At 70.5% G+C, this 47,978-nt stretch carries 44 protein-coding genes and 6 pseudogenes; 18 read left to right on the plus strand and 32 right to left on the minus strand.

All coding sequences use genetic code 11. The features are described from left to right. Positions 1-288 precede the first annotated feature (288 nt). Positions 289-1,776 carry an ice-binding family protein gene (locus RV983_RS37570; protein WP_475990592.1) on the plus strand — a complete coding sequence of 496 codons (1,488 nt, stop codon included), beginning with the start codon at positions 289-291 and terminating at the stop codon, positions 1,774-1,776. Between the two features lie 404 nt (positions 1,777-2,180). After that, entirely contained in the window at positions 2,181-3,389 is a 1,209-nt protein-coding gene (locus RV983_RS37575; RefSeq protein ID WP_475990624.1) for a SpoIIE family protein phosphatase, read from the plus strand. 631 nt (positions 3,390-4,020) lie between these two features. Here RV983_RS37575 and RV983_RS37580 read toward each other — a convergent pair. The 3 genes from RV983_RS37580 to RV983_RS37590 form a co-directional block, all read right to left on the minus strand. Continuing rightward, a complete protein-coding gene (locus tag RV983_RS37580; protein WP_475990593.1) occupies positions 4,021-4,263 on the minus strand; it encodes a hypothetical protein in 243 nt (80 codons plus the stop codon). A 345-nt stretch (positions 4,264-4,608) separates the two neighbouring features. Next, positions 4,609-5,523 carry an NAD-dependent epimerase/dehydratase family protein gene (locus tag RV983_RS37585; protein WP_475990625.1) on the minus strand — a complete coding sequence of 305 codons (915 nt, stop codon included), beginning with the start codon at positions 5,521-5,523 and terminating at the stop codon, positions 4,609-4,611. A gap of 39 nt (positions 5,524-5,562) precedes the next feature. After that, positions 5,563-6,600, minus strand: coding sequence for a ScbA/BarX family gamma-butyrolactone biosynthesis protein (locus RV983_RS37590; RefSeq protein WP_475990594.1), 1,038 nt, complete (start codon positions 6,598-6,600; stop codon positions 5,563-5,565). A 373-nt stretch (positions 6,601-6,973) separates the two neighbouring features. Here RV983_RS37590 and RV983_RS37595 point away from each other — a divergent pair, with 373 nt between their 5' ends. Continuing rightward, on the plus strand, positions 6,974-7,750 hold the full coding sequence (locus RV983_RS37595; RefSeq protein WP_475990595.1) for a response regulator transcription factor: 777 nt from the start codon (positions 6,974-6,976) through the stop codon (positions 7,748-7,750). Between the two features lie 124 nt (positions 7,751-7,874). After that, positions 7,875-8,501 carry a ScbR family autoregulator-binding transcription factor gene (locus RV983_RS37600; RefSeq protein ID WP_475990596.1) on the plus strand — a complete coding sequence of 209 codons (627 nt, stop codon included), beginning with the start codon at positions 7,875-7,877 and terminating at the stop codon, positions 8,499-8,501. A gap of 55 nt (positions 8,502-8,556) precedes the next feature. Here RV983_RS37600 and RV983_RS37605 read toward each other — a convergent pair whose 3' ends face one another. The 14 genes from RV983_RS37605 to RV983_RS37670 form a co-directional block, all read right to left on the minus strand. Next, a complete protein-coding gene (locus RV983_RS37605; RefSeq protein ID WP_475990597.1) occupies positions 8,557-9,126 on the minus strand; it encodes a TetR family transcriptional regulator in 570 nt (189 codons plus the stop codon). Continuing rightward, positions 9,119-10,471, minus strand: a complete 1,353-nt coding sequence (locus RV983_RS37610) for an MFS transporter (RefSeq protein ID WP_475990598.1) — start codon at positions 10,469-10,471, stop codon at positions 9,119-9,121. The genes RV983_RS37605 and RV983_RS37610 overlap by 8 nt, the downstream gene beginning before the upstream one ends. A gap of 59 nt (positions 10,472-10,530) precedes the next feature. Further along, positions 10,531-11,517, minus strand: coding sequence for a 3-oxoacyl-ACP synthase III family protein (locus RV983_RS37615; protein WP_475990599.1), 987 nt, complete (start codon positions 11,515-11,517; stop codon positions 10,531-10,533). Between the two features lie 43 nt (positions 11,518-11,560). Next, entirely contained in the window at positions 11,561-12,820 is a 1,260-nt protein-coding gene (locus tag RV983_RS37620; protein ID WP_475990600.1) for an ATP-grasp domain-containing protein, read from the minus strand. After that, complete coding sequence (locus RV983_RS37625) at positions 12,817-14,832, minus strand: acetyl/propionyl/methylcrotonyl-CoA carboxylase subunit alpha (protein ID WP_475990601.1); 2,016 nt, start codon at positions 14,830-14,832, stop codon at positions 12,817-12,819. The genes RV983_RS37620 and RV983_RS37625 overlap by 4 nt, the downstream gene beginning before the upstream one ends. 7 nt (positions 14,833-14,839) lie before the next feature. Then, the gene (locus RV983_RS37630) at positions 14,840-16,444 is read right to left on the minus strand and encodes a carboxyl transferase domain-containing protein (protein WP_475990602.1); all 1,605 of its coding nucleotides are present in this window, start codon (positions 16,442-16,444) and stop codon (positions 14,840-14,842) included. A 46-nt stretch (positions 16,445-16,490) separates the two neighbouring features. Continuing rightward, positions 16,491-17,702 (minus strand): 8-amino-7-oxononanoate synthase family protein, encoded by a 1,212-nt coding sequence (locus RV983_RS37635; protein WP_018557960.1) that lies wholly within the window; start codon positions 17,700-17,702, stop codon positions 16,491-16,493. A 38-nt stretch (positions 17,703-17,740) separates the two neighbouring features. Next, positions 17,741-18,628 carry a 3-hydroxybutyryl-CoA dehydrogenase gene (locus RV983_RS37640; RefSeq protein ID WP_475990603.1) on the minus strand — a complete coding sequence of 296 codons (888 nt, stop codon included), beginning with the start codon at positions 18,626-18,628 and terminating at the stop codon, positions 17,741-17,743. Between the two features lie 962 nt (positions 18,629-19,590). Continuing rightward, on the minus strand, positions 19,591-20,112 hold the full coding sequence (locus tag RV983_RS37645) for a hypothetical protein (RefSeq protein ID WP_475990604.1): 522 nt from the start codon (positions 20,110-20,112) through the stop codon (positions 19,591-19,593). A 407-nt stretch (positions 20,113-20,519) separates the two neighbouring features. After that, positions 20,520-20,768 carry a hypothetical protein gene (locus tag RV983_RS37650; protein ID WP_475990605.1) on the minus strand — a complete coding sequence of 83 codons (249 nt, stop codon included), beginning with the start codon at positions 20,766-20,768 and terminating at the stop codon, positions 20,520-20,522. Positions 20,769-21,116: 348 nt separating this feature from the next. Then, positions 21,117-21,482, minus strand: a complete 366-nt coding sequence (locus RV983_RS37655; protein WP_475990626.1) for a PIN domain-containing protein — start codon at positions 21,480-21,482, stop codon at positions 21,117-21,119. Between the two features lie 8 nt (positions 21,483-21,490). Beyond that, positions 21,491-21,751 carry an Arc family DNA-binding protein gene (locus RV983_RS37660; RefSeq protein ID WP_475990606.1) on the minus strand — a complete coding sequence of 87 codons (261 nt, stop codon included), beginning with the start codon at positions 21,749-21,751 and terminating at the stop codon, positions 21,491-21,493. Positions 21,752-22,021: 270 nt separating this feature from the next. Next, the gene (locus tag RV983_RS37665; protein WP_475990607.1) at positions 22,022-22,480 is read right to left on the minus strand and encodes a PIN domain-containing protein; all 459 of its coding nucleotides are present in this window, start codon (positions 22,478-22,480) and stop codon (positions 22,022-22,024) included. Continuing rightward, the gene (locus RV983_RS37670; RefSeq protein WP_475990608.1) at positions 22,470-22,739 is read right to left on the minus strand and encodes a prevent-host-death protein; all 270 of its coding nucleotides are present in this window, start codon (positions 22,737-22,739) and stop codon (positions 22,470-22,472) included. The genes RV983_RS37665 and RV983_RS37670 overlap by 11 nt, the downstream gene beginning before the upstream one ends. A gap of 557 nt (positions 22,740-23,296) precedes the next feature. Here RV983_RS37670 and RV983_RS37675 point away from each other — a divergent pair. After that, positions 23,297-24,373: a Fic family protein gene (locus RV983_RS37675; protein WP_475990609.1), complete on the plus strand. Its 1,077-nt coding sequence runs from the start codon at positions 23,297-23,299 to the stop codon at positions 24,371-24,373. 111 nt (positions 24,374-24,484) lie between these two features. Here the strand turns inward: RV983_RS37675 and RV983_RS37680 are convergent, their stop codons facing one another. From RV983_RS37680 to RV983_RS37695, 4 genes are all read right to left on the minus strand, one after another. Then, entirely contained in the window at positions 24,485-24,880 is a 396-nt protein-coding gene (locus RV983_RS37680) for a DUF6193 family natural product biosynthesis protein (protein WP_475990610.1), read from the minus strand. Positions 24,881-25,334: 454 nt separating this feature from the next. Continuing rightward, positions 25,335-26,423 (minus strand): alkene reductase, encoded by a 1,089-nt coding sequence (locus RV983_RS37685; RefSeq protein WP_475990611.1) that lies wholly within the window; start codon positions 26,421-26,423, stop codon positions 25,335-25,337. Between the two features lie 63 nt (positions 26,424-26,486). Beyond that, positions 26,487-27,089 (minus strand): NADPH-dependent F420 reductase, encoded by a 603-nt coding sequence (locus RV983_RS37690; protein ID WP_475990612.1) that lies wholly within the window; start codon positions 27,087-27,089, stop codon positions 26,487-26,489. A gap of 20 nt (positions 27,090-27,109) precedes the next feature. Then, the gene (locus tag RV983_RS37695; protein WP_475990613.1) at positions 27,110-28,159 is read right to left on the minus strand and encodes a zinc-binding dehydrogenase; all 1,050 of its coding nucleotides are present in this window, start codon (positions 28,157-28,159) and stop codon (positions 27,110-27,112) included. 69 nt (positions 28,160-28,228) lie between these two features. On the opposite strand from RV983_RS37695, the gene RV983_RS37700 reads away from it, so the two are divergent. Together RV983_RS37700 and RV983_RS37705 are read left to right on the plus strand one after the other, a co-directional pair. Next, positions 28,229-28,837, plus strand: a complete 609-nt coding sequence (locus tag RV983_RS37700; RefSeq protein ID WP_475990614.1) for a TetR/AcrR family transcriptional regulator — start codon at positions 28,229-28,231, stop codon at positions 28,835-28,837. 37 nt (positions 28,838-28,874) lie between these two features. Then, entirely contained in the window at positions 28,875-29,225 is a 351-nt protein-coding gene (locus tag RV983_RS37705; protein ID WP_475990627.1) for a DUF6368 family protein, read from the plus strand. Positions 29,226-29,245: 20 nt separating this feature from the next. Here the strand turns inward: RV983_RS37705 and RV983_RS37710 are convergent. Continuing rightward, a pseudogene (locus RV983_RS37710) lies at positions 29,246-29,581 on the minus strand (transposase); the annotation flags it as partial. A 34-nt stretch (positions 29,582-29,615) separates the two neighbouring features. On the opposite strand from RV983_RS37710, the gene RV983_RS37715 reads away from it, so the two are divergent. Continuing rightward, positions 29,616-30,122: a transposase family protein gene (locus RV983_RS37715; RefSeq protein WP_475990615.1), complete on the plus strand. Its 507-nt coding sequence runs from the start codon at positions 29,616-29,618 to the stop codon at positions 30,120-30,122. 116 nt (positions 30,123-30,238) lie between these two features. Here the strand turns inward: RV983_RS37715 and RV983_RS37720 are convergent, their stop codons facing one another. Continuing rightward, positions 30,239-30,934 carry a hypothetical protein gene (locus RV983_RS37720; protein WP_475990616.1) on the minus strand — a complete coding sequence of 232 codons (696 nt, stop codon included), beginning with the start codon at positions 30,932-30,934 and terminating at the stop codon, positions 30,239-30,241. Between the two features lie 37 nt (positions 30,935-30,971). Here RV983_RS37720 and RV983_RS37725 point away from each other — a divergent pair, with 37 nt between their 5' ends. Together RV983_RS37725 and RV983_RS37730 are read left to right on the plus strand one after the other, a co-directional pair. Beyond that, positions 30,972-31,481, plus strand: coding sequence for a CGNR zinc finger domain-containing protein (locus RV983_RS37725; protein WP_475990617.1), 510 nt, complete (start codon positions 30,972-30,974; stop codon positions 31,479-31,481). 470 nt (positions 31,482-31,951) lie between these two features. Then, positions 31,952-32,092 (plus strand): annotated as a pseudogene (locus RV983_RS37730) (IS5 family transposase); the annotation flags it as partial. A 54-nt stretch (positions 32,093-32,146) separates the two neighbouring features. Here the strand turns inward: RV983_RS37730 and RV983_RS37735 are convergent. Further along, positions 32,147-33,544, minus strand: coding sequence for a helix-turn-helix domain-containing protein (locus RV983_RS37735; protein ID WP_475990618.1), 1,398 nt, complete (start codon positions 33,542-33,544; stop codon positions 32,147-32,149). Between the two features lie 533 nt (positions 33,545-34,077). On the opposite strand from RV983_RS37735, the gene RV983_RS37740 reads away from it, so the two are divergent. Further along, on the plus strand, positions 34,078-34,668 hold the full coding sequence (locus RV983_RS37740) for a DUF4232 domain-containing protein (protein ID WP_475990619.1): 591 nt from the start codon (positions 34,078-34,080) through the stop codon (positions 34,666-34,668). A gap of 319 nt (positions 34,669-34,987) precedes the next feature. Here RV983_RS37740 and RV983_RS37745 read toward each other — a convergent pair whose 3' ends face one another. From RV983_RS37745 to RV983_RS37760, 4 genes and pseudogenes are all read right to left on the minus strand, one after another. After that, positions 34,988-35,110, minus strand: coding sequence for a hypothetical protein (locus tag RV983_RS37745; RefSeq protein WP_475990177.1), 123 nt, complete (start codon positions 35,108-35,110; stop codon positions 34,988-34,990). Continuing rightward, the gene (locus RV983_RS37750; RefSeq protein WP_475990628.1) at positions 35,110-35,451 is read right to left on the minus strand and encodes a hypothetical protein; all 342 of its coding nucleotides are present in this window, start codon (positions 35,449-35,451) and stop codon (positions 35,110-35,112) included. The genes RV983_RS37745 and RV983_RS37750 overlap by 1 nt, the downstream gene beginning before the upstream one ends. Before the next feature lie 199 nt (positions 35,452-35,650). Next, positions 35,651-35,827, minus strand: a pseudogene (locus RV983_RS37755) (transposase); the annotation flags it as partial. Continuing rightward, positions 35,824-36,609, minus strand: a pseudogene (locus tag RV983_RS37760) (transposase); the annotation flags it as partial. The pseudogenes RV983_RS37760 and RV983_RS37755, both read right to left, overlap by 4 nt. Before the next feature lie 448 nt (positions 36,610-37,057). Between RV983_RS37760 and RV983_RS37765 the strand changes: the two are divergent. Together RV983_RS37765 and RV983_RS37770 are read left to right on the plus strand one after the other, a co-directional pair. Beyond that, entirely contained in the window at positions 37,058-37,228 is a 171-nt protein-coding gene (locus RV983_RS37765) for a hydrophobic protein (protein ID WP_475990176.1), read from the plus strand. Between the two features lie 1,130 nt (positions 37,229-38,358). After that, entirely contained in the window at positions 38,359-39,000 is a 642-nt protein-coding gene (locus RV983_RS37770) for a hypothetical protein (protein WP_475990175.1), read from the plus strand. A 397-nt stretch (positions 39,001-39,397) separates the two neighbouring features. Here RV983_RS37770 and RV983_RS37775 read toward each other — a convergent pair whose 3' ends face one another. Further along, on the minus strand, positions 39,398-40,093 hold the full coding sequence (locus tag RV983_RS37775) for an alpha/beta hydrolase (RefSeq protein WP_475990174.1): 696 nt from the start codon (positions 40,091-40,093) through the stop codon (positions 39,398-39,400). A gap of 306 nt (positions 40,094-40,399) precedes the next feature. Between RV983_RS37775 and RV983_RS37780 the strand changes: the two genes are divergently transcribed. After that, entirely contained in the window at positions 40,400-40,777 is a 378-nt protein-coding gene (locus RV983_RS37780) for a hypothetical protein (protein ID WP_475983721.1), read from the plus strand. A gap of 67 nt (positions 40,778-40,844) precedes the next feature. Here RV983_RS37780 and RV983_RS37785 read toward each other — a convergent pair whose 3' ends face one another. Next, the gene (locus RV983_RS37785; RefSeq protein ID WP_475990620.1) at positions 40,845-41,984 is read right to left on the minus strand and encodes a PucR family transcriptional regulator; all 1,140 of its coding nucleotides are present in this window, start codon (positions 41,982-41,984) and stop codon (positions 40,845-40,847) included. Positions 41,985-42,070: 86 nt separating this feature from the next. Between RV983_RS37785 and RV983_RS37790 the strand changes: the two are divergent. The 4 genes and pseudogenes from RV983_RS37790 to RV983_RS37805 all read left to right on the plus strand — a co-directional run bounded on the left by RV983_RS37790 (position 42,071) and on the right by RV983_RS37805 (position 45,518). Beyond that, positions 42,071-43,127 (plus strand): annotated as a pseudogene (locus RV983_RS37790) (ferredoxin reductase). Between the two features lie 7 nt (positions 43,128-43,134). After that, positions 43,135-44,253, plus strand: a complete 1,119-nt coding sequence (locus tag RV983_RS37795; protein WP_475983723.1) for a fatty acid desaturase family protein — start codon at positions 43,135-43,137, stop codon at positions 44,251-44,253. Positions 44,254-44,614: 361 nt separating this feature from the next. Beyond that, on the plus strand, positions 44,615-44,860 hold the full coding sequence (locus RV983_RS37800) for a hypothetical protein (protein WP_475990621.1): 246 nt from the start codon (positions 44,615-44,617) through the stop codon (positions 44,858-44,860). Positions 44,861-45,128: 268 nt separating this feature from the next. Next, the gene (locus RV983_RS37805) at positions 45,129-45,518 is read left to right on the plus strand and encodes a hypothetical protein (RefSeq protein WP_475990622.1); all 390 of its coding nucleotides are present in this window, start codon (positions 45,129-45,131) and stop codon (positions 45,516-45,518) included. A gap of 504 nt (positions 45,519-46,022) precedes the next feature. On the opposite strand, the gene RV983_RS37810 is transcribed toward RV983_RS37805, so the two are convergent. Both RV983_RS37810 and RV983_RS37815 read right to left on the minus strand, forming a co-directional pair. After that, a complete protein-coding gene (locus RV983_RS37810) occupies positions 46,023-46,145 on the minus strand; it encodes a hypothetical protein (RefSeq protein WP_475990623.1) in 123 nt (40 codons plus the stop codon). Between the two features lie 1,044 nt (positions 46,146-47,189). Beyond that, positions 47,190-47,521 (minus strand): annotated as a pseudogene (locus RV983_RS37815) (helix-turn-helix domain-containing protein). Positions 47,522-47,978: the final 457 nt, after the last annotated feature.

Genomic DNA, 47,978 nt, shown 5'->3' on the forward strand with positions numbered 1-47,978 from the left:
ATCGTGGCTTCCGGCGGGAGCGGCACGGACGCGGCCACCTGGATGAAAAAGGCCCCTGAGCACCCCTTTTGGCCTCTCATCACCGCGCGTGGCATATGAGGCTATTCATAGGATCTGCCCCGTGAGTGATGGTTGATTACCACCCCAATCGGTACATGCCTTGCGCTCCCCTCTCGGGGCCGAGCCGCAGAGTCCTGAATCCGAGCAAGGGCTCCGGCCCGCCCTGATCTCACTTCAAAAGCCCGGATCCCGCACTGGGCTCGATGGCGAACAGAGAGGTCTTGTCCCATGGCACTGACTGCCATACCACCTGCCCCCATAGCCAGGGGCCGCAGACGTGCTGCGCTCAAAGCATCCCTCGTCACGCTGCCCGGAGTGGTGGCGCTGGCGATGGTCACCATGATTTCGAGCTTCGCCCAGGCCGTCTCGCCCACGGCGGTCGGCCTGGGAACGGCCACCACCTACGGGGTCCTGGCCGGTACCACGGTGACCAATACCGGGCCCACTGTCATCATCGGCGACCTGGGACTCAGCCCCGGCACGTCGGTGACGGGCTTTCCGCCCGGAGTGGTCGTCGGAGCGACGCACATCACCGATGCCGTCGCCGGTCAGGCGCAGTCCGACCTGACCACCGCCTACAACGACGCGGCCGGCAGGCCGTCCGACGGCAGCGCGGGAACCCAGCTCGACACCCAGACCTTCCTCCCCGGCGTCTACACCGCCGCTGCGGCACTGGACCTCGCCGTCAACGGAACCGTCACCCTCGACGCACAAGGCGACCCCAACGCCGTCTTCATCTTCCAGGTCGGCTCCGCCCTGACCATGAACGTGGGCAGCACCGTCCAACTCATCAACGGGGCACAGGCCTGCAACGTGTTCTGGCAGGTCGGCAGCTCCGCCACCATCGGGACCGGCGCCGACTTCAAGGGCACCATCATGGCCCTGACGTCCATCTCCGTCAGCGCCAACGCGGCGATCGCCGGCCGGCTCCTGGCACGCAACGGCGCGGTCACCCTGATCAGCGACAAAATCACCAGGCCGGTCTGCGGCGTGGCCGGGCCGACCGGGCCTCCCGGGCCGACCGGGCCGACCGGGCCGACCGGGCCGACGGGCCCCGCAGGACCGACCGGGCCTCCCGGAGATACGGGTCCGACCGGGCCTCCCGGAGATACGGGTCCGACCGGGCCTGCAGGGCCGACGGGGCCGCCCGGACAGCCCGGACCCACTGGTCAGCCCGGACCCACTGGTCAGCCCGGTCAGCCCGGTCAGCCCGGACCCGCGGGGCCGGCTGGACCTGGTGGACCCGCAGGACCGGCCGGTCCTCCCGGACAGCCCGGGCAGCCCGGACCCGCAGGGCCCGCAGGACCTGGCGGACCCGCAGGACCTGGCGGACCCGGTGGACCCGGTGGACCCGCAGGACCCGGTGGACCCGCAGGGCCGCCCGGACCCGCCGGCCCCCCCGGATACCCGGGACTTCCCGGATACCCGAATCACGGCGACCGCCCGGAGCACGGCAACCGCCCGGAGCACGGCAACCGTCCGAACAAGGGCGACCGTCCGAACAAGGGTGACCGCCCGGAGCACGGCAACCGTCCGAACAAGGGCGACCGTCCGAACAAGGGTGACCGTCCGAACCACGGCGACTACCAGGACAAGGATGATCGCCCGGACCACGGCGATTACCAGGACACCCCGCGCCACGACGACCGTGAGGACAAGGGCTGCTACGAGGAGTGGCGCGCCCCTCTGCTCGCTGGACACTCCTGCGAGGACTGAGCAGCCCGGACCTCATCCGGCGAGTGACGCCACACTCAACGGCATGAATCCATCCCGAGCATGACCCCGTTCTGTGCCCCAGGTCAGTCAACCCGACCTGGGGCACAGAACGGGAAGCGCCCCGCCCTGCGTGGTGTCAGGGGCAATCGTGGAAGCGGGCGAGGAACCGCTGGGCTTCGGCTTCGGCCAGCAGTTGCTATCAGTCGCGGTGATCAACGACCGGCCGCTGTCGTTGGCACGCCTGCCGGCCAACGCACACAGCGCGCCCGCGCGCGGACGCCGGAATCTGCCCGTCCATCGTGACTGGGCACGGATTGACGCTCACCACTGCGGCGTCCAAGCTGGTGAGAGGGGCAGTGGAAGGGGTCACGGCCGTGACTGGTGGAACGAGTGGACTCCCCCGACTGCTGACGGCGGCGGAGACAGCCGCGCCGGCGGATGCCGTCGACGTGATCGCGGAGGACCTGCGGCGGCGTTTCCAGGCTACGAAGGTCTCCTTCCTCATCGTGGACCTGACGGGGAAGGCCGTGGCGCGGCTGTCCACCGCCGGAGCAGCGGGCGGTGAGCGGGAAGCCGAACGAATCCCCCTGTTCGGCAGCGTCTACGAGCAGGTGATCCGCACCCAGCGGCTGTACCAGGAGGCGACGAGCCGGGGACAGCGAATGATCGTGCCCGTCACCAACCGGGGCGACGCCATCGGGCTGCTGGAACTGCTCATGCCCACCGCCTGCGGCGAAGACGTCCTCGATGAGATCGGGGAAGCCGCCCATGTCCTGGCCTATGTAGTGATAGCCAACGGGCGCTTCACCGACTTCTACACCTGGGGCAAACGCACCAGGCCCCCCACCCTGGCAGCAGAGATCCAGTACCAACTGCTGCCCCCGTCGCTGTCGTGCGAGGCCGCGCAGTTCACCCTGTGCGGGAGCCTGGAGCCCTCCGAAGACCTCAGTGGCGACACCTTCGACTACACCCTGGACCGGGACACCCTGCACTTGTCGGTGACCGACCCCATGGGTCACGACATCGACGCCGCTCTGGCCGCCACGGTCCTGGTGGGAGCCCTGCGCGGCGCCCGCCGCGCAGGAGCCGACCTGGCCGAGCAGGCCCGTCGGGCCGACCAGGCCCTGGCCGACCACGGCCACGGCCACGCCACCGGGCAACTCCTGTCCATCAACCTCCACACCGGACAGGCCCAGCTCGTCAACGCCGGTCACCCCTGGCCACTGCGCGTACGCAAGGAGGTTGCCGAGGTGATCACCTGCGAGGTGGACCATCCCTTCGGCCTGTCCGAGTATGTGCCGCACCCCTACCGGGTCCAGGAGATCGATCTGTGCCCCGGCGACCGTCTGCTCATGCTGACCGACGGCATGCTCGAACACCATGGGCAGAACGTCGACCTGCCCGCCTTGTTGGAGCGCACCCGCGACCTGCATCCGCGGGAAACCGCGCTGACGCTGACGTCCGCAGTCCGGGACGCCGCCGGCGGCCGGCTCGAAGACGATGCCACCGTGATGTGCCTGGACTGGCACGGCCCCCAGGAGACCCAGCGGCACGTCAGCTCCGGCGCAGACACCCAGCAAGCCTCAGCCGGCCGCGGGAAACAGCAACCGTAACCGGTGAGCTCCCCTTGGACGGTGCCAAGCCACCCGCCCCCCGCCTCCCCTTCCTGACGCCAGCCACCGAGATCTTCGTCTCGCAAGTGAGGCCAATCCCTATGAGGCGCTCACTGACTGTGCCGGTCAGCAGCCGGTGTGCGCCACGCACGGAATGCTCAACCTCCCGAGGTGACGAACGGGGCGAGGCGCTCAGCCGTAGTCACCGCCAACGCCGCCGACACGGAAACCGACGTCGACCGCACAGCGCTGGCGACTTCTGACCCCGGGCGACGGCACACAGACCGTCGCGCCGCCCAGGTGGAGCAGCACCGGCGCCTGACCCGCAACACCCGAACCCATAGCCGGGGCCGGCTCGCGGCCCCCTTTCGTCGCCGGGCCGCTCCTGGGCCCGGCTCCCTGCCCCGGCAGCACGCAGCGGCGCGCCCCGGGCCGCCCAGCGGTCCCACGAAACCGCCCGCCCCCCTTTCTCCAGGGGGCGGTGCGCCTGGCAGACACTCGGCCATGACGAGTTCGCTGAACAGAGCCGGCCAGGCCGCGGTGTTCTCGAAGAACACCGCGGCCTGGGCCGACCCCCACCCCGCCGGACGGCGGCAGGCCGAGACGGCGCAGCACCCGAAGAGGCGGGCGGTCAGCTGGAGTTGCCTGCGTCGGCCACGCGCGGCAGATGCCGCGCCCAGCGCTGATAGGCAGCCTGCCGGGTCGCGTTCACCGCCGCCCCAATCTCCTCCCACGTCGCGCCCTGCTCCCGCGCCGCGACCCCCGCCGCCGGCGCCTGCCGCTCGATCAGCGCCTCCAGTCGGCCGACCGCTTCCAGAGCCGCCAGCGGATCGGTCACCGCCAGGTCCTGCAACAGCAACTCCAGCCGGTCCACCAGACCCGCCGCTTACCGTGCAGAACAACACCGCCCAAGTCGACGCCCAGGTCCTCCAGCGTGGCCAGCGCGCCGCCGCAGCCCGGCGCAGCGGACTGGTCTCCACCCACCGGCGCCTCACATGAAGGGCGGCTTCCTCGTCGGCGGGGAACTCGTCGCGGAGCGTCACCGGCGTCACCGTGATGCGTCCTGCCTCATGACGGTTGATCCCCAGATCGGCGGCCACCTGCCGAATCGTCGCCTCGGGCCGCGACTGGTACAGCGCGACCGCGTCCGCCTTGAACTGCGGCGGATAGTTCTTCATGACCACGAGGTGTCCGTTTTCAGATCCTCGGCACCTCCGCCCTACCTCCTTGCCCACGCCCGCTCGTACCACGGAGCCACCCGGGCGAAGCCCGTCGCGAAGTCCTCGCCCGGGGGCAGGCGCAGGTCCTGCCACAGGGGTTCAGCGTCGAAGAAGTGGTCGGTGAGGAGCATCGCGAGTGCCGGCGGCAGGCCGTCCGCTGCCCCCGGCGAGGGACGCACCTGCTCTGCGCCGGCCACGCCGCCCGGCCAGTCCAGGCCCGCGCAGACTGCGACGGCGCGCATGAGTGTCCCCGCGGCCACCGGTGTGGGGTGCGCGGCGTGGTAGATGGAGGCTGTCAGGTTCCTCCTGGGTGCCAACGCTGCGCCCACCAGCAGCCGGGCCAGGTCGGAGACGGCGATCAGGGACAGGCGGGAGGCCCAGGCGTCCGCCGTGGCGGGCACCGCGCGCATGATTCTCACCAGGCCGGGCGCCACCCACCTGTCCCCGGCGCCGTAGACCAGGTGGGGCCGGAGCACGATCCCGCCCGAGGCGAGGACCGCGTCCTCGGCACACACCCGGCTCGCCGAGGTCGGCGAGCCGGGGTTCCGCGGGAGGTCCTGCGGGCGGGCGCCCCGGAAGGTTCCGCGGCCGTACACGGAGGCCGTGCTCAGATAGACCACGCGGGTCACGCCCGCCCGGCACGCCTCACGCACCAGCGCCTCGGTCCCGCGGGCGTTGACGGTCTCGTTGTCCTCGACGGAGTCCCCGATGTGGGAGGCACAGTGGATGAGGATGTCGGCTCCAGCGCATGTGCCGCGCAGGCTGTCGGGATCGGCAAGGTCCGCCTGGACCGTGATGTGTCCGGTCGGCTCCGAAGGCGGCCGACGGCACATGAGCCTCAAGGCGACCCCGCGGGACGCCGCCTCCGTCACGGTGTGCGCCCCGATGAAGCCGGTGGCGCCGCTGATGACCACGACTGGCACGCCGGCCCGCCTCCTTCCGACGTCGACGGTTCAGGCGGTGTGGGCCTGCAGGGCCAGGTCTGCGGTGAAGACCCTCTCGCCGCCCTGCACACCGCACACCCGCACCAGTGCCTGGCCCTGGTCGCGGCGCTCCACCGAGGTCACCTCGATCCAGCACGGCGCGTCGAGTTCCACGTAGCGCAGGAACCGGCTGTCCAGGGTCAGCAGGAGCAGGTCGGGTGCGCCCGTCGCGGAGCGCGCCGCCTGGCGGGCGGCCTCCAGCAGCACCATCCCGGGGACGTGGTCCACCGGGTGGTCGAAGAAGGTGGGGTGTGCGGTGTCGACCCGCAACTCCCAGCGCAGGCAGCCCATCTCCTGCGGCTGGGCAAGGAGCACGTCCAGGTCGCACACGCGGCCCACCGAGGCCCGCGCGGCGGCCGGCGGAATGGGCCGGGTCGTCGTAGTCGGCCTCTCCCCCCGCAGCCGGCGGTGGACGACCGGTGTGAGGCACTGGAAGGCCGCGTGGGCCGTGCCCAGCTCCCTGCCCTCGCGCACCATGACGACGTCGTAGCGCATCCCGCTCAACTTCCCGCCTGGGCGCGTCTGAGGGCGGCAGACGGTGCGTAACTCGACCTCGGTGGGGGTGGCCTGTGCGGCCAGGAGGTCCGGCTCCGCGGCGAAGGCGATCTCACCCATCATGAAGTGGTGCCCGAACGGGACGCCGAACTCGGCGTGGGCGAGGAGGGCGCCGATCTGGCGGACGGACTCGACGATCATCATCGGGTCCTGCTGGCCCCGCACGCACGAGAACAGGGTGTGTGCGCGCGGCCACTGGGCTCTCACCGTGAAGCGCGGCGTGGCGGCGTCCCCCGACGCCGGTCTCCAGCCGGTCAGGAGCACTTCCGAGACTGCACTGCGGTGGACGTACTCACGGGGGACGGTCGTGGTGAGCGTCCTGGTGTGGGCGAAGGCGGCGTAACGGGGGGCGGCGTGTCCGGACACGGCATGGCCGGGAGCGGTGTGACGTGCGCCGTGCGGCGCGGCGACGTCGACGAGGTTCGCGTGGGGCGGGTCGGTGAGAGCAGACACAAGGGACTCCTGTCAGTCGCGACGAAGGCAGGGGAAGTCGCTTGATCTCAGCCACCCCCCGTGGGCCGATCCCGGCTGGCGACAACATACAGACAAGCCTGTACGTACGAACAGTAAAAGTTTTCCCATGCACGAATGCGGGGCTTCACACCGTCCTGAGCGCGTCAGTGACGGTTCGTCCGACTCCCCCTCGCCGGTTCTCAACTGCCGTTCGCGGGAACGCCAATCGATCGGTGACGTGCCGACCGTCGTTCACGCGGAAGCGCGTCCGCTCATCGGACCCGCATCCCGCCTTCACGAACAAACAGATAAGTCTGTATGTTAAGTTGCCGTCAGGCGCCTCGCACCGATGGCGCCCCACCGGGAGGACCAGATGACTCGGGACACCGCAGATCTCCTCGTTCCCCTCCCGGGGCGCCGCTCGGGGGCCCGGGAGCCGTTCGCGCCGCCGACCGCCGCGGTCGGCCATCCCGCTCCGGCCGCGGAGGCGCTGCGCGTACTCGTGGCCGAGAGTGAGTCCGCCGACGCCGACTCCTTGGCGCGGGAGTTGACCCGGCAGGGCTTCGTCACCCGCAGTACGGGAACGGGGACCAGAACACTGCAGCTCTTCACGGAGGCCGACTTGGTCCTCCTCGACCTCGACCTGCCCGACATGGACGGGTTGCAGGTGTGCCGGGCCATCCGGTCGGTCAGTGACACACCGGTCATCGCCACCTCGACGCGCGGGGCGGAACTGGACAGGGTGCTGGGCCTGCAGGCCGGTGCCGACGACTACCTCGTCAAGCCCTACGGAATCCGCGAGTTGCTGGCGCGGATGGACGCCCTGATGCGCCGGGTCCGCCGCCCGTCACCCGACGCGCGGACCGTCGTACGGGGGCCGCTGCGACTCGATCCGGGTTCCCGGGAGGTCACACTCGAGGGGCGACCGGTGGCGCTGACCCGCAAGGAGTTCGAACTGCTGCACCTGCTGGTCTCCCACCCCGATCGCGTGGTGACCAGGCGTCACCTCATGTCGCAGGTCTGGGGCGACAGTACGTCCCGGCAGTTCCGCACCGTCGACACGCACGTCAGCAGCCTGCGCGGCAAGCTCGGATCGAGCGAGTGGATCATCACGGTCCGCGGGGTCGGCTTCCGCATAGGGCATCCCTGAGCGGGCCGCCCGCGTCGCCGGCCCGGACCGCGCCGACCACCCACGACCCCGGAAGAAGGCCCACACCACCGGGCCGGTACAGTGTAAACAAGTCAGACTATTTTCCCCGGAATGGGGGCACAGCATGGCCAAACAGGAGCGAGGGGTACGCTCGCGGCAGCAGATCCTGGAAGCGGCTGCCAGCGTGTTCGAACAACGAGGCTACGACGCCGCCAGCACCACGGAGATCCTCTCCCGCACCGACCTGACCCGCGGTTCGCTGTACCACCACTTCCCCTCCAAAGAGGCCATCGCCACTGCCCTCATGTCGGTGCACGAGGATGCCCTGGTGATGCCCGAGCATCCGGTGGCCGTCCAGGCCGTCATCGACCTCACCCTCGGCTTCGCCGAACGCCTGCAGGAGGACCAGGTGTTGCGTGCCGCCGTGCGGTTGGCCACCGAGCACACGTCCTTGTCCCATGGACAGGCGGCCCCCTACGAACAGTCCCGGACGGCCGTGTACCACCTGCTGCGCCGCGCCGAACAGCAGGGCGAGCTGCTGCCCGGAATCGACCTCGAGGCCGCCGCGTGGACCATCGTGGGCTCCTTCACCGGCCTCCAGATCATGTCGCAGGTCTACAGCGGGCGCCGTGACCTGCTCCAAGGGATCAACGCCTTCTGGCAGTTCATACTGCCCGGTCTGGCCGCACCGTGGCTCCTGCTGAGGCTGCGCACCACCCCGGCGCCGGGCGAGCCGGACGCGGACAGCTGAGGCCGGGGGCGTCGGCGGTGTGCCGCAACGGGCGTCCCGCCCGGCACACCGTCACTCACGTCGCCGGGCTACTGCCGGGCGCGGCCCCTGCCGCTACGAACAGGGGTTTCAGCAGCTGCCACTGGGACTCGAACGCCATCGCGTCGAACCTGACCGCGGCGACCCCCGCCGTCACCAGCTCCGCCACGTCGACCAGCGGTGCCGACGCCGTTTCGTCCTCGCCGTGCTGGCCGCGCATATAGGTGCGCACGAGTGCCAGCACCTCGTCCCGCAGGGACGGTGGCCCCGTGGTGCCGTCCGCAGCCAACTGCATGCCGGCACGGACCACCTCGTCGTCGGTCATCTCCCGCCCGAGCTCGGCGAGGAAGCATCCCAGGCCCTCGGAGGCGGGGCCGACCAGCCGTGCCCGCGCCATCGCGAGCACCCTGCACCGCGCCTGGCGGTACACCGTCGCGATCAGCTCGGTGGTGGACGGGAAGTGGTGGTACAGGGCGCCTCTGCTCACTCCGGCCCGGTTGACGATGGTCACCAGACCGGCGTCGGCGGGGCACCCTTGGGCGATCACTTGCGCCGTGGCGCGCACCAGCAAGTCCCGCGTCCGCTCCGACCGGCCCGCATCACGCATGTCCCGTCCCCTCGACATATTCGCGGGGCGCACCGGAGAGCTCGGCGGCCGCGTACGGCACGGCGGCCTTAACCGTCTCGGCGGCCCGCGTGGAGGGAGCCGCGCCGTGCTCGTCTGCGGGAGCCGCCTGCCCCCCGTCCACCTCGGGGCGGGGCGCTGCCGTGCTGCGCTGGGCCCAGCGGGTGACGGGCGGGACGGCGAGGCCGGTGAGGGCGAAGCCGACCCCGACGATCCACCAGCCCAGCTTGCCCTGCCCGATGCACAGGGCGATCAGGACGGAGGGCCCGAGAGTGGTCCCGAGGCCGAGGCCCATGCCGAACAGGCCCTGGTACTGGCCCACGGACTCTTTGGGGGCCAGGGCGAAGGAGAGCTCGAAGCCGCCGGCCGCCTGCCAGATCTCCCCCACGGTGTGCGCGGTGACCGCCGCCAGCAGGACCACCACGACGGCCCAGGACGGCAGCCCCGGCAGCAACGACATCGCGCCGCAGGCCACGAGGAAGGCGATGCCGGCCCGCCGGAAGGCCGCGGCCCCCGCCGGGACGGAGTCGATCCCCTTGCTGCCGCGGACCTGGAACAACACGACCAGAGCCGTGTTGAGCAGCATGACGGCGGACACCGCCCACGGCGGCGCCGAGGTACGGCCGAGCAGCCACAGCGGCAACGCGACGGAGAGCACGCGGTACTGCACGGCCATCAGCCCGTCCAGGATCGTGATCGCCACGTACGGCCTGTCCCGCAGCGCCACCCATCGTGGCCCCGGGCGGCTGCGCAACGGCGCCAGGCTCGGCAGCATGGCCGCCGTCAGCGCGCCAACCGCGTAGGAGACCGCGCTCGCGCCGATGATCAGCACGTACGCCGTCCGCGTGTCCCGCTCGATCGCCCAGGCCGCCACCACCGACCCCCCCGCGATACCCAGGTTGGTCACCGCCCGCAGGTAGCTGCGGAACTCAGCCGGGCGGTCGCCTCCGTACTTCTGCACCAGCGGGGCCCGCGCCGCGGGTCCCGCGGCCTGAGCCACCGCGTTGAGCGTCGCGAAGACCACGAACGCCCAAAGGTCGCGGGTCAGGCACAAGCCGACCATGGACAGGCAGCCCACGGCCAGCGTCACCGGGTACACCATTCGCGCGCCGACGCGGTCGGCGAGGTGCCCGATGGGAACGCCCAGTGCGAGGGAGACGGCCCCGGCGACGCTCATGCCGAGGCCGACCTGCGCGGCGGGCAGGTGGAGACCGCGCGTCAGGTACAGCACGCCGGCCGTCAAATAGATGCCGTAGCCCAACATCGTGGTCATCGTCGCGGCGGCGAGCAGCCGCTGCGGTCTGCCGTCCGGGAGCAGCGCGGTCATGAGGTGTGTCCGTTTCCTTCGGTGAGGGTGGGTGGGGGGAAAGGCGTGGCCGGCACCGGTCAGCGCTCCAGCAGCGCGAGTGCGCTGTTCATGCCGCCGCCGAAGGCGGCCAGGAGGACGGTGTCGCCCTCTGCGAGACATCCCGCGCGTTCGGCTTCGTCCAGGGCGATGGGCACGGAGGCCGCCCCGGTGTTGGCGACCCGGTCCACGTTGATGTGGGCGGTCATCCGCGGCAGGGCCAGTGCGTCGCACAGCTCGGCGAGCATGACGCCGTTGGCCTGGTGCGGCACCATGTGCCGCACCTCGTCGCAGGGGACGTCGTGGTCGACGAGGAGTTGGTCGACCAGCTTGGGAACGTGGGCCGAGACGAACTCGCGCACGGCGCGGCCCTTCATGCGGAAGTGGTGCCCGCCTTCCCGGACGGTGCGTTCCGAGGCGGGCAGCCGGGCCCCGCCGGCGGCGACGCCGATCAGGTCGTGGTCCCTGCCGTAGCCGCGCAGTTGGCTGGCGTACAGACCACGGCCGCGCGGGACGGGCCCGAGCACGACCGCGCCCGCGCCGTCCCCGAACAGGATGGCCGTGCTCCGATCGGTCGGGTCCAGGATGCGCGAGTAGACGTCGGCGCCGATCACCAGGGCCAGGCCGCCGCGGCGTTGTGCGGCCAGCTGACCGTGTGCCATGGCCAGGGCGTAGACGAAACCGCTGCACACGGCGTTGACGTCGACGGCAGCTGCCAGGTCCGCGCCCAGGAGGTTCTGCACCAGGCTCGCGGTGGCCGGCTGGGGATGGTCGGGGGTGGAGGTGGCGACGACGATGAGGGAGACCTCGCAGGCGTCCACGTCCGCGGCGGCCAGGGCCTGTGCCGCCGCGGCGGCCGCCAGGTCCGACGTGGCCTCGTGCGCGGCGGCCCGGTGCCGTGAACGGATGCCGGTCTTGCGCTCGATCCAGGCGGCGTCGACTCCGGCGGGGCCCGCCACCTCCTCGTTGGACACGATCCGGGAGGGCAGGTAGGAGCCGGTGCCGAGTACGCCTATGGCGTCAGTCATCAGTTGTCCTTCGCGAAGGGGGGAGCAGCCGGGCCGGGTGGGGTCAGCAGGGCGTGCCGTCCTCCTCCACGGTGAAGACGACCGAGTCGATCAGCTCGCGGGCCGTGGCTTCGGCCTCCGGGCCGCTGTCGGCGCCGACCACGACCAGCCCCACGCGGTCGCTGGACCGACGCACGATGGGAATGCGGTCGCCGACGGCTGCGGTCAGCTCGCAGTAGAGCACCGCCGGATGGCGGCGCACCTCCTCCCAGCCCTGGACGCAGACCAGCCGGCCGGGCGGCGGGGTGAAGTACCGCACGGCCGCGCCCCGCGAGGGAGCCGGCTCGGGGTGCGGGCGCTCCACGCCCAGCATGTCGTCGTAGATCAGCCCGTGGATGTCGAGTCCGGGGATGGCGTGGGCCAGCATGCGGTGGATCCAGTCGCCGCCCCAGCGGCCGTGCACCTCGCCGAGCACCACCTCGTCGGGGGTGAGCCACGCCTCCACGTGGAACGCGCCGACCCGCATGCCCAGCGTCGCCAGCGCCGCGGTGACGCAGTCCCGTACACGCGTGTCCTCCTTGGGGTGGAGCGGCGCGGGAAGGGTGTGCCCCAGCTCGACGAAGTAGGGCGGGGCCGTCTTGTCCTTCGCGGTGACGGCCAGGATCTGGGGCCGCCCCTGTCGGAACACGCCCTCCACACTGAACTCCGGTCCGGGCACGAACTCCTCGATCAGGAAGCGGTCGCGCTCCGGGAGGGCGGCCATCGCCGCGGGCAGGTCCTCGGGGTGTTCGACGAGGCTCACGCCCGTACTGCCCATGGCGTCACGGGGCTTGACCACCCACGGCCCCGGGAGCTGCGTCATGAACTCCTCCGCCTGCTCGGCACGTTCGCACAGCCGCACCCGGGGCTGCCGGAACCCGGCCTCGGCCAGCGCCTGGCGGCACAGGTCCTTGGTGCGGACGCGACGTACGGCGTCGGGGGCGTTGCCGGGGACGCCCAGGGCCGCGGCGGTCTCCGCGACGGCTACCTGGGCCATCTCCTGGAGCGCGTAGACGGCTTTGAACGGCTGCTCCGGCGTGGACTGGTGCACCGCCCAGCGGGCGAGCGTCTCCGGCTCGGTGCACTCGACGGCGGAGACGGCGTCGGCTGCTTCGGTGACCGCAGGAGTGGCCGCCAGGGCCGCGGCCGGGGCGACGACGTGGGTCCGGATGCCCCGCGCCCGGGCCTGCCGCAAAGCGTCGAGCACGTTGTCGACGCTGACGGTGACGGGGCGGGCGCCGCCCACCAGCACGAGGGTGGGGGCGGCGGTCTGCTCAGCGGTCATGTCCGGTCCGTTTCGTTGTGTGGGACAGATGCACCGGCCGTGCCATCGGCGCCGGCGGGGGTTTCCTCGGGCAGCAGCTCGGCGAGGACTTGTCCCGCGCTCACCTGGTCGCCCTCGGCGCAGCCGAGCGAGACGATCCGGCCGGGCACCGGGGCCGGGAGCCGGTGCTCCATCTTCATGGCTTCGATCACCAGGACGGTGTCGCCGGCTTCGACCCGGTCGCCCTCGGCACGCGGGAGGGCGACCACGACGCCGGGGAGCGTGGCGCGGACCTGATGGTCCAAGGGCCCACCGCCCCGGCCCTCGCGTACATGCTCGGTGAAAGCGAACCGCTCACCGCCGACGCACAGTTCGTGTCTGTCCCCGTCACGCAGGCCCGACCAGGTGGTGTCGGCCACCCGTCCCGTCCATCTCCCCTGCTCGGGGACGGCAGTGACGAGGTGCCGGCGGCCGTCGACCTGGACGGTCACCGCGGTGCCGCTGCGCGCGAGCACGGTCGCACGGCGCGGCACACCGGCGTGCTGTGTGGTGACGCGTCCCAGCGGGGCGTCGGGGTCCAGCGCCGTCCGGTCCACCGGGCCCAGGCCGCCGAGCCAGGGCGAGCCGCCGCCACGGGCGGGAACGGCGGCCATCGCGGCCACGCACGCAAGCGCGCGGTCGAGGTGAGTGTCCCGTTCGGCCAGGACGAGGCCGTCCACGAGATGGGTGTCGGTGTGCCCGGTGAGCACCTTCGGCTCATCGAGGAGCCGGGTGAGGAACCCGATGTTGGTGGTCAGACCGAGCACGCTGGTGGCCTTGAGCGCCGCCGACAGCCGGCGCAGTGCGGTGGCACGGTCGGGGGCGTGGGCGACGAGCTTGGCCACCATCGGGTCGTAGTGCTCGCAGGCGGTGCCGGCGGTGTCGAAGGCGGCCTCGACCCGGAGTGTCGCCGGCCAGTGGACGAGCAGCGCGTGTCCGGGCGAGGGCTGGAAACCGGCGGCAGGGTCCTCCGCATAGACGCGGCACTCGACCGCGTGGCCGGAGCAGGTGATGGCGTCCTGCGCCAGCGGCAGCGGTTCACCCGCGGCAACGCGCAGCTGCCACTCCACCAGGTCGAGGCCGGTGACCTCCTCGGTGACCGGGTGCTCGACCTGCAGCCGTGTGTTGACCTCCAGGAAGAAGAACTCGCCGTTCTCGCCCACGATGAACTCGAAGGTGCCTGCGTTGACGTAGTCCAGGGCGCTCGCCCCTCGCACGGCGGCCTCCTGCATGGCCTGGCGTACGCGGGGGTCAAGTCCGGTGGCCGGCGCCTCCTCGACAATCTTTTGGTGCCGGCGCTGCAGTGAGCAGTCGCGCTCGTACAGGTGCACGACGTTCCCGTGGGTGTCGCCGAAGACCTGCACCTCGATGTGGCGGGGAGCGGGCAGGTACCGCTCCACCAGGACACGCCCGTCGCCGAAGGCGGCACGGCCCAGGCGGACGGCCTCGGCGGCGGCCTCGGGGAGGTCGGCCTCACGGTGGACGACGCGCATGCCCTTGCCGCCACCGCCGGCCGCCGGCTTGAGGATGACCGGATAGCCGACCTCGCGGGCGTCGGCCACGAGGGTGCCGACGGACTCGGTGGCCTGCGCGGATCCGGGAAGGACCGGGACGCCCGCCGCGGCCATGAGGGCCCGGGCCGTGGCCTTGTCGCCCATCGATCGGATGGTCTGCGGCGCCGGGCCGATGAACACCAGCCCCGCCTCCCGTGCCCGCTCGGCGAACACGGCGTTCTCCGAAAGGAAGCCGTAGCCGGGGTGGACGGCGTCGCAGCCCTCGCGCACGGCGGCGTCGACCAGCTTGTCGATGTCGAGGTAGCTCTCGACAGCTGCGGCGCCGCCGAGGTGGACGGTCGCGAAGGCCCCGGCGAGGTGGTCCGCGCGGGCGTCGGCCATCGAATACACGCAGACGTACTCGATGTCGAGACGGGCGCAGGTGCGGGCGATCCGCCGGGCGATCTCCCCGCGATTGGCGATCAGAACGCGCTTCAGCATCGGCCTCTCACATCCTGAAGACGCCGAAACGCGTCTCCTGCTGGGGTGCGGCCGCGGCCATGGCCAGGCTCAGCGTCATCCACTCCCGCGTGTCCACCGGGTCGATCACCGCGTCCACCCACAGCCGGGCCGCGAAATACACCGGTCGCGACTGCTCGTCGTACGCCTCGATGATGGGGCGCGCGATGGACTCGGCCTCCGCCGACGACAAGGTCTCGCCCTGCTTGGCGAGCTGTTCGGCGCGCAGCATGGTCATCACCTTCGCTGTCTGCTCCGCCCCGACGACGGTGGAGCGGGCGCTGGGCCACATGGCCATCAGGCGGGGCCCCATGGAGCGGCCGCACATGGCGAAGTTGCCGGCCCCGTAGCTGCCGCCGATGACGATGCTGAACTTGGGGACCCGGGCGGTGGAGACGGCGTTGACGAGCTTGGCGCCGTGCTTGGCGATGCCCTCCGCCTCATACTGGGAGCCGACCATGAAGCCGTTGATGTTGTGGAGGAACAGCAGGGGGATCTCCTGCTGCACGCACAGCTCGACGAAGTTCGCGGCCTTCAGCGCGCTGTCCGGGAAGAGGACACCGTCGTTGATCAGGACACCCACCGGGTAGCCGCCGATACGCCCGGTGCCGCAGACCATGGTGGTGCCGTACCTCTCGCGGTACTCCACGAGTTCGCTGCCGTCCAGGAGCCGCGCCAGGACCTCGCGGGCGGGGATCGGTTCGCGTAGCTGCGCGCTGACGATGCCGGGCAGCTCCGCCGGGTCGAACAGTGGCTCCCGGGGGGGCACCGGCGGTTCGCTGACGAGCGGTGCGGGACGTCGCGAGACAATGTCCCGGACGAGCGAGAGGGCGTGCTCGTCGTCCTCGGCAAGGTGGTCGGCCACGCCGGAGACCCGCGTGTGCAGGTCGGCGCCGCCGAGGGTCTCGGCGTCGACCACTTCGCCGGTGGCTGCCTGCACCAGTTGCGGGCCGCCCAGGAAGACGGTGCCGGTGCCCCGCACGATCACCGTCTCGTCGCACATGGTCGGCACGTACGCGCCGCCGGCCGTGCACGACCCCATGACCGCCGCGATCTGGGCGAGCCCCGAGGCGGACATCTCCGCGATGTTGCGGAAGATCCTGCCGAGGTGGCGCTCCCCGGGGAAGAGGTTCTCCTGCAGCGGCAGGAAGACACCGCCGGAGTCGACCAGGTAGACCGACGGCAGCCCGTTCTCCCGGGCGATCTCCTGTGCCCTCAGTTGCTTCTCCACGCCGAGCGGGAAGTACGTCCCGCCTTTGACGGTGGCGTCGTTGGCGTGCACCATCACGAGGCGGCCGCAGACCACGCCGATGCCCGTGACGAGGGCGGCCGAGGGAACCGGGACGTCGTACACGCCGTGGGCCGCTATCTGCCCGATCTCCAGGAACGCCGTCCCCGGGTCGAGGAGCAAGGAGATCCTCTCGCGTGCGGTCAGCTTGCCCCGCTCCGCGTGGCGGCGGTGCGCGCGGGCGTCACCGCCGGCGACGGCAGCGGTCCGGGCCTGGTCGACGGCCTCGCGGCTGAGGGTGAAGTCCTCCACGTTCCTGGCGTAGGCCGCCGATCGGGTGTCGATGGTGGTCTTGAGTAGGGTCACACCAGCTCCTCGCAGCGCGGTCCGTGGTCTGTGCGGCCTACGCCGGTCATCGAAGCTGGTCCCACTGCTGGTTCAGCACCTCGCAGAACTCCTCGACGTCGGACTTGTGCATGTTGGCGCGCAGCATCAGGCGCAGTCCCGCCTTCCCCCGCCCGATGACGGGGAAAAAGATGGGCGAGGTGTAGTAGCCGTGCTCCAGGAGGCCCTTGGCGAGCCTGACGGTGAGTTCCTCGTCACCGAGGTTGACATGGCGGATCGGGAGTCCGTCACCGCGCTGCTCGGTCTCCACCTGCGAGTCGAAGAGGTCGATGACGTCCTGCAGGCGCTGCTGGAGGGTGGCCAGTTCGGCGGTCCGGTGGAGTTCGGCGGAGGCCAGCGTCGCTCCGAGGCCGGCGGTGTTGATGCGCTGGGACCACATGATCGGGCCGCCGTTGCGTATCGCGAGGGTGCGTCGACGTGACGATCCGCGGGGGCCCAGCAGGACAGCGCCGCCGGAGGAGCCGAACCCCTTGTTGAGCGAAGTGATGATCAGGGTGCGGTCGTTGATCGCGCCCATCTCGGTGAGCACGACTCCGCGGCCACGTTCACCGACGGTGGAGATGCCGTGCGCCTCGTCGAAGAAGAGGAACAGGCCGTACGTCTCCTGCAGGCGCAGCAGGTCACGCACCGGCGCCTGGCCACCGGTGCTGTAGACGCCGTCGGCGACGTAGGCGACCTGCTTGTGCTTCTTGCACAGGTCCTCCAGAGCCGCGACGTCGTTGTGGCGGATCGTGGTCACTTCGGCCTCGTCGGCCACGCTGGGCTTCATGGCGTTCAGGCAGAAGTGCGCGTTTCGGTCGAACACCATGAGCGGCGGTTCGCCGTCGGTGAAGAGACCCGAGGCGAGCAGCGGCAGCGTGGCCCAGGCCGCGGCGGCGCAGGACGCGACGGTGACGACCTCGGCGTCCCAGAGCTCGCACAGCGCGTCCTCGGCGTTGCGCAGCGACTCGAACCGCACACGCATCCGGGACGTCGAGGTGTTCAGGGCCCCCTCGGCCAGGACCGCGTCGGCCGCCGCCTGGACGAGCGCGGGGTGGGTGTCCAGGCCCAGGTAGGAGTAGGAGGACATGTTGAGGAACTCACGCCCGGTGTCCACCGAGCGGTGCACCCCGTCGCCGAGCCCCTTCACGACGATGTCGAACAGGCCGGCCTCCTCGGTGATGTCCCAAAAGACGTCGCTTGTCGCCGCGGACTTCTTGACGTTCAGGTACGAGTGCACGGTGATCCTTACGGGAGGGATGCGGAAGGGTGGACTCTTCAGGCGTACTGGTAGAAGCCGCGGCCGGACTTGCGGCCATGCCATCCGATCTCCACGAGCCGGGAGAGGGGGGCCGGACTGGCGTACTGGGGCTGCTTGAACTCGCGGTGCAAGGCGTCGGCGATGGCCGCGACCACGTCGAGGCCGATGAGGTCGGCGAGCCGCAGCGGGCCCATGGGGTGGCCGCAGCCGAGTTCCATGGCCTGGTCCACCTGCTCCGCCGTGGCCGTTCCCTGCTCGACCAGGCGCACCGCGTCGAGCAGGTAGGGGATGAGCAGGGCGTTGACGACGAAGCCGCTGCGGTCGGCCGTGCGCACGCTGGTCTTGCCGAGGACCTCCTCGGCGAACCGCTCGACCGTGTGGCAGTGCGTGCCGTCGGTGAGCAGCGTCGGCACGATCTCGATCAGGCGCATCGAGCTCACCGGGTTGAAGAAGTGGGTACCGACGACACGTTCGGGGTGCGCCGTGCCGCTGGCCAGCCTCGTGATCGATAAAGCCGAGGTGGTCGTACCGAGTATCGCGTCGGAAGGCAGGACCTTGTCGAGGGATGCGAACACCTCGCGTTTCGCGAGTTCGTCCTCGACCACCGCCTCGAAAACCACCTCGCGGTCGGCGAAGCTGCCGAGGTTCATGGTCACCGATATGCGTCCGAGGGCCGCGTCCCTCTCGTCCTCGGTCATCCGGCCCTTCGCGACCTGCCGGTCGAATGACGCCTTGATGCGGCGCGGAGCTTCGACGAGGGAGGACTCACGAGACACCGCGAGACGCACGTCCAGGCCGCGCCGAGCGCAGAGTTCGGCGATACCGCCCCCCATCGTGCCCGAGCCGACGACCCCCACCCGGGTGAGCGGGCGGCTGTGAGGAGATGCGGCGGAAAGTTCCGACATACAAAAGACTCCTGTTCACGCCCGTTCCCGGGCTCCTGGTGGTGGACACCCGCCTCAGCCGACGCCGTGGGCACCCAGACGGGCGGTGCCCCGGCGGGAGGACGGCGCCGGGCACCCGTCCTCGTCCCGCGCCACGCACAACCGTCACCGCCGCGGGAAAGGGAGAGGAATTCCGCGTCGAATCACCGATCTCGTCACCCCAGCAAGCCGACGGAATCCTTCGCGCGGAACACACAGGCTTACCATCCCCCCACCGCGGTGAATCCTGGCCTCCCCGCTCCGCCGGACCGAGAAATGCGCCCCACGCGACCGCCGTGTCTTACCTATTCATCATCATGGTCCCGCCGATGGCCGCTCAAGGGCTCGCGCCGCAAAATTCGTGATGCTTCTGAGGACAAACGTCCGGAATTTCAAGAACCGTCAAATCCGCTACAGAGAAACGTCAGACCGCCCCGCCGACAGCAAGGAGAATCCAGCCGACGGCTCCGGCCCGAAATCGGTGGCAACGAACGGTGACAGGAGTGGCCGGCATCGCATGGCATGGCAGACGTCAACGAGCCTGTCAGCCCGGGCTTTCGGGGGCGTTGTGGCCCATACTGCCCGCGCAGGGCTTGCCAACGGCGTCCCACCGCGCGGGCGATGCCCCTGACCATCACGGCGACAGGCCGCATGCCGGCCAGGGCGGTGTGTGCCACCGCTTTCCGGCCGCCGAAGCACCCATCTGGCCGACGCCGTCATACGGCACCAGGCCGCCGCCGACCAGGCAGGCCGCACCAGGCTACGGGCCCACCACCAGGCCCCGACACACACGACCGGGGGGACAGCCGGGCCGGCCCGGGTCAACCCGTTCCAAGAAAGCGGCCGTTGATGAGGGATGTCCGCGTCGGTCTCACGCGGAAGATGCCGGGCCCACCGCTGATACGCCGCCTGCCGGGTATCGCGATGGCGAGCCGTCCGGTCCGTCAGTGCTGGAGCGCGACCTTGAACACCACGATGACCGACCCGAGGAGAAGGTTGACCGCACCCGTGACCAAGATCAGACGGCGTGAGGCGCCCGCGCGAACGGCGGCCGCAGTCGCCCAGCCGACCTGCCCGACCAGAGCGACACAGAGCGCCAACCATGCCGTCCCCTGCACTCCCAGTCCCAGGAGTGCACTGATCGCCACGGCGCCGGCCGGTGGGACGGCTGCCGCCAGGATCGGCCGCTCGTCGACGCACGCGCGGCGAACCTCCTCCCGGCTCACGGCCTGCTGCACCAGCCGGGCACCGAACAGGCGGGAGAAGACATGCGCGGCCCAGAACACCGCCCCCGTACACAGCAGCAGCAAAACGAGTTCCAACCGCGGAAACGAGCCGAGCGTGCCGGCTCCGACCACCACGGAGGCGGCGAGCAGCGAGCCGTACACAGCACCGCTGTAGTCGACGGGGGCGGAACCGGTCGACGGCCGCGGCCGCGAGTCCTGCGCACGGGTCCGGTGTGTCACACCCTCAGGGTCGCCGAGCAGGTCGCGCTTCGCATGCTCACCTGCGTGCGGCGGCCGCGGGAAGCGGCCGGCGCTTCAGCCGCTGTCACGCCCTGCCGCGGCGCCTGCCACCTCGGCGCGAGCCTGCGCACCCTGCGCCAGTTCATCGGCGGCTTGCCGCGCTGCACACGGGGACGATGGTCGGGCAGCCGTACGCGCAGGGCGCCCGGTTCCCCCCGTCCGCCCACCACAGGGCCGACCGCGGTACCGGCTCCGACCAGGCCGCCGACGACGCCGTAGGCGAAGGCCCGGTCCGGGCCCTGGTAGGTCCCGGACCGGGGACGGCAAGCGCGGAAACTGCGGGCCCTGGCCTCCTACCGGGCGCGCCAGGCCCGCGGTGAGGACGCCGGTATCCCGCACGAGGAGGCCTACCGGTGGATCTTCGGCCAGGACACGGCGTGAGCTACGAGGTCATCTGGGAGCCCGAGGCCCTCGCCCAGGCGGAACGACTGGCCAAGGACGACCCGGACGGGGTGCGGCAGGTGTTCACCGCTGTCGACCACCTCGCCGTGGACCCGCGCCCTCAGGGTGCGTTCGGCAGCGCCGACCTGCTGGGCATCCACATCGGCGCGTACCGCGTGATGTCCCAGATCAGCGGACAGCAGGTACGCGTCCACGTCATCCACCTCGGCCGCGTCCACTGGCCCATGACCCCGCACCGGCGGCAAGGCGCGCGCGGCCAGGTCGGGGCCGCGGTCAGGTCGGGGCCGGGGCCGGGGCTGGAGCCGGAGCCGGAGCCGGAGCCGGGCCGGGCCGGGCCGGGCCGGGCCGGGCCGGGGTCGGGCCGGGCCGGGCCGGGGTCGGGCCGGGGTCGGGGTCGGGGTCGGGCCGGGGTCGGGGTCGGGCCGGGGTCGGGGTCGGGGTCGGGGTCGGGGTCGGGCCGGGGTCGGGACCGTCCACGACGGTCCGGGTTCCGGTGACGTGTGGCCACCGCCCGTTTGCGCGGTTCATCGGCGTGGCGTGGGTCAGGTGAGGTCGAGGATCCTGACCCTCTGGCCGGACCACTGGTCCGGGGCGGCGGTGGCGATGACCGCGCCATCGGGGCGCTCCGGGGTGGGCTGGGCGGCGTGGCGGGTGTGGGCGGCGGCCCAGGTGGCCTCTTGGGCGAGAGCCAGGGCGGCGGGCAGGTCGAGATCGACCACGGTGACGCCCGGCAGGGCTGCGATGTAGTCGGCGGTGCCGGGGCGGGCGCGGTCGGCCTCGACCAGCGCGCAGGCGGGTGCGTGCAGGTGCCAGCCTGTTTCGGCGTGGGCGCGGTGGATGAGGCGGGAGGCGAGGAGGTTGCCGCGGCCGGCGGCGACCAGGGCGGTGTCGTCGAGGACGACATGCAGGCCTTGGTTCACGGGGCGGTCGTGGCCTGGGACAGGCGGCGGTCGAGTTCGGCGTCCAGGTCGTCCTGCTCGGCGCGGGTGGGGGCGTAGCCGTTCCAGGCGTTGAGGACGGCGCGTGCCTGCTCGGCGCGCTCGGCCCGCTCGGCCGGGGTCAGGAGGCTGTCGGCGAGACGGGCGAGGTAGGCGCGCAGCGACAGCCCTTCGGCCGCGGCGATCTCCGCCAGCCGGTCCCGAGCCTCGGCAGGGATACGGACGTTCGCATCGGACATGGTGTGGGGTCTTCCGTTCGTGGTGCTGCACGACACTGCAGGGGGTACGGGTACGTACCCGTGTCCACTTCCGGGACGCAGCTGCCACTGGGGAACAGGGCGGCATCACGGGATGCTGCACCACCTCACCGGGCAGAGAACCTGGTTCCCGGCGTCGACCGTTCCCGGCTGGGCATCGCACGTGCGGCCACGGCGGCATCGCACCCCTTCGGAGGGGGTCGTGGCGGGAATGATCCGAGGGCTCGAACCTCCGTGTCGGCGTGCGGCCATTCAGCGGTCGTGCAGTACCACAGGGCGGGTGACCGGAACGACGGTCAGCAGACCGTCCAAACCCTTGAAGTCATCTGGGTTGGTGGTGAACAACGGCAAGTCCTCAGCGATGGCGATCGCGGCAATCATCAAGTCGGCGACCCGCCGCCGGGGTTTGCGGCCCGCGCCGATCACGGCGGCGCAGACCCTGCCGTAGACGCGCGCGGCTTCCGCGTCGAACGGAATGGGATCGAACTCGTTCTCCGCGCGCTGCAGGACATCCATGCGCCGACCGCGCTCGGCGTACTCGTCGTAGTCGTCCTGCTCGTCGTTCCTGCGCACCTCGTGAGGCCCGGCCGACAACTCGGCCAAGGTAATGGCGCTGATCGCGACCTGGGCGGGCAGGTGCTCCGGGTCCACCCACCTGCGCAGGATCATGATGTTCGTGTCCAGCAGGCCCTGCTGATACTCAACGGGCATAGGGATCACCCGGCTCCTGATCGGCAGTGGCTTCCTGGTCGGACCGGAACGCGGCCAGCGAAACATCCGGGGCGGCCTTCGACATGGCGGCGAACTCCCCGCGGGGCACGAACCTCCGACGCCGCCGCAACGGAACCAACTCACCGATGCGGTGGCCGTCCCGGGTGACGATGAATGCCTGGCCGCCTTGAACAGCGTCCATGATCTCTTTCGACCTGGTACGCAAATCGCGCTGGGTGATCTCCGGCTCCGCTGTCATACCCCCACCGTACCCGGCAGGTGCTACCTGGTGCTACCTGGTAGCACCATGGTCCGGAAAGGCGGCGCACCGGCAAGGGCCACCTGGACCCTGCTGATCAGACGAGCACTGGTCGTGGCCGCCTGGTTACGACCTCGAGCACCTGGCGCCAGGGATATCCGGTGGGCTCGCCCGCCCCGGGTTGATTGGGCACAAAGCCACCCTCGCTGCCCCGCCCGCCCTCTCAGCCATCGCAAGCCGAGCACAGGAACGCCATCATCTCTCGTCCGCGCTCCCGCATACCCAGGGGCATCCGATCGATCCATGCGGCCGACTCGGCCACGGAGGGTGCTCGCTTCGCGCCCACGGTCACGACGGCCCCGCCCACCGCCGGGTCTCGCACCAGGGAGGTGGCCGACCCCTGATGGAGCCGCCCCGGCCACGCCGGTCCTCGCCACATGACCGTCGGGCCCACCGCCGATTGGGCGCGTGAGGGAGAACGGTTCGTTGTGAGGCGGGCGCAGCGGCGTCGTTGTGCAGGCGTCCGCAGGCAGCGAGTTCTCGGCGACATCGACCAGATGCGCTCGGCCCTGCGCCACCAAGTCCGCTCCACGACCAAATGGACTCAAGGGCTGCGCAAGTTCCTCACCGCCGACGCCGTGGCAGCATCCAACTCCATCGAGGGTTTCAAGGTCGCCACCGTGGATGTGGAAGACCTGATGGAGGGCGAGCGAGACGTCGAGGTGTCCGAGGAGAACCGAGAGGAGACCCTCGCCTACCAGCGCATGACGACCTACATCCAAACGCTGCACGACTCGGCCGACTTCACCTACAGCAAGAGTTTCCTCAACGCCCTGCACTGGATGCTCCAAGGGCACCGCCACCACCCGCGCAAACCCGCCGGACAGTGGCGTCGCGGTCCCGTCTACGTCACCGACGCCCGCGACCCGAGTATCGCCGCCTATACCGCCCCCGACGCCGAGGTAGTCCTTGCGCTCATGCAGGAACTGGTCGACTGGCTGGGCGCCGACGACGCCAGCCACCCCCTGGTCCGGGCAGTCATGGCGCACCTGCATCTGGTGTCCATCCGCCCATGGGCCGACGGCAACGGCCGGATGTCCCGCTCACTGCAAACCCTGATGATCGCGCGGGAAGGCGTCCTGGCTCCGGAGTTCTCCTCCATCGAGGCATGGCTCGGGCGGCCGGGCAACACCTGGGAGTACTACCGCGAACTCGCCCGCCGCGGCGCCCACTACCTGCCCGACCAGGATGTCGCCGGCTGGATCCGCTTCGACCTGACCGCCTACCACCAGCAGGCCCAGACCGTGCAGGGTCGGCTGACCCGGGCCGGGAAAGTCTGGGAAGCACTCGCCGAATTCGCCCGGCACGCCGGCTTGGACGAGCGCACCGTCACCGCCCTCCACGACGTCGCCATGGCCGGACGGGTGCGCCGCTCCCGCTACGAAAGCGCCGAAGGCCTCAGCCTGCAACAGGCCCAGCGCGACCTGCGCGACCTGGTCACCGCCCAGGTCCTCACCCCCGTCGGCCGCACCCGCGCCCGCTACTACACCGCCGGCGACCGTTTCCCGCAACAGGCACTGGACATCTCCGCCACCCCCATGCCCCTCACCGACCCCTACACCCCAACCGGCTGAACGGCCGGGGGCCTGCCCCACCGATCACGTACCGATGCGTGTGGCTCCCGGCGAAGCCTGCTGCGCCGAGGCTGCCGCGGCCGTGGCGCACGGCTCGACCGCCGGACAGGTTCATCCGCCGAGCGCGACTGGAGCCACACCGTCAGGCAGGTGGTGCACGGCCAGCGCCACAGCCTCCTCGGCCGTGTTGAAGACGCCCAGATCCTGACTGATGATGCCGCTGCCCACTGCGTACGTGCCATCGCCGTTCGCGCTCAGACACGGTCCGACAACCGTCAAGCGCGGGCGGGTTGTGGCCGACAAGCGCAGCGCCCAGTGGCTGGTGAACGGGTAGAGGGCGCGCAGGGCCGGCTCGGCGTACGCCGCCTCGATCAGGATCGCAGGACACGCCCCTACACCGGAATGCGCAAACCCCCACCCGGCCGCCCCGAAGCCAACCCCGTCGTTGCGGGCCGTGCAATCACCCGGCCCGGCGACCGCGGGCGTGGCCGGTACCGGCAGTGCCACACCGGCCAGGGACGGTCATCCCCCGGCCAAGGCCTCTGCGGCATCCAGCGCCCGGTCATCACCACCATCTGCCCTTTGTTCCCCAGCTGAGGTTTGAGGACTTACGGGCTTGGGATCGATTGAGTTCTGGACTCATAACCCAGAGGTCGCGTGGTCCAAATCCCGCCCCCGCTACCAAGGTCCGGCCCCTGCCCGACGACACGTCAGGCGGGGGCCGGAGCCGTGTGCAGGCAGCCTGGGCCGACCGGGCTCCGAGCACGGGGTTCCTCGCCTCGTCAGCCCCACGATCACGCAGAGCCCGCCAAGCCCGTCATCAATGACCCAGTGGACGAGGCCCATTGCCGGCCGCAGCGTGGCCGGCGAGCCAGTCCGGCAGAGCGGCACGGGCGGGGTGTGGACAGCGGGAGGGTTCCTGCTGCCCCGCGCGCCGACGCTGCGTCGAGGTCTTGCTCGCTCAGTTGGCGGTGAAGGCGGGGTAGTCGGTGTAGCCCTCGGCGTGACCGGCGTAGTAGGTGTCCCGGTCGCTGTCGGCCAGCGGGTGGCCCTGCGCGAAGCGCTCGACCAGGTCGGGGTTGGCGATGAAGGGGGCGGCGAAGGAGACCGCGTTGACGATCCCGTGGTCGAGGATCTCGTTGCCGAGGGCCTGGGTGAAGCCGAGGTTGGCGACGATGTTGCCCTGGTAGTGGGCGCGGTAGCGGGAGAAGACGGCGATGCGCTCCTCGATGGTGCCGGGGGTGCCCAGGAGGTGCAGGTAGGCCAGGTTGCTGTCGTTGAGCTTCTTGAGCAGCTGGTCGTAGTCGGCGAGTGTCTCCTCGTCCGCGGTGAACGTGCCTCCGTTGTCCCAGCCCGGGGACATCTTCACGCTGACGCGGTCGCTGCCCCACACGTCACTGACGGCGTCGAGGATGTCGAGGAGGAACTGGGCCCGCTTCTCGCTGCTGCCTCCGTAGGCGTCGGTGCGCTGGTTGAGACGCGGGTTGAGGAACTGCGGGATCAACTGGGACTGCTGGGCGTGGATTTCCACGCCGTCGAAGCCGGCGCGGCGGGCGTTCTCGGCCGCATGGCGGTAGTCGGCGATGGTGGCGGCGATCTCGGCGGCGGTGTAGGCGCGCGGGGTGACGGTGTCCTTCGGGCCGGAGGGGGTGAAGGACTTCTCGCCGGGGTTGATGGCCGAGGGGCCGGCGGGCAGGCGGCCGCCGAGGTGGTCGGGGTGGGAGGCCGCGCCGAGGTGGCCGAACTGGGAGACGATCCGCCCGCCGGCCTCGTGGACGGCTTCGGTGACCTTCACCCAGCCGGCGGTCTGCGCATCGGTGTAGATGCCGGGCACGTGGATGAAGCCGACCGCGTCGGGGCTGACCCAGGTTCCCTCGGTGACGATCAGGCCGGCGCCGGCGCGCTGCGCGTAGTAGGTCGCGTGCAGGTCGGTGGGGGCCAGCTCGGCGTTCTGGGCGCGGGCGCGGGTCATGGGGGCCATGACGACGCTGTTGGGGAGCTCCAGCGCGCCGAGGCGGACGGGCTGCAGCAGGGGCTGGGTGGTGGTCATGAGTAACTTCCTTGTGCTGAGGGGGGGATGAGGAGGGGGGTGAGGAGGGGGCGAGGGCCCGGCTCAGTCCTGTTTGAGGGCGTGGAGGCCGGAGAGTGGGCCGCCGAGCTGCATGAGGCGTCCGCCCTCGCGCAAGGAGCCGAGGTCGACGGGGGCGAAGCCGAAGGCGGCGGTGAGGTCCTTGACGGTGGTCTTGGCGTCGGCGTCGTCACCGGCGAGGAACAGCACCTGGCGTCCGGCCCGGTGGCGCGGGTCGGCGGCGATGTACTGGCCGTAGAGGGTGTTGAACGCCTTGACGACGCGGGCTCCGGGCAGCAGTGAGGCGACGTGTTCGCTGCCGGTCAGCTCGCCCAGGTCGGCGATCTTCATGGGCGGGGGCGGGGAGGCGAACTGGTTGGTGGCGTCGATGACGATGCGCCCGTCGAAGGGTGGCAGGCCGGCTACCGCGTCCGGGATCTGGGGCCAGCCGACTGCGAGCACGACGAGTTCCGCCGCGGCGGCTTCCTGCGGGGTGCCGGCGTGGGCGAGCGGTCCGAGTTCGCCGACGAGGCCGGCCAGGGAGGCGGGGCCGCGGCTGTTGCTCAGTACGACCTGGTGGCCGTGGGCCACGGCGTGCCGGGCGATGGCCTGGGCGACGGTTCCGGCGCCCAGGGTTCCGATCTTCATGGCGGTGCCCTTCGTGGGGTTCAGGGTGCGGGGCTGGTGAGCAGGACGGTTCCGCTCCTGCCGGGGCGGCGGACATGGTCGATGGCCTTCGCGAAGTCGGCGAGGTCGTAGCCGGCGGCGACCTCGAAGAGTTCCGGGGCGGTCGCGGCCAGACGGGTGGCGAAGGCGATGTCCTCGGCCCGTTCCTCGGGCGTGCGGGCGGCCATCCACTGGAAGACGGACGTGCCCCGCACGGTCAGGGCCCGCGGGGTCAGCGCGAGCGACTCCAGCGGCGTGCTGCCGGAACCGAGCCCTCCGTAGGTGATCAGCGTGCCGCCGTCGGCGAGCAGCCCGGCCAGCTCACCGGTCAGGGATCCGCCCACCGCGTCCAGTACGACCTGGGCGCCCCGGCCGCCGGTCGCGTCCTGGACCTGAGTGCGCCAGTCCGCGTCGGCCGTCGAGATGGCCGGCAGTGCGGGGAAGCGCTGCCGCAAGGTCTGCGCCCCCGTGGCGCTGCGCACCAGGTTGACCAGCGCGATGCCGTGCTTGAGTGCTGCGGCGCTGACCAGCTTTCCCACCGACGAACCGGCGGCCGTCTGCACCACCGGACCGGCCTGGCCGTGCTGGGCGTCCTCGACCGCCTCCAGCAAGGAGAGCAGGGTCAGCGGGTTGGCCAGCATCAAAGCCGCGGTCTCGTCGCTGAGGTCCTCGGGCACCGGCACCACAAGATCGGCCGGCGCCGTGACGAGTTCGCTCCACGCGCCCGGCACCGGGAAGAACGCCACCCGCTGGCCGGGCCGCAGGTCCTGCACACCCTCGCCGAGGGTCTCGATGACGCCCATTGCCTCCACGCCGGGAATCTGTGGCGTGGCGAACCGCTGCCGCAGCCCACCCGCAAGGCCCTCCACTCCCGCCAGGTCGCCGGGGTGGATCGGCCGGGACAGCACCCGCACCCGCACCTGCCCGGCCGCGGGCGCAGCAGGGGCCGGCTGCTCGATCAGGCGTAGTACCTGCCCGGCTTCTCCGTGCCGGTCGTAGGCGATGGCGCGCATGGCGCTCCCCTTCCACAAACTAATAATGATGGGTGTCATTGAAGCCTCCTGTTACGATGAGAGGCATCATTAAAAATGTCAAGTCGAGAGCGACGCGAGAGGACGGCCATGCCGCGGATCACCAAGGAGGACAAGGCCCGCAACCGGCAGAACATCCTCGAAGCGGCCAGCCGCATGTTCCGCTCGCAGGGCATCGACGCGGTCGGCATCGCCGAGTTGATGAAGGAAGCCGGACTCACCCACGGCGGCTTCTACAACCACTTCGCCTCCAAGAACGACCTGGCCGTGGAGGTGTGCGGCGCCTCCTACGCCGCCTCGCTCGAAGGCCTGTCCCGCACCATCGAGGACGGTCCGGGCCCGGCCGGCTCTCCGCTGGAGCGGGTCCTGGCCGACTACCTGTCCACCGCGCACCGTGACGCCCCGGACGGCGGCTGCCCCTCCGCCTCCCTGGCCACCGACGCCGGACGGCACAGCGAAGCCGTGCAGAGCGCGTACGCCGAAGGCGTCGAGGGTTACCTCACCGGCTTCGCCGCCGAGTTCCTGCGCGAAGCCCAGGACAAGGGCCACCAGCTCGACCCGGCCGAGGCCCGCCACAGGGCCGTCCGCCTGCTCAGCGAAATGGTCGGCGCGCTGATGCTCGCCCGCGCCGTACGCCACGTCGAGCCCGAGCTCTCCGACGAGATCCTGCAGACCGGCCGCAGCCACACCCTCGGCTGATACGGCTCAGGGCGGCGTCGACGGAAGGCGGCCTGTCCTGGTCTCCGTCATGGGGCCCGGCATCGGCGACGAGTCCCTGTTCGAGGCCGAGCACGCCGATGAAGTCGATCAGGAGCCTCTCATCGGCTTCACGCCGACCCACGCCGTCAATGTCGTCGCCTTCTGCAACCGTCCAGTCGACCACGTCGTCACGGCCCTGCTGACCGCCGCCGTTATGGACGTGATCGGTGGCGTCGTCAACGCCGAACTGAGGGAGGACCAAGCGCCAATGGTGGCCGGCCTTCCCGGCGTCATCGCCACGACGACCGGTCCATGGCCTGCCGCGTACGGTTCGGCCGAGTTCCTCAGAGCGTGGGCTCAGCAGCCCGGCTTTCGGCTGCTGAAGTAGCCGGAGTTCGGCCAACCAGCTCAGGCGAGCAGTACCCGCTTGCGTGACAGCTTGAAGCCCGCGCGGCCGAACAACCGGCGCTTGAGCATCTTGATCCGGTTGACGTGTCCTTCCACGACGCCCGAGCTCCAGGGCAGGGTGAGGCCGGCGATGACGGCGTCGCGGTCGCGGTCGATGCCTGCGGCAAGGGTGTGGAGGCTGGGCAGGTCGTCCTGCCGGACGGCGTCGAGCCAATCGGGCAGGCGCTCGCCCTGGCGCTCAATGAGCATGGTCGCGAAGGAGCGGACGTGCCTGGTGAGGGCGTCGAGTTCAGGGCAGTGCGTCCGGACGGCCTTGAGCTGGAATTGCTCGGTCTCGGTGGCGGTCCTGGACCGCTGCCGGCGCGACGGCATGACACACGTCATCCTCGACGGCACGCTGATCGAATCCGACCGCCTCGCCGGTGTCCGCGAGAACGGCAACGACCTGTGGTCCAGCCAGAAGCACAAGGCGTTCGACGGGAACGTGCAGTTCCTGTCCGCCCCGCACGGCACCCCGCTGTGGGTCTCCGACGTCGAGCCCGGCTCCACCCCAGACATCACCGCCGCCCGCATCCACGCCCTGCCCGCGCTGTACAAGGGCGCGGCCGGCGGCCTGCCCACCCTGGCCAAGGGCTACATCGGCGCCGGCATCGGCATCCACGTCCCCGTCCGACGCCCCAAGGGCCGCTCCGAGCAGGCCCTCCACGCGGATACCCGCACCACGAACAGCCTGATCAGGAGCATCCGCGCCCTCGGTGAACGCGCCGCAGCCGAACTCAAGCAGCGCTGGCGCACCCTGCAGCACGGCACCATCAGCCCGAGCCGGATCGGAGACATCGCCCGCGCCGCCCTCGTCCTCAACGGAATCTGGAAATGATCACCGCTGAGAAAACGTCACTCGCCAAGGGGCTGAGGGCGGGGCCGATGTGCGGCCCCGGACCCTACGAGCAGACATCGAGCCCCTTGGTCGGACGCCTGGCTCGGACGACGCCATCACAGCGCGCGCAGCAGCCAGGTCAGTCCGAGTTCGCGGGCAGTAAGTCCGGCCGCCTCGCGGAGTTGGTCGGCTTCGGTTCCCGGCGGCAGTTCGCCGGCGAGGGTGAGGGCCGCCGCAGCCGTCTGAGGACGGGCCCCCAGGGATGCGCGTAGGTGGTAGGACCTGCGCAGGTGGTCGACGCCCTGTTCATGGTCCTGTTCCAGGAGGTGGCCGCCGATGTGGCGTGCGGCGTAGGACTCCAGCAAGGCGTCCCCTTGCTCCCGGGCGTGTTCCAGAGCGTCCCGGTAGGTCAGGACGGCCGCGTGCGGGTCGTCGTCGATATTGTCGGCGAGCACGCCGAGCCAGAAGGTGGCCCAACCCGCCAGTCGGCGCTCGGACCTGGCCTGGGTGAAACCCTCCCGGGCGCGGTGGAGGTCGTCGTCGAGCGGGCTGAGGCCGAACAGCAGCCGGGTGTACCGGATCTGGGCGCCGAGGTATCCGGCGAGCACCGGCTGGGCGAGTGCGTTGACGGCCTCCTCGGCTGCGTCGCTGCCGCGCAGGCGCCACCAGAAGCTGTCCACCAGGATCTCGGCGCGCTCGACCTCGGCTTGCGACGGCAAGACGGCGAGTGCCTGGTCCCAGTGGCCCGTGCGGTGCAGCATTCGCGCGGTGGCGGTCGGACCGTCCATCATGTAGGTGGCATCAGTAGTCATGATGCCTACTCTTCAATTCTGAGAGGTAGGTGGTCAAGTGCGTTATGTCGACTACATCGGGAACCTGACCCGCATCGCGGTCGAGATCGCCAACGGTGACGACCCGAGTGAGCTGCGACGGGAGATGTTCCGACAGCACCGGATAGCCGAGCCCGACAACACACATCTCGCCCAGTTCCTCCCGGCGCTGCGCGCCGCCGTGGAGGCCGCCTCCCAGGCTGGGCCGATCGGCGCCGTCAACGCCCTGCTCGAACAGCACCCACCCCTCATCCGCGTCGACGACCACGACGGCGAAGGATCACCACACCTGCACTTCGCCCCCAACGCCGAAGACGCCGTCAGCTGGCTCGGCCGCAGCTGCGCCGCAGCCCTCGCCCACGTCGTCTGCGGCGACCCGGCCGTGACCATCGGCCGCTGCCACGCCGCCGGCTGCGCACGTTTCTACGTCGACGACTCCCGCAACCGCACCCGGCGGTTCTGCTCCAACGCCTGCGCCAGCCGGACCACCGTCGCGGCCTACCGCGCCCGCCACAAGGCAACAGATTGACTCCCCTGAGCGGAAATCCGACGGATCGGCAGCAGGTGGCCCCCGAAGCCTGAACGGACACGGCTTCCAGGACCATCAATTTCCTACGCCCCCGTGACCTGCCCAAAAGACCATGCCCGCCGCCGCATCATCGCCGAACCCGTCCGCTCTTGACCAACGGTGCGAACAGCCCGACGCCGAACCCGGGGAGCACAGCAGCCTTCGCTGACCTGCGAAGATGGGCCCCGTCCCGTTCGGGACAGTACCCGCGGTCAGCCCTTCGGCTTAACTCGACCACGCCGCCGTCAACACCGGCCTCACCCTGCCCTGGAGCAACGGCCGCACCGAAGGCGTCAACACCCGGGTAAAGAGGATCATGCGGCAGATGCACGGCCCAGCCGGATTCGACCTCCTCCGTCATCGCATTCTGCCGGGTTGCCATTGACCGTCACCACCAACAACGGAACAGAGCCGAACGTTTTGCACTCCCCGACTACGTAACCCTCCCTGTCAGGTCCGAAGCCATGATCCATCTGGCGATGACCGGCCTCATGGCTCGTCGCCTCACCGGCGAGAACACCATCTCCTGGCGCGACCCGACATCACCGGACCAAGCCCGCACCACAGGATAAAACAACGGGAGAAGACGACCTGTCACGCGTTGTCCGCCCGAGATCCGGATCCCGTCAGCCGCCCGCTTCGAAATCCTCGTGAGATGACGTCATCGGGACCCAGCCACCGGGGTGGCGATACCAGTAGTGCGGTAGCCCCTTGATGGTCGTGGTGCGGAACGGGCGGCCGTGGTCGTCGACGCGGACCGAGCCGGTCCGGCCCTGCGACGACCAGTCGAGCTCGAGGTACCAGTCACAGGTGCAGGCCCCCGTGCGCGCGGAGAGGAACAGGACCTCCGGCTCACGCAGAGACACCCGGTAGGGGAAGTCGATCGCGGGGGCCGGCCTGTCCGGATCGTTACCCGGCACTGAACGGGCCAGGGGCCGGTGCACGTCCAGGTTCACCGAGAAGTGCCGGGGGATGAGGACGGCGCCGCAGCCCTCGTACATGGAATAGGCGATGCTTCCGCGGGTGGCGGGAGCACTGCGCCCGACCATGCGCACATGCAGCGCCGTCAGGACCACGGCGCCCGAGCTCCGGCCCTGCACCGTGATCCGCAGATTGGTGGTACGCCCGTGCACCGCCCCCTGGGACGCCGCCCACACTGCGGCGTCCGCCGGGGCGGGGGGCGGCGGAACGTGACCCGGCGGCCTGGCGATGACGTAGTCGTGGTCACATTCGAGCTGCCAGACATGGGAGTCTGCGGTCCAGGTGAGCGGCGCCCCGGCGGAGACCGTGCCGGTGTCCGCCCGGTCCTCGCGCGAGCTCTCGCCGCTCCCTGCGGCCGATGCCGAGGGTTTCGACGAGGAGCGCGCGGAGGCCGACGGCCCCTTGCCACTCGCGGAAGGGGCTGCGGCCGGATGTGGACTGCCGTCGCTCCGCGGCGACGCTGCCGAGGCACTCGGCGTGCCGCGGCCAAAGACCGCTGACACACGGTCATGCGAGCTGTCGCGGACGGCAGCGGATGCGGTGAGACCCGCCAGCGAGACGACGAGCGACACCGCCAATGCCGTCACTCGCAAGGGCCGTTGCCGGGGGCACCCGTCATGGGAGCGCCGTTCTGCCGACAAGACCCGTTCCCGACCAGGACGGGCCGGCGAGCCCCGCTCGACGGACTCGTCCGCCGATCCGTCCGGACTCCCGGCCATGGGCAGCACGCAATCGCCCCCGTCCGCTCGTGACCTGACTGCTCGCCGGGCACCGGACGAGCGCTGTCGCCGCCGTTCCGCGTTCGCCAGCATCCACCGGCGGTGCAGGTCCTCGCGCTCTTGCCAGGAGGCTCCGCAGAGTTCAGCGAACCGCTCGACCACGGCGAAGTCCGCTGGAACCACCTCCCCCGCGCAGTAGCGGTGCAGGGTGGAGGCGTTCATGTTCAGGTGGCGGGCCAGCGCCGAGTAGCTGCGGTCCGTGCGGCTCTTCAAACGCGTCAGCAGGGACGCAAACTCCGCCGCCTCGTCGCGGATTGCGTCCATGCGGTCCGACCTCACATCCGTCCATCGGTTCCGCGCCCGCATGGCCCCGATCCGTGCCGGCCGCCAGCTGCCCCGCATACGTGCACGCGACTACGGCCGGGATGGTTCCGCCCTCACGCCATCCCTCTCTTCGTCACCTCCGTCACGCTTGGTCTCGCCGCCAATCGGTCGTGACTGTGCTCGGCGCCCGTGGCGCCGGCCGTCCCGCCTCCGGCCCGGGGAGGTCTTCCGTCCCGGAGCGGCATCCCAGGGATGTGCGTCTTCCCAGGTCACCAGCGCTGGGACCGTCCCACCGTTGCAAGGCGCGGGGCAGCTGTTGTCCCACGGCCACAGGGCATCCGACGCTATGCCCATCGCACCGGCCGAACCGGCCGGAGCACCCGCCGGTGCCACGACAGCCGTTCATCGAAATGCCCTGGCGCCCCCACGGCCCCGGAAGGGACGGGTGGCGCGACCGTTTGGAACGCGCCTGGCTCCCCAGTTGCGGACCGCGGCCGCATGCGACCTCGTGACGATCGAAAAGGAACTCCCACATGAACATGAAGTACCCCGCTGCCCCCCTCGTGGCCGTAGCGACGGGCCTCGTCCTAGTGCTCGGGTACGGTGTCTCGGCGCAGGCCTCCGCCAACGGGCCGCAGACGGCCAAGGGGAAGACCCGCGAGGCGGCGACGCACCGCACCAGCGTCTCCGCCTGCTCCCAGAAGGACCTCGGCGTGTCCGCCGTGAAGGAGCCGGCGGACAGCACTGACGCCAGGCACCTGCTCCTCACCGTCCAGAATGCCGGCGACAAGAAGTGCAACGTCTACCGCTACCCGCTCGTGCGGCTCGGCGACGGCCGGACCACGGCCCCCGTCATCGAGGACAGCGCCCCGACGCCCGGCGAGCCCGTCACCCTCGCACCCGGTCAGGAGGCGTACGCCGCCCTGCTCGTGAACAGCCCCATGGACGAGTACGAGGCGAAGAGCATCACGCTGAGCCTGCAGGGCCGTAAGCCTGGCAGCACAGCCGGCAAGCCGATCGACGTCCCCATGCCCGTCGATACCCTCTACGCCAACGACGGCCAGCGTGTCACGTACTGGACGACCGCCCCCGGCTACGCGCTGGACTTCATCATGTCGAGGTGACGCCCTTCGACCGGACTGCCGGTCCAACAGCCGACCTCCACGGCATTTTGGCCCTTCACCCCGATTCGGCTTTACACGCCGCCGGAAGCCGGGCTGCACCGACTGGCCTGCGTCCCGGCGCCGTACGGTGCCGGGACGCAGGTTCCTGCTGCTCAGGCAGTCGCGAGCCGGTGGCCTGGCTGCCTCAGCATCAAAAGGGACCGTCGGCACAGGGGCGAGTCCCGTTGGTCATGGGGCAGGTCGGCGACTCGTCTCCGGCGCGAGGGACCCGCGCCAGGTCGTGTGGCAGCCGCGCCCTTGAGACGGCGCGCTGCTGGATCTACGGACAGGACGTGGACGACTGGTACGTGATCTTGGCGTACCCCCAGTTCTCGACCTTGACGTACGCCGCCGAGGTTCCGCGACGGTCGTACACCATGCCCCACGTCTTGCCCGGCGCCATCAGATGCAGCTTGTCCGGTCGAGTTGCTCGACCTCGTCAGCGCTGAGCCGGTCGCGATCGCGCATGATCCATGAGGTGATCTTGCGCGGGCGGGGCGGGGCGGCGGCGGGGGCCGGTTCGGCGGTGCCGGTCCGCAGTGCGGCGAGGTGCTTGCGGACGACCTGGACACTGCCTTGGTTGCCGCGTTCGGTGATCTCGCGGAACAGCCGGGTTCGGCTCGTGCACCCGGCGGCAAAGCGGGAGTTGACGTAGGGCTTGAACGGCTCGAGTACACCGTCGGGGCGGCGGTCTCGGGCGGAGGCGAGCAGGAGGTCCAGGTCGGTGGTCTTGAACTTGCGCACGGTCTTGCGGTCCAGGCCCAGGTGGCGGGCGATCGCGCTGATCGTCCAGCCCCTGGTCCAGCAACCGGTGCACGTCGATGTGCCGGTGGCGGGTGCGCTCGACCATCGCTGTCTTCGGCAGCGCGGGTGGCGGCAGGTCGACCAAGACGGGCTCCGGCGGGCCCTCGACCGCGGTCGGTGCTTCGTCGTCGAGGCGTTTGCGCAGGCAGGAGCGGTGCTGGTGGCAGGTCTCCTCAACCGCCGCGGACAGGTTCTGTAGCAGGTGCCGGCGATCTGCGACCTCCAGGGCTTCGGGTGCGGCTTCCTTGACGGCCTTGGTGTAGGCGCTGGCGCGGTCGCGGCAGCCATCTCCGCCCCCGGGTGAGAGGTCAGCCAGGCCGCGAAGGTCTCGGAGATGCGGCCGGGCAGGACGTCCACGACCCTGCCGGTCTCGACGTCGACCAGGATGGTGCCGTACCGGCGGCCGCGGCGGAAGGCGAACTCGTCCACGCCGAGGACACGCGGAGCCCGTTCCGGTCCCGACGGCTCTTCCAGAAGTTCGAACAGGCGGGTCCGCGCGGCCGCCAGGGCAGCTTGCGGCACAACCGCTCGCCGGCCACCGTCGTCAGCCACTCCTTTAAGGACAGCGCCGCAGACGCTGGCGCAGGTGATACCGCAGGCGTTGTCGCGGGAGCGGACCGGGTGCACGCCATGGTGAACGGGATACTGCACGGGATGCTCCCGCCCCGGAGCCGGCACAGTAGGCGACACCGAGGATCTCGCCGTCCATGCGGATGCTGCGCCCCCCGGCTCCGTCGGCGGCACACGATCACTCGGCATTCCACCTGGCCGCGGATGACCCGGGCCGGCAGCGGGCGCATGCTGGAAGAGCGGCCCTGCCTGCGTGTCGGCAGCTTCGGCGCCTTCGGGGCAGGGTCGCCCCAAAGAGGTACGGCGCGGCCCCTGGCCCTCCACGCTGGGCCGTGCCGGACGCTCCCGTCCCCCATTGAGCGTCCTCTGCGCGCGCCTGTCATCGAGGCCGGGCAGGATGGGGGTGCGAGCCCGAGGGCCACGGTCCGGAACCCGCCAGGCACTCGCGCCATTGGATCGGCCCCCGCCGCGGCAAAGCGACGGGGGCCGAGGCCGTTGAGCGGGCGGCAGACTCAGGGAGAGCGCCATCCGCCCGGCGCCGAGGCGCAGTTGACGCACGGCCGGCAAGGTCCGGCAAAGCTGGTTCGTGGTCAACGCCCGCAGCAGGTAGGGAGGTTGGCCGGGGATCGGCGGCGGATACCGACGGGCGCCGGCAACAGCACCGGGCACGCCGGCCGGGCCGGGCTTGTCATGGGCTCCCCGGCCCCGGAGCACTGCGACCCATGTCGGCAGCGCCTTTCGCCAGGTGGTGATTGTCGCCGCAGCGCAACTGTTGCTGCACGGCAGCTGTTGCCGGATGCAGGGACTGGGGAGAGCGGCTGCGGTGGCGGCCGGCTCGGTGGTGCCCGTTCAATGAGCCGGACCCGATGCCCGGCGGCATGCAGTGTGCTTTTCGGGTTCCCGTCGCCCTGCGGCCCAACAGATCACGCGTAGTGACCGCAGGGCGGGGCAGACGCGTAGTCAGGAGGTTGACGACATGGTTCCTTTGCTGCTTGTCCTGCTGCTCGCCCTGGTCCTGTTCGGTGCCGGGTTCGCCCTGAAGGCACTGTGGTGGATCGCCATCATCGTGCTGGTGTTGTGGGTACTCGGTTTCGTCTTCCGCGGCGCCGAAGGCGGCGGCGGACGCCGCCGCTGGTACCGGTGGTGAACTGACACACCCCCCAGTCAAGGGTGGGGTTCGCGCTGCCGACAGGGCCGCGAACCCCACCCTTCGCACGTCCCTCGCCCCATGCGGGGTAGACGAGAACACAAGCGGCTCGCCGGCATCGCGCCCCTGGAACCAGCGCGGCCTCCCCGGCGAGCCGCCACACGCGACGGCAGGGCGCCAGGCTCGGCACCCCCGCACGTCCCTACCGCCCCGATCCCCGCTCCCTCCAGCACGGTCGATCCAGCGCGGTCGATCCAGCACGCGGTAGTGGAACCTGCCCGGCCTGGATCACACCGAACGTGTGTACCGGCCATCCCGGAGGGAACATGGGAAGAGCGCGGCTCCGTCCACCTCCACAGCGGACGGGGCCGCGTTCACGTGACGCCAGGGAATCACCACCACGACGGACTCGCGGCAGCGCCACGTCTTGACCGGCTACCCGCCCCCTCCACCCGCACACGCCCACGCCCACCAAAGCCCAGCGGCACGACCGCCTGACTCGCCATGCGCCGGCAGACCGCACCACACCGGGCCGGGCCGGGCCGGGTTCCTCGTGAGCGGGCTGAGCACCCGCTGGGCGGGACACCGGCTGCGGCCGGCCGTTGAACTGCACGAGACACGCGCCCCTCCAGCACGGGGCCGCGGCCGACAGCGGCCGGGGCCCCGTGCTGTTCGGGTGCTGTTTTGATCGCCCCGCAAACGCGACGCTGCGCCGACACCGTCCCGTGGCAGAAGCCGCACTGCCTGACGACCCGGGGCGTGCGGCCAGGGGCCGGGGTTTCCTCACCGCCGCCGCGACGCCCGGCTTCTCCGCCCACGGCGAGCGCGGCACACCCCGGTGCCATCAGTGCTGGTGGCAGGGGTCCCTCTGATGAGTGCCCCGACAGGCGTGGTGACTGAGTGGCACCTACGGTGACCGTGCGTATGTGCCGGAGTGCTATGCGCCTGGCATGTGCCAAAGGCCGAAGGTCGGCCTCCCCGTGAAAGGAACATCAGTGAACGCTCGATTTGGTGTGCGCCGAGGCAAGGCGCGCGCGGTCACAGCCCTGGCCGCGACAGCGGCGTCGACGGTCTTGGGATCGGCCTCTGCTCTCGCAGACGAAAGAGATCTCTTCGCGGACAACTGGGGCGTGATCACCCGTAACACGATCGGCTCCCCCGTCGCCGTACTGCGGAACGGTCCGGTCGGCTCCTTCGGCGTACCGGCATCCGCCGCCCGGCCGCCCTACGGCACCGGCAGCCTGGGCATCGAGGTCGCGAACAACTCCACCACGCTGACCCCGCCCAGCGAGAAGGTCGACTTCGGCAACGAGCGCGACTTCTACGGCAACCCGGTGCTCAGCCTGACCAAGGTCGGCTTCCACGTCTTCCAGACCGGCGAGAACGTCGGCTACGGCGGTCCGGCCAACATGCCGAACATCCGGTTCGAGATCGACCCGAACATGACCACCGGCGACAACTACTCCACCATGGTGTGGACCCCGCCCGCCGTCGCGGTGGTGGACCGCTGGAGCCCGTACCTGGACGCCACCACGACGGGCACCTGGTTCCTCACCGGCAACGAGACCTCCTGCACCCAGGCCACCCCCTGCAACTTCACCCAGCTGAAGGCCTCCTTCACCGGCGGCATCGCACCGCCGACCATCCTCACCGTCGCCGTCGGCAAGGGCCGCGACAACATGTGGACCGGCGCCGTCGACGGCCTCCGCATCAACCGCAACGTCTACGACTTCGAAGCCGACGGCGTCAAAACCCGCCTCCAGCCCTTCTGATAGGACGGCAGTCCCCACAGTCGTGCAGCCGGCCCACCACAAGGTCGACCGGCTGCGCGCGACGTGGGCAAGCCTGCGGTGGACGCAGGCCTGCCCACGTACACCCGGGGCTTGCCGGCCAAGTGCCGAAGCCGACGAGCCGGCCGCCGGCCCTGCACGCGGCTTCAGCGGCAACCGCCGCCTCCTCCCCCCGGACAGCAGCATGGTGTGCGGGTCGGGACGGGGCGCGACGAATGCCCCCGCCTCGGATCGAAATACTTCGGGCGTGTCCGTGATGGACCAGGTCATGAGATTGCGTCTCCTGCTCCCCCAACGGGCGGCACCCCGCGAAGCGGTGGGGAAGCCGTCGGGGGCCCGCCGGCCGCGGTGGACGCGGCCGGCGGGCGGTACGCGCGGCTCACGGCAGACTGAGTTCGCCCCTGATGAGCTGAGCCAGTGCGGAGGGCTGGGAGAGGAAGGGCGAGTGCGAACTGTTCAGCCGCAGCGTCCTGTCGGCGCGCTTCGCGAAGAGTTCCTGGGCGAAGGGCGGGATGGCCTTGTCTGCTTCGCAGATGATGTAGGTGCTTGGAATCGTCTGCCAGGCGGCCGCGGTCAGCGCCTGGATCGTGGCGGCGTAGGACTGGTAACCCAAAGCTGCTGCCGCCTTCTCGGCGACGCTCCCGTCCACGTCGCCGTAGAAGACGTCGACCGGGCCCGCGACGGTCAGGAAGTCACCGACGCCCTCCTGCCGGTGGAATTCCCACCAGGGAGCGGGGTTGCCGCCCACACTCGACAGCAGGGACTCTCCGGCGTCGAGCTGGAACGCCGCGAGGTAAACGATTCTCTTGACGTTGGGCGTCCCGACGAGCGCCTGGGTGGCGGGGATGCCGCCGTAAGAGTGCGCGACGACGACCACGGGCCCGTCGATCGCCTCGACCGCGGCCTTGACGGCGGCCGCGTCGCAGTACATGTCGCCCAGTGTTTTGGGATCGTCGCCGCACGAGGTGAGAGCCACGGTGTGGACATCGATGTCGGGCAGGTCATCGATGAGGACTTGCAGATGCTCGGGTTTGTGCCACGCTCCGGGCACCAGCAACAGCGACGGCAGGGTCATTCGAACCTCATAGAGCAGGGTGTGTGTCGTGCACGGCGTGCGGACTCATCATGTAAGCCCGCGTATCGCACCGTCCACATGATAGATATCACCCGTGATCTATACGGCTCGGCCACAACCGCCCGGCCGTGAGAGAAAGTTCTCCATGGCTCGCGAATGGCGCGGGTGATCCCTCGGCAAGAGTTTCCGCCGGGCGCGTGCCGCCAGCCAGATCCCGGCCAGGCCTGCCCCGGCGGCGACTCCCGGGCATCGACAGCCTCGATGGGTGCGCCTTGGAGGTTGCCGCCTCGCACGCCGAGCTGCACGGTGAGCACGAGGAACTCCACGAGCAGCGTCAGCATTATCGGCCTGGGGAACGTGGCCCGCGCCCTGGCCGCCCGAAGGCAGCCGGTCGGGGTGGCTGCCGCCACGACGCTCATCGCGGCGGCAGCGTCGGGCTACCGGCCCACCCCGGTCGACCCCTACCGCGGCCGCCTGCGCCGGAGCCGGTCCGACGCTCCGGCCGTCCCTGTCACGCACCTCCTGCACGAGGTCGGGGAGTTGGGCTGCACCGGCAGCGGCCCCGTATCCGCCACCGCGCTTGTCAGAGGCAGCGCCCCCGACGGGCTTCCCGAGGCCTTGTCCGGTCTTCACATCACCCCCGGTCCCGGCTGGCTCATACCGCTCTTCCCCCGGGCCGCATGAGCCGGCTGACGGCACCGAGAACGAGGGGCACGATTCCCGGACCGCTCGCGGACGCGGCCGTGGACGGTCAGCTGACCCGAAGACCGACCGCCAGCGTCAGTTCAAGGACCCGGTGTGGCGATGCGAGATCCGGAAACAGCTCCCGCAGCTGCGACATCCGGTACCGGACTGTCTGGGGATGGACGAACAACGCCGCCGCCACCTCGTCCCGCCTGCCCTGGTGCAGCAGCCAGGCCCGCAACGTCTCCTCCAGCCGCCGTGCAGTCGCGACAGGCAAGGTCCGCAACGGTGCGAGGGCTCGGGTACGCAGGTCTGCGAACGCGTCCACGTCAGCGCTCAGCACCAGCTCGGGCAGGTGGTCCTCGGTGTCGCGAATATCAAAGGAGAGGGAGCGCGCGCGGACGGCTCGTGCATACGAGGCGGACGCACGGGTCCATGGCCGGACCGGGCCGACCACGGCGGTGCGGTCGGTCAGCTGCCGCAAGAGATGTGACCGGTCGGCATCGGGGACGAGCAACACACCGGTGGCATCCGGCAGATCGTCGAGGACCAGGGTGCTCGGGTCGAGCGCGCGGTAGGCCGGCCGGGCCTGGGCGGCGGGCAGCAGGACCGCGGTCAGCGAAACCGGAGGCTGCCACCCGGCCCGTTGAACAGAGGCCAGCAGCACGTCCGGGCTCGCGCCGGCGAGGAGGTCGCGGGCCAGGTGTTCCAGCTGGCGCTCGTGGGCCCTTCCCCGGGCAGCCAGTTCGTCGGCGTGGCCCGCGGCGCTCGCGGCGGAGAGCTCGTCGATGTAGGCGAAGGTCAGCTCGGCGAACTTGGCGACCTCGGCGGCGGGCAGACCCGCGGGTACGGCACCGGCTGCCAGGCATCGCCAGGCCACGCGGGCGCCGACGCGGTAGGCGCTGAGCAGGGCGTCCATCGAACGGCCGTCGCGCACCTCGCCGCGGCCCAGCTCGTAGGCTGCGTCACCGGCGTCGCCGCCTGTGGCGTTCCCGCTCGCGAGGTCCAGGTAGTGCCCCAGGGCGGTACGGACGGCTCGGCGGATGGTGGCGCCCATGTGGCCCGAAAGGGCGTTGGCGTAGGAAGGGACCTCGTCGATGATCGCCTGGACGACCTCGTCGGCGGTGGTCTTCAGCGCGGCCCGAAGCGCGGTGACCGTCGTCTCATTGAGGGCCAGTTCGCTGGCCCTCCGGATTGCATGGCTCACGTTTTGTTCCCTGCGAACAATTCAGCCGACCAGATTCACGTCCTGCGGTCAGGACTTTACGCCTTGAGGCGCAGCAAGCTGGAGTCATGACGAGTGCAGCCCTCCGCAGCAGGGCGTGGAAACTGCTGGAGACGGTCACGACGCCGCTGCTGCCGTCGGACTACCTCGACCTGGTCAGCCCGCTGCGTGCGGGCGCTGACCTGCGTGGGCGCATCGAGGCCGTGCACCCCGAGACGGGTGACGCCGCGACTATCGTGATCAGGCCGGGACGGGGCTGGCGCGGCCACACAGCCGGTCAGTACGTGCGGATCGGGGTCGACGTCGACGGGGTGCGCCTGTGGCGTGCCTACTCCATCACCTCGCCGACACACCGCCAGGACGGCCGCGTCACGATCACCGTGAAGGCGATCCCGGACGGCAAGGTCAGCAACCACCTGGTCCGCAGGGCGAAACCGGGCACGCTGATCCAGCTCGACCAGCCGACCGGTGACTTCGTGCTGCCGCAGGCCAAGCCCGCCAAGGTGCTCTACCTGACGGCCGGCAGCGGCATCACGCCCGTGATGGGCATGCTGCGCGACATCGAGTTCGACGACGTCGTCATGGTCCACTGCGCGCCACAGCCGCAAGACGTGATCTTCCGCAACGAACTGCACGACCTGGTCGCGGACAAGAAGCTGCGGCTCACCGAGGTCCACACCGACACCGACGGCATGCTCGACATCGCCCGTCTCGACGAACTCGTGCCCGACTGGGCCGAGCGCGAGACCTGGGCTTGCGGGCCCGCGGGCCTGCTCGACGCCGCCGAACAGCACTGGAGCCAGCACGGCGTGCAAGAGCGCCTGCACACCGAACGCTTCCGCCCCAGCATCGTCGTCGCCGCATGACGGCGGCGAGGTCACGTTCAGCGCCACCGGCAAGACCGTCGACGCGGACGGCGCCACGCCGTTGCTGGACGTCGGTGAGGAGGCCGGCGTGCTCATGCCCTCCGGGTGCCGCATGGGCATCTGCTTCGGCTGCATCACGCCGCTCAAGGCGGGCGCCGTCCGCGACCTGCGCACCGGCGAGATCACCGAGGCCGAGCCGGGCGTCCTCATCCAGACCTGCGTGTCCGCCGCGGCGGGCCCCTGCGACATCGAACGGTAGGAGCACCTTGACCACCATCGACCCCACCGCCCACCTGACCGCGGAGCAGATCGAGGAGCTCGGCCGCGAGCTGGACGCGATCCGCGACGAGGTGATCGCCGGCCGCGGCGAGAAAGACGCCGCCTACATCCGCAAGGTCATCTCGGCGCAGCGCAAGCTCGAGCTGGTCAGCAGAGGCGTGCTGCTGTTCTCGATCTTCCCGCCCGCGTGGCTGCTCGGCACCGCCGGTCTGTCCGTGGCGAAGATCATGGACAACATGGAGATCGGCCACAACGTCCTGCACGGCCAGTGGGACTGGATGCGAGACCCGAAGATTCACTCCACCACCTGGGAGTGGGATCACGTCTCGCCGTCCGAGCAGTGGAAGCACTCGCACAACGAGCTGCACCACACGTACACCAACGTGATCGGCAAGGACAACGACCTCGGCTACGGCATCATGCGCGTCGACGAGGACCAGAAGTGGCACCCGTTCCACCTCGGCCAGCCGCTGTGGAACTTCATCAACGCCTGCTTCTTCGAGTACGGCATCGCAGCGTACGACCTGGAGCTCGGCAAGAATCTGCACAAGCGCCGCCGCAGGAACCCGGAGTTCCGCGCGCGGGCCAAGGCCGTGGGCCGCAAGATCCGCAAGCAGGTGCTCAAGGACTACGTGATCCACCCTCTGCTGTCGGGCCCGTCGTTCCTCACCACACTCGCCGCCACGTTCACCGCGAACGTGGTCCGCAACATCTGGTCCCACTCGGTGATCATGTGCGGGCACTTCCCCGAGGGCGTGCAGGTCTTCGAGCGCCGGTCGATCAAGGGCGAGACGCGCGGCCAGTGGTACCTGCGCCAGATGATGGGCTCGGCGAACATCAGCGGCAGCAGGGCCATGCACTTCATGACCGGCAACCTGTCGCACCAGATCGAGCACCACCTGTTCCCGGACCTGCCGAGCAACCGCTACGCCGAGGTCGCGGTGAAGGTGCGCGCACTGTTCGAGAAGTACGAGCTGGAGTACGTCACCGGGCCGCTGCCCAAGCAGGTGTTCTCCGCGTGGCACAAGGTCTTCCGGCTCTCGCTGCCGAACAAGAAGCCCAAGGTCACGACGCCGGACCGCGAGCAGGAGCTCGTCGCGGCCTGAATTCCCGGTATCGGTTCAGATCTTCCGGCCCTACCGGCGGCACCGCCGGGTTCGGTGAGATCCGCTGCGGACGGTGGGCGACCGCGACATCAGACCGTACAACACGGGATCCGGGCAGCCCGGTGTCCGGCTGCGCTGCCTGGACGTGCGCCAGGAGCTCAGCACCCAGCCCCCGGCGAGGAGTTGCAGTACGCTGACCCGCCGTGGTCGGGCCGGTAGTCGGGTGGCGTACGCGCACTCGGTTTGCCGACGGGCGGGCCGGGTGGAAGGCATGGGCTGTGACGTGGACACTGCCGGAACCGATGCTCGCCGCCCCGGTGTCCGACCCCGCGCCGCTGCCGGGGTGGGCGGGTGAGCCGAAATGGGACCGAAACCGGCTCAGCTCGCCGTGTACGCGGGCGGGCGGGTGCTGCTGCGCTCACGGCGCGGCACGGACATGACGACCGCGTTCCCCGAGATCCGGGCGGCGGCCCTGGCGCAGCGTTTACGGACACCGGGATCGACGGCGAGCTGGCTCGCCCGGGACGCCGCGGGCCGCCTCGCCTTCGAGCAGCTGCAGAACCGGCTTCAGCGGCGCGGCGCCGGGGCTGCCTGGGCGGCCGGATGAGCGGCTCTACCACTTCGTCGCGTTCGATCTTTTGCGGCTGTCGGGGACGGAGACCATCGGGTGGCCGTATCGACGGCGCAGGACCGCGCTCGAGTCCATGTCCGCCGCGCGCCGGCTGTCGGCGCCGTGGGTGCTGTGCCCGTCGACCACCGACCCAAAACACCGTGCGCGAGTGGCTGACGTGGACGGCGCCCGGGATGGAGGGCGTGCTGTTCAAGCGGCTGGACAGTGCGTACGAGCCTTCGGTGCGCGGGGGCGGAAGTACAAGGTGCGCGAGACCACCGAGGCGAACGTCGGCGCGGTCACCGGCTCTCCGGCCGCCCCCGGCAGTCTGCTGCTCGGCAGATACGACAACGACGGCCGCCTCAAGTCACCGGCCGCACCACCACCCTCACCCAGACAATGTGCAGCACCGGTCGCCGGGCTGCTCGCCCCGGCCCGGTGCGGTCCTCCATGGAGGGGCTGGTCGTTCAGCGCCGGATGGGGCAGCCGGGAGACGCTGAACGTCGCGCCGGTGGAACCCGAGTTGGTGGCGGAAGTCGGCGTCGATGTCGCGCGTGACGCCTCCGGCCGGTGGCGCCACCCCGCACGCCTGCACCGTGCCCGCCCCGACCTTTCCCCTGCCGACGTCCCCCACTGGACGTCGCCGCCGCGCTGACGGCGGCCGGGCGCGGCGGCCCGCCGACGCGCAACACCGGTGAGCGCGCCCGACCCCCCCGGCTGCGTCCGCGCCACCCACCCCGCCCTCCCCCATCCTCAACTCCAGCCAGGGCACCGGCGAAGAGGGCGCAACGGGGATGTCAGCGGACCGACCAGCCGTACACCTGTGGTGACCTGGGCGGACTCCACAGCGCTGCGGAGGCCCGCGCACTCAGCGCACCACTTCGCGCAACATCTACCGCAACACCTGGTAGCACTGATGGCCCTGCCCTCGCCTGCCGCACCCCCGGGAACGCCCCGGCACCGTACGGTGCCGGGACGCAGGTTCCGGCCGCTCATGCAGCGGCGAACCGGTGGCCTGGCTGCCTCAGCATCACATGGGGACCGTCGCCACAGGGACGAGTCCCGTTGGCCATGGTGCAGTCGGCGGATCGTCGCCGGCACGAGGGACCCGCGCCAGGTCGTGTGGCAGCCGCGCCCTTGAGACGGCGCGCTGCTGGATCTACGGACAGGACGTGGACGACTGGTACGTGATCTTGGCATACCCCCAGTTCTCGACCTTGACGTACGCCGCCGAGGTACCGCGCCGGTCGTACACCACGTCCCACGTCTTGCCCGGCGCCATCAGATGCAGCTAGTAGCACCAGCCCGCATCGATGCGCACCACATCCCAGTCCTGTCCGTCCGGTGTGTGCGTCGCATAGCCGGACAGCCTGTACGGATCACCCCCGACAAGCCGGTGCTCCACGAGCCGGTCGTCCCCCAGTCGCACGTCCAGCTCTTGAACGCGGTCGCATAGGGTGGAGGTGTAGTTCCAGGACTGCGAACACCCCACGATGGTGCAGCCCCTGGCACTGCTCGCGGAGCCGGTCCCAGCACCAGCAACCCCAGCATGCCGCCAGCATTGCCACTGCCCGAGCCCACCACTGTCTCCTGCGCATCAAGCCTCGGCTTCAGTGGGCAGGCGCACACCGGTGTCATCGTCGCTGCCGGGTGCAGCCAGGCCCCGCCAGGCCGTCACTCCAGGCGGGGCCCACACACCGTGCACCTGAAATTCGTGCGGGGCGGTCAGTGCGGCCAGCGGGCGGTCAGGACGGCATCCCATCACCGCCACGACATGGCGAAGCCGCCCTGGGCCGCTGACCCGCAGTCCGGGGCGACGTACCGGGCCGCATTCCTCCGCCGATTCCACGATCGGCGGCATCGTCCTGAATCGCCGTGTACCGGCTTCCACATGGCCACCGGTAGCCTGCACCGACCGGTACCAGCGCAGTCCGGTCGTCGAGCGTGGTGAGGATCAAGCGCTACGCGTTCCGGTACGAAGGCCCCATGGCGTCTCCGTCAGGCGGCAGCCCACAAGCCTGCCGGTGACGCGGGTTAGGCATCCGGCAGGCGACCTCCGTACCTGACCTGCGGATTCCGGCACCTTGATCCCCTACACCACCTGGCGGGACGCCATCGCGGTCTGACACCGCGGGCACCGGGGTCCGCGCGGGAACGCGGTGTCCTGCGGCGGCTGGACCCCGCGAACATCTCCCTGACCACCGCTGGCCCGTGCACCGCCGTCGGCGGTACTGCTGCTCCAGACCGCATCCGGATGGCCGCCGCCGGGGCGGGGCACATCGAAGGCATCAGGGCCTCGAGGACCTGGAACAAATCCATCTGCAGGTCACGTGTCGGCCGCGCGTCGCGATGCGGCGTGGCGGTGTTCGGCGTTGATGCGCTGGGCTTCTTCGAGCTGGTCTTCGAGGATGACGATGCGGCAGGCGGCCTCGATGGGCATCCCTGGTCGACGAGCTCGCGGGCGCGGGCAGCGATCCGCAACTGGTAGCAGGAGTAGCGACGATGTCCGCCCTCGGAGCGGAGCGGGGTGATCAAGCGGGCCTCGCCGATGGCGCGCAGGAAACTCTGGGTAGTGCCGAGCATCTCGGCGGCCCGGCCCATCGTGTAGGCGGGGTAGTCGTCGTCATCGAGACGACCGAACGAGTCGTCAGCTGTCATCTGCACCTCTCACGAAAACGCGTGGAGGGCCCTGTGCCGTACGGCACCAGGGCCCGAAGGAACAGCTACACCATCTGCCGACCCTGGCTACTACGCAAGCCTTACTGTTACCGCCCACCCGACCGGAAAACTGCCGGGGGCGCGGGGATCGCGGATGCGTGACCGGAACCACCTCACCTATCGATGTCCTGCGGTGGCTCTAACGTCCGCCCGGGCGATCCGCGCTCCTCCGTTCTTCCCTCTGGGATCCATCACTCAGCCTTACCGCCGGTACTGCTTCCTCCTGGTACCACTGGTGATGCCGCTCAGCGGCCTACCACAGCACCACTGTCCGACAGCCAGCCCCATCGCCCGCCCAGCATCTACTCCGGCTTAGAACCCCACTACCGAACCTCCCGGCACGCGCGCCCGCAGCCGACACCTTCACCGAGGTACCGCACACCGACCTCACTGCTGG

The sequence above is a fragment of the Streptomyces sp. RLA123 genome, assembly GCF_056270165.1.

Coding starts and splice junctions, on each gene's coding strand:
- RV983_RS37670 (WP_475990608.1), bottom strand. CDS start 22,739: ATGACAGCGGAGCCGGAGATCACCCAGCGCGATTTGCGTACCAGGTCG.
- RV983_RS37685 (WP_475990611.1), bottom strand. CDS start 26,423: ATGACCACCACCCAGCCCCTGCTGCAGCCCGTCCGCCTCGGCGCGCTG.
- RV983_RS37665 (WP_475990607.1), bottom strand. CDS start 22,480: ATGCCCGTTGAGTATCAGCAGGGCCTGCTGGACACGAACATCATGATC.
- RV983_RS37765 (WP_475990176.1), top strand. CDS start 37,058: ATGGTTCCTTTGCTGCTTGTCCTGCTGCTCGCCCTGGTCCTGTTCGGT.
- RV983_RS37640 (WP_475990603.1), bottom strand. CDS start 18,628: ATGTCGGAACTTTCCGCCGCATCTCCTCACAGCCGCCCGCTCACCCGG.
- RV983_RS37695 (WP_475990613.1), bottom strand. CDS start 28,159: ATGACACCCATCATTATTAGTTTGTGGAAGGGGAGCGCCATGCGCGCC.
- RV983_RS37660 (WP_475990606.1), bottom strand. CDS start 21,751: ATGTCCGATGCGAACGTCCGTATCCCTGCCGAGGCTCGGGACCGGCTG.
- RV983_RS37740 (WP_475990619.1), top strand. CDS start 34,078: ATGAACATGAAGTACCCCGCTGCCCCCCTCGTGGCCGTAGCGACGGGC.
- RV983_RS37625 (WP_475990601.1), bottom strand. CDS start 14,832: ATGCTGAAGCGCGTTCTGATCGCCAATCGCGGGGAGATCGCCCGGCGG.
- RV983_RS37715 (WP_475990615.1), top strand. CDS start 29,616: ATGACACACGTCATCCTCGACGGCACGCTGATCGAATCCGACCGCCTC.
- RV983_RS37690 (WP_475990612.1), bottom strand. CDS start 27,089: ATGAAGATCGGAACCCTGGGCGCCGGAACCGTCGCCCAGGCCATCGCC.
- RV983_RS37615 (WP_475990599.1), bottom strand. CDS start 11,517: ATGACTGACGCCATAGGCGTACTCGGCACCGGCTCCTACCTGCCCTCC.
- RV983_RS37800 (WP_475990621.1), top strand. CDS start 44,615: ATGGGACCGAAACCGGCTCAGCTCGCCGTGTACGCGGGCGGGCGGGTG.
- RV983_RS37595 (WP_475990595.1), top strand. CDS start 6,974: ATGACTCGGGACACCGCAGATCTCCTCGTTCCCCTCCCGGGGCGCCGC.
- RV983_RS37600 (WP_475990596.1), top strand. CDS start 7,875: ATGGCCAAACAGGAGCGAGGGGTACGCTCGCGGCAGCAGATCCTGGAA.
- RV983_RS37605 (WP_475990597.1), bottom strand. CDS start 9,126: ATGCGTGATGCGGGCCGGTCGGAGCGGACGCGGGACTTGCTGGTGCGC.
- RV983_RS37720 (WP_475990616.1), bottom strand. CDS start 30,934: ATGACTACTGATGCCACCTACATGATGGACGGTCCGACCGCCACCGCG.
- RV983_RS37735 (WP_475990618.1), bottom strand. CDS start 33,544: ATGGACGCAATCCGCGACGAGGCGGCGGAGTTTGCGTCCCTGCTGACG.
- RV983_RS37700 (WP_475990614.1), top strand. CDS start 28,229: ATGCCGCGGATCACCAAGGAGGACAAGGCCCGCAACCGGCAGAACATC.
- RV983_RS37620 (WP_475990600.1), bottom strand. CDS start 12,820: ATGACCGCTGAGCAGACCGCCGCCCCCACCCTCGTGCTGGTGGGCGGC.
- RV983_RS37570 (WP_475990592.1), top strand. CDS start 289: ATGGCACTGACTGCCATACCACCTGCCCCCATAGCCAGGGGCCGCAGA.
- RV983_RS37745 (WP_475990177.1), bottom strand. CDS start 35,110: ATGGCGCCGGGCAAGACGTGGGGCATGGTGTACGACCGTCGCGGAACC.
- RV983_RS37675 (WP_475990609.1), top strand. CDS start 23,297: ATGCGCTCGGCCCTGCGCCACCAAGTCCGCTCCACGACCAAATGGACT.
- RV983_RS37810 (WP_475990623.1), bottom strand. CDS start 46,145: ATGGCGCCGGGCAAGACGTGGGACGTGGTGTACGACCGGCGCGGTACC.
- RV983_RS37775 (WP_475990174.1), bottom strand. CDS start 40,093: ATGACCCTGCCGTCGCTGTTGCTGGTGCCCGGAGCGTGGCACAAACCC.
- RV983_RS37610 (WP_475990598.1), bottom strand. CDS start 10,471: ATGACCGCGCTGCTCCCGGACGGCAGACCGCAGCGGCTGCTCGCCGCC.